Origin of the sequence: Martinezella lusitana, from assembly GCF_016901135.1 — a bacterium.
Lineage (GTDB): Bacteria > Pseudomonadota > Alphaproteobacteria > Rhizobiales > Rhizobiaceae > Rhizobium > Rhizobium lusitanum_D.
In genome coordinates this window covers 57,672-113,273 of record NZ_JAFEVL010000020.1, presented here as the reverse complement: position 1 = coordinate 113,273, position 55,602 = coordinate 57,672, and the positions used below count along the sequence as shown (strand labels likewise).

Below are 55,602 nucleotides of genomic sequence, written 5' to 3'. Positions count from 1 at the left end.
GCAGCATCAAGAGAAGAAGCCCGAAAATCCCTGCGCCGGCGGCATGGCGCATGTGCCGTCCTGTGCGGCCTGCCTGGCCGTGACGCCAGTGCTTGCGGCTGCCGACGGTAGGAAGGATGCGTTCTCCTATCCGGTGCCCGCGCCCGGTCAGCGTCTTGCCGGCTCCCGCCCGGAGCCGACGGCGCCGCCTCCACGTTTCGCCTGACGATCCTCTGTTTTCATTGCAAGAGCGGGTTCTCCGCTCAAAGTCAGATACCGTCCAGAAACGGAAAGGACACCTATGTCTACGTCAAGAATCCTTATCCTCGCCGGCGCTTTCGCCTTGGCCTTTACCCTTCCCGCCCTTGCTGATGATATGTCGGGCATGGACATGAGCAAGCCGATGGGCGACCAGGGCGCCTCCAGCAAGGCTTTCAACGATGCCATGGGCAAGATGCACAAGGACATGATGATCACCTATAGCGGCGATGCCGACGCGGATTTCGTCCGCGGCATGATCCCGCATCATCAGGGCGCGATCGACATGGCCAAGGTGGAGTTGAAATACGGCAAGGATCCGGAACTGCGCAAACTGGCGGAGGCCGTCGTCACCGCACAGGAAGCCGAGATCAAGGAAATGAAGGCCTGGCTGAAAAAGCACGGCAAGTAATTTCGCGAGAACGGGAGGCGGCACGCCAAGCGCCGCCTCTCTTACCATCATTCGGGCTATTGAGTGGGCGGATGGTGGAATACCTTGTCCAGCCATCCCGAAACCGCACGAATGCGGGCGAGCTGTCGAAGCTCCGCATGCGTCAGCAGCCATAGCTCCCGCACCGGCAGGCTTTTGTCGCCGGTGTCGACGCGGCAGAGACCATCGGCATCCTCAGCCAGAATTGTCGGCAGGAGCGCGCGCCCCAATCCGGCGACCGCAGCCTGAAGCAGGGATTCGGCATCATTGACCGCGAGGGCCCCGGCGCGGCCGGACTTCTCCGCCTGGGCTGCGATCCAGCGGGCGTGCGGCAGATGCGCCATCGCTTCCTCATAAATAAGCCAGGGCAGGTTTTCCGCCTGATCCTGCTGTCCCGTCGCTACATAGACGGCATAATTGAGCGTCGCGATGCGCCGCGCCACGACTTTGCTGTTCGCAATGTCGGCTGGCCTTGCAAGCCGTAGTGCCATGTCCGCCTCGCGGCGGGTCAGGTTGAAATTGCGGGCGTCGCCGATGAGCTCCAATTGCAGGCCGGGGTGACGCGTGAGGAGGCCCGGTGCTGCCCGGATCAGCAGGCGATTGATGAAGGATGGCGGCGCCGTCAAGCGCACCTTGCCGAGCGCCATGGGATCGGCCGCCTCCAGGGCCCCCGACAGCGCCGCGACTTCCGCCTCGATCGCTTCGGCCCGCGCCACAGCAATTTCGCCCGTCGGCGTCGGCAACATCATGCCGCCTGCATCGCGCTGGAACAGGGCCGCGCCGAGATGCTGCTCCACTATTCTCAGGCGTCGGCCAACAGTCGTCGCATCGGTGCCGAGTTCCCTTCCGGCCGCGGCGAAGGAACGTCCGCGGGCCAGAGCAAGGACATAGCGCAGGTCATTCCAATCGATATCGTGCAATTTTGGAGCTCCCTACGGCAAACTTGCCGCATGCAATCGCATTATTGCAGCCATAGGCTGGGAAGGTCTAGCAAGGAGGCTACAATGAAACTATTCGCAGTTTTGTTTGAAGACGACCGGCGAGATGCCGCCGTCATTCGCAAGGAATATCTGGAGCGTCACTTCACCTTTCTGGAGGCGAACGCAGCCTCCATCAGGACGGCGGGACCGCTCAGCCGGGAAGGCGACACATTTGCCGGCGGCCTATGGCTTGTCGAAGCGGAGAGCTCAGATGATGTCGATCGTCTGGTGAAGGACGATCCCTTCTGGTCCGCCGGGCTCAGAAAATCGGTGCAGATCCTGGCGTGGAACCGGGTGTTTATGGACGGCAGCCGTCTCTAGCAGCCACATGAACCGCCGATCCGTCAGTCCATGACGTCAGGCAGGCGCTCGGCCAGCAAGTCGATAACCACCCGCATCTTCAGCGAAAGCTGCGGCGTCTGCGGCCAAACCGCATAGATATTCACGGCCCGGCTGGAAATGTTCTTCAACGCCGGCACGAGCATGCCCGCAGACATGTAGTCGCGCACTAGCCAGCAGGGCAGCCAGGTGATCCCCATTCCGGACACCGCCGCGTCGGCAAGGACCTCCAAATCGTCGAAGCGCAGACGCGTTGCGGGAAGGTATTCGACGGCCGAGCCGTCCTGTTGCAGGAAGGTCCATTTCTTCGCCTCGCCAGACCGCGCATAAACAATCAGGTCGTGCCCGGCGAGGTCGGCGATGGTCCGTGGTGTGCCTTTTGCGGCGAGATAACTGGGAGAGGCGCAAAGCATCATCCGATTGAAGGCGATCTTGCGGGCGGCAAGACCTGCTTCATCGCGCAGCACGCCGTTGCGAATGGCAAGATCGAAGCCCTCGTCGAACAGATCGACGACACGATCGCTGAAGGATAGGTCCAGTTCGAGCTTGGGGTGAATGCGGGCCAACTCCAGCAGCAGCGGCGCGGCACAGCGGCGCCCGAAGAGTACGGGCATGGAGATGCGCAGGCGTCCCGTTACCTCGCGCTTGCCCGATTCCAGCATGGCCTCGCCCGATTGTATCTCGTCCAGCGCCCGGCGGCAGCGCTCGTAGAAAGCTTGGCCTTCGTCCGTGAGGCTCTGCATGCGGGTGGTGCGGTGAAAGAGGCGGACATTCAAGCGCTTTTCCAGCCTGGCGATGGTCTTGCCGATTGCCGAGCGTGAGAGGTTCATGCGAACTGCTGCTGCCGAGAACCCGCCGGCCTCGACTGCCTCCACGAATTCCGGAATGCCGTTGAGCATGTCATTCATGACAATTGCTTCCTGTTGGGAACCAGTTAGTGGAAATTATATCGCCACTGGCGACATGGAAGCAACGATATAGTCGCTTCATTGCTTCCATTCCTCGCAGGAGATGATGATGACGAAGACCATGAAGCGCTGGACTCTCGATACGATCGGCGTTGACGCTGCCTTGAACCTTACCGAAACGGCGGTTCCGACGCCGGCCCGCGGTGAAGTCCTCGTGCGGGTGAAAGCGGTTTCGCTGAACTATCGCGACAAGCTCGTTCGTGAGACCGGCATGGGTTTGCCGATCCAGTTTCCCTTCGTACCGGCCTCCGACATGGCAGGCGTGGTCGAAGCCGTGGGAGACGATGTCACCAGATTTTCGGCTGGCGATCGGGTTATCTCGACCTTCCATCCGGACTGGATTGACGGCAAGCCGCTCGGCGATGCCCGCAACCCGCCCTACCGCACGCTCGGCGGCTTTCATACCGGCGTGCTCTCCGAATATGTCGCCCTGTCAGAAGACTGGCTCGTGACGGCGCCGAACAGCCTCGATCATGGCGAGGCAAGCACCCTGCCCTGCGCCGGTCTGACGGCATGGTTCGCCCTGGTGGAACGCGGCAAGATCAAGCCCGGCGACAGCGTGCTGGTGCAGGGAACCGGCGGCGTGTCGCTATTCGGCCTGCAGATCGCCGCCGCTCAGGGGGCGGAGGTGTTCGTGACGTCCTCTGGGCCTGAAAAGCTGGCACGGGCAAAGGCGCTGGGAGCCCATCACGGCATCGACCGCAATGCCGGTGACTGGGTGGAGGAAGTCTATCGCCTCACCAACGATCGCGGCGTCGACCATATCTTCGAAATTGCCGGCGGCCCGAATCTTGGCCAATCGCTGAAGGCTGTGGCGCCGCATGGCCGCATTTCCGTCATCGGCGTATTGGAAGGTTTCGACATTTCCGGGCCAGCCGGCCCGCTGCTGCTGAAATCTCCCGTCATCCAGGGTATCTCAGTCGGCCATCGCCGGGCGCTCGAAGATTTCGTGCGCGCCATCGACAAGATCGGCCTGAAGCCCGTCATCGATCATCGCTACGCCTTCGGTGAAGTTCCGGCCGCCTTTGATCATCTCGATCACGGTGCCTTCGGCAAGATCGTCATCGAGTTGTGATGACGACCGAGCCGCCGTCCCTCAGACGGCGGCTCGGTCTCAGCATAAATCAAGCCTTCGGTTCGAAGGGCTGGGGCACGCGCAAGGCGCCCTGGCGGGCCAGCATCCAGCCGGGATATTCCGGTGCAAGCGCGCTGACCTGGTCGAGCTTGGCGATATCGTCGGCATCGAGCTTCAGCTTGACGGCGGCGAGATTCTGATCGAGCTGATCGAGACGCTTGGCGCCGATGATGATTGATGTCACGAAGGGCTTTGCCAGGATCCAGGCAAGCGCCACGGTGGCGACGCTTGCGCCATGCTTCTCGGCCACTTCGCGCATGGCGGCGACGCAGGCCCAGGCACGGTCCTTGTCAACGGGCGGGAAGTCGAAGCTCGCCCGTCGTCCCTCGCCATTACCCGGGGCTCCCGGGCCATACTTACCGGACAGCAGACCGCCGGCGAGCGGCGACCAGACCATGAGGCCGAGCTTTTCCTCGGCCATCAGCGGCACGATCTCACGCTCCAGATCGCGGCCGGCGATGGAATAATAGGCCTGAACCGTCTCGAACCGGGCAAAGCCGCGGCGTTCGGACGTGCCGAGCGCCTTGGCGATGCGCCAGGCCTGCCAGTTGGAAACGCCGACATAGCGGACGAGACCGCGCGAGACGAGATCATCCATCGCCCGCAGCGTCTCCTCGATCGGCGTGACAGAGTCGGTCGCGTGGATCTGGTAGAGATCGATATGGTCAGTCTGCAGGCGGTCGAGGCTTGCCTGCACGGAGTCCATGATATGGCCGCGCGATGCGCCGCGATCATTCGGCTTGTCGCCCATGACACCATAGACCTTGGTGGCGATGACGACATCCTTACGAGGGACACGGAGGTTCTTCAGGGCTTGCCCCAGCAGCTTTTCGGAATTGCCGAGTGAATAGACGTCGGCTGTATCGATGAAATTGATGCCGGCGGCGAGCGAGCTTTCGACGATCTTGTCGGCCAGCGCCTGGTCGACGTCGGCGATCGAGCCCCAGGTACTGTTGGGATTGGCTTCGCCGAAGGTCATCGTGCCCAAGCAAAGTTCGGAGACGAACAGGCCGGTATTACCGAGTTGATTGTAACGCATAGGAGAAAATTCCCTTGTAGTCAGCCGGAAGAGACTTCCAGTCTGTGAGTTCTTATCTCTTGGCTATAATTGGCCCCGGCATGGCAGCCGCTTGTCCGCGCCGCCGTGGAGAGGTCAGAAGACAGTCGTCGAAGGGCGGCTCTGGCGCCGTCGCGATCGAGACAACAACGACATAATGCACCGGAATTAGATTTCAACGCGAGACCTCCGATCGATCACAATGCGGTTACCATTGCTCGCTCTTGCTTCCGGTCCGGCGCAGGATAGACTCCAACCTTCACCCCATGCGCAGAACGGAAATACCGATGACGCAACGCCCGCTGACCACGATCGGCTTCGATGCCGATGATACGCTCTGGCAGAACGAGCAATTCTACCGGCTGACGGAACAGCAGTTCATCGATCTGCTCTCCGACCATGCCGACAGCGACCGTGTTTCGGCGCGATTGCTGGAGGCGGAGGAGCGCAATCTCCGCCACTACGGCTTCGGCATCAAAGGCTTCACGCTCTCGATGATCGAGACGGCGATCGAGATCACGGAGGGCGAGGTGCCGGCGACCGTTATCGCTGAGATACTCGATATCGGCCGGGATCTTCTCGCTCATCCCGTCGAAACGCTGCCGCATGTCCGCCAGACGCTGGAAGCCCTGTCCGGCAACTATCTGCTGGTGCTGATCACCAAGGGCGACCTCTTCGATCAGGAGCGCAAGCTCGCCCAGTCCGGTCTCGGCGATCTTTTCGATGCGGTCGAGATCGTCTCGGACAAGAACGCCTCCACCTATCGCCGCATCTTTTCCAAGGTGGGCGACGGACCGGAGCGGGCGATGATGATCGGCAATTCGCTGAAGTCAGACATCGTGCCCGCGCTCGCCGCCGGCAGCTACGGGGTCTTCGTGCCGCACGAGCTCACCTGGTCATACGAACATGTCGAGGAGCCGACGGAAGCCCCGCGCTTCCGCAAGATCGGCCATCTCGGAGAATTGCCCGGCGTGATCGAGGGTCTGTCCTGAGCCCTACTGCCCCTGCTTGGAACGCGGCGGGAAAAGCATCGGTCCCTGATCCTTTCGCTGATCGGCGGGCGGTTGCTGCGCGGCCGGCGGATTGGGATCGATGAGGATTTCATAGGGCGCGCCGAGACCGCGACGACGGGTGACGCGAGAATAATAGGGCTTGATCAGCCAGGTAGTATCCTCGTTGACTGTGACATCAGCGGTATTGCCGTCTTCGTCCGTGCCGAAGAAGGATTCGTCGTCGTTCGAGGACAGATCGAAGATCGCCATATAGGTGTATTTGCTCTTCGAACTGAAGGTGATCCGCACATGCTGGCCCTTCTTGAGCGCCAGCATGTAGACCTTGCCCTTGCCGAACTTCGTCCAGCCCGTCAATTTCTCGAGCACGGCCGGCAGGCCGATCTTTTCGATCGTCTCTCCTCGATCGAGCTGCGGCAGCTGCAACTGCTGCTGCGTATCCTCCGCGTAGACGGCTTGGCCGCCAAGGAGTGCGAGGACGGTCAGCGAAAGACCCAAAACCAGACCTTTCATGGCCGCACCAATGCACAGCGCATCGCCTCCACTTCTTTTCGGCAAAAACAACCCTCCATGTGATCGTTGACGAGGCCCATGGCCTGCATGAAGGCGTAAACCGTCGTCGGACCGACGAACGTCCAGCCGCGCTTCTTCAGATCCTTCGAAATCCGCACGGAGGCAGGCGTCGTCGGGTTGGCGCGGAGGTGCGCAAAGTCGAGGACATCGGGGCGCTCGGCGACACCAGGCTCATGGCTCCAGAAATAGCGGGCGAGCGATCCGAATTCCGCGCGCAGCTCGATGGCGCGGCGGGCATTGTTGATGGTCGAGACGATCTTGCCGCGATGGCGGATGATGCCGGCGTCACCGACGCAACGCTCGATATCCGCCTCGTCGAAGCGGGCGACTTTCTCGAAATCGAAACCGGCAAAGGCGGCACGAAAGTTCTCGCGCTTGCGCAGGATCGTCAGCCAGGAGAGGCCCGATTGAAAGCCCTCCAGGCAGATCTTCTCGAACAGCCTGATGTCGTTGACAACCGGGCGACCCCACTCCTCGTCGTGATAGCGCAGATATTCCGGCAGATTGCCGTGCCAGAAGCAGCGATCCTTGCCATCCTCACCGGTGATGATGCCCGTTTCGGTCATTTTTGCGATTCGTCTCCCAATTCAGCTGATGATACCGGAAACCGGCAAGCGACTACCGGATAAAATCAGATCAATCAAACGCTTAAAATCATAGCCGCATTTCGACGATCGCGCATTCCGATTCCAGATTTACCACTTGCAAACCATATTTCCAAACCAGGTGGTAACCCTGACAAAGCTTTATCGGCTTTCCGGCATTTTGATGAATAGATGTTTACCATTCGCTCGCGCGCAAGTGGCACCATAGTCGTGACCGGGCGCCGTCGCGCCCATCCTCGGCCCATGTGTAGAGAGTTTGTCCGATGATGAAACACGCCATTCTATGTGCTGCCGGCGCCCTGAGCCTGCTTGCCTCAACCGCTTTCGCCGACGACCGCTACCAGTCGCGCCCGCCTGTTATCGTCAGCCCCGATCTGACCGCTCCCTGGGTGATGCAGCTCGGCGGCAACGGCGTGCAGCCGGTCGTCTACCCCGTTCGTCCGATGGCGCGGCGTGCGGCCGAACAGCAGGTCAATCCGCAGGTTCGCCAGGTCGTGCAGCCGCGCGGGCTGTTCTCGCGTCCCGTCGTGCAGCAGGTCGCCATGGCCCGCCCCCAATATCCGGCAATCCGCGGCCAGATCGACCCGCAATTCCTGCCGCAGATCGTCGACTACCAGACCAAGGAAAAGCCCGGCAGCATCATCATCGACACCAACGATCGCTTCCTTTACCTGGTGATGGAAGACGGCAAGGCACGGCGCTATGGCGTCGGCGTCGGCAAGCCCGGCTTCGAATGGGCCGGCGCCCACACCGTCACCCGCAAGCAGGAATGGCCGGACTGGAACCCGCCGTCCGAAATGGTGGCACGAGAAGCTGCAAAGGGGCACTATCTGCCGGCTCACATGGAAGGCGGCGAAGCCAATCCGCTCGGCGCGCGCGCCATGTATCTCGGCTCCACCCTTTATCGCATCCACGGCACCAACGCGCCCTGGACGATCGGCAACGCCGTCTCGTCAGGCTGCATCCGCCTGCGCAACGAGGATGTCATCGACCTCTATAACCGCGTGAAGGTCGGAACCCGCGTTATCGTTATGTGATCCGCAGATCACTCTGGGGAATGCGCGGCGATCTCGCTCCCGATCGAAGGAGCCTCGGGGTTCGCCGCGCCCGCTAATCCTCCCCACGCACTATAGCCCCGACTATAGCTGACCAGACGACAGAAGAGATGGCGCTCCTTTGAGGCCAATCTTTGCATCGGACATTTTGATCTTGATCCCCTCGCAGGTTTCGGTAGTTTCTTGCTGAATTCAGCGAGGGGAATGACATATGAAACCAGCACTATCCGTCGTGGCGACAGGCATCGTTGCGGCGTGCCTTCTTGCGGCATCGAACGCCGCTGCTTTCAGCACTTCCGCACCCTATGCAGCGCCGGCCACGCGCAGCGATGTGATCCGGGTGGCGATGGAGCCGCAAGGACAGGTCAAGCCACAGTTCCAGCGGCGGGTGGTCAGGCTGGCGACCAACGAGGAGCCGGGTACCATCATCATCGATACCAACAACAAGTATCTCTATCTCGTTGAAGGCGACAACCGCGCGCGACGCTACGGCATCGGCGTCGGCCGCGACGGCTTCGGATGGTCGGGCGTCGTCAAGGTCGGCCGCAAGGCGGAATGGCCGGGCTGGACGCCGCCGCCGGAAATGCGTGTCCGCGAAGCCAGGAAGGGCCACAAGTTGCCCGCCTACCAGGAAGGCGGCGAGGACAATCCGCTCGGCGCACGCGCCATGTATCTCTATCGCAATGGCAACGACACGGCTTTTCGCATCCACGGCACCAACCAGCCCTGGAGCATCGGCCTGAACATGTCTTCCGGCTGCATCCGCATGATGAACAAGGATGTAACTGATCTCTACGATCGGGTGCCAATCGGTACCAAGGTCATCGTCGTCGGCCCCGGCAACAAGCAGGGCGAAGTCAGCTATCAGGATCGCGGCGTCGATGTGCTGAGGACGATGTTCGGCGGCTGACCGGCTGATCCCGTTCGCCACTCACACTCAAGCTCGATCATCAAGAGCGCCCTGAGCCATCGACAGGCTCAGGGCGCTCTTGCCGCCTTGGAATACGGCTCCGTTTCGTACCGGTACGGCGAAGCGCACTGTTGCGTTGTTGTTACATCCTCGAGCTTATCAGGACTGACTGCCGGAAAACGGCTAGTTACATTCAGTTTCATGTCAGTTTTCCTGCCTAAGCCATGCTTGATCACCAGTGACTGCAATAGAAGTGTCATGGAAGCGCGCTTAGATAGCAGCACTTTGCCATCCGGGGATTTCATATGCATCGCGCATTCCGCATCAAGCAGCCGGCCGTCGCCGCGCTTGCGATTTCAGCATTCCTATTCGCCGCCGGCTCTGCCTCGGCGGAAATGCAGTTTTCAGCCTATGGCGGCTTCCAGGGTGCCACCGGCAGCAATGTGAAGACATCGGATGGTGCCGATTTCGACCCCAACTGGTCGGGAAAATCCTTCAAGATGCCGCCCTATTTCGGCTTCCGCGGCATCTGGTGGCTTGACGAATTCGACAAGTCGAACTGGGGCGTATCGCTCGACTACACCCATGCGAAGGTCTACGGCGATCTCGGCAATACGCCCGGCTGGTCGCACTTCGAGTTCACCGACGGCCTCAACATGCTGACGCTGAACGCGCTCTATCGCTTCCAGGATCCGACCCGCAAATGGACACCCTATGTCGGCCTCGGCGCCGGCATCAATGTGCCGCATGTCGAAGTCACGCGCTCGTCCGGCCGCACCTTCGATTACGAATTCGGCGGCGCGTCGCTGCAGGCACAGGCCGGTGTCAGCTACCAGTTCAGCAAGCGCTGGTCGACCTTCGTCGAATACAAGGGCAACTATAATTTCGTTGATAATGTCTCGATCGACAGCGGCGATACGCTGAAGACCAGGGTCTTCACCCACGCCCTCAACTTCGGTGTCTCGTTCAGCTTCTAAAAATATTTTGGCTGGGCTAGCGATGGATCCCCTAAACCGGTTCAGGTTTAGGGGGTTTTGTGCTATGCAACAGGGCATGAGCTTTTCTTATTATCGGTGTGACTGGATCCATCCGGAAAGCGAGGAACCGGTCGTCGTCTACTACGAAGTCGATGTCGCCGGCGACGTTCCGCGGCTGATCGACGTATTCGCTGACGGTCGCCGGCAGTGCATGTCGGTTGCCGATTTTGCCGCGCGGGAGCACGACATGCGGCGCATCACCAGCCTGGTGGAAGGCTCGTTTTACGACGGCGTTGTGGATCTGGTGGACGGCACCTTCTTCGAGGAAGGGCAGGAGCGCATCAGCATGACGCAGATCGCTGCCGACAAATTCGAGATCGAATGGCAAACACACCGCCCGACTCCGCCGGACAAATTACATTAGGCCGCCGCCGGCTCCAGCCCCTTCAGCTTTGCCGGCATATCGCCGCCATAGGCCCAATCCAGCAATTCGACCGTATGCAGAATGGGGATGCCCGTTCCCGTCGCGATCTGCGTGATGCAGCCGATATTGCCTGTCGCGATGACATCGGCCCTCGTCGCTTCCAGGTTCTTGACCTTGCGGGCCTTCAGCTCGGCTGAAATCTCCGATTGCATGATGTTGTAGGTGCCGGCCGAACCGCAACAGAGATGCCCTTCCGCCGGGTCGCGCACCGTGAAGCCCGCTGCTTTCAACAGCAGTTTGGGCGCCATGATGATCTTCTGCCCATGCTGCATGGAGCAGGCGGAATGATAGGCAACCGCGATGCCGCGCGGCATGTGCGAGGGCAAATCGAGGGTCGCGAGATATTCGGTGATGTCCTTGGCAAGCGCCGAAACCTTGGCCGCTTTTTCGGCATAGGCCGGATCGAGACGCAGCTTGTGCCCATAATCCTTGATCGTCGTGCCACAGCCGGACGTGGTGATGATGATAGCGTCGAGGCCACCAGCCTCGATCTCGCGCATCCAGACATCGATATTGGCTTTGACCCCGGCGAGCGCCTGCTCTTCGCGCCCCATATGGTGCACCAGCGAACCACAGCAGACCTCGCCCTGCGGCACCACGACTTCGACGCCGAGCCGCGTCAGCAGCCGGATGGTCGCCTCGTTGATCCCCGGATCGAGCACTGGCTGGGCACAGCCCGTCAGGATCGCCACTCGCCCGCGCCGCGCTGCCTGCGGCTCATGCCGGCCGGGCCTGGCAAACGCGGAGGGTGCCGGGATCGAGCGGGGCGCAAGCTCCAGCATGGCGGCAAAGGGTTTCAGCGCCGGGATGCGTTTCAGCGCACCCTTGATCGGCCGGGCCAAGCGGGCGAGATGCAACGCCAGCCGGAAACGGCCAGGATACGGCAAAACGGCCGCCAGCACATTGCGGGTCAGCCGGTCCATCAGCGGGCGCTTGTAGGTATTCTCGATATGGACGCGGGCGTGGTCGATCAGGTGCATGTAATCGACACCCGAGGGACAGGTGGTCGCGCAGGCGAGGCAGGAAAGACAGCGGTCTATATGCGTCGTCACCTCGGCATCGGCGGGCCGGCCATTTTCCAGCATATCCTTGATGAGATAGATGCGGCCGCGCGGACTGTCGAGCTCGTTGCCGAGTGTCACATAGGTGGGACAGGTCGCCGTGCAGAAGCCGCAATGCACGCATTTGCGCAGGATGGCCTCGGATTCGGCCACATGCGGATCGGCAAGCTGGGCAGGGGTGAAATTGGTTTGCATTTACACACGTCCCAGTTTGAGCGAGGTCCAGCCCCTCATCCGGCCTATCGGCCACCTTCTCCCCGTATCGACGGGGAGAAGGGGATAGACACAGCCTCCGTCATCCCTCAGCCTCTCTCGATCCGATAAAGCGCGGCAAAAGAGGTGGTCCCCTCTCCCCGCCTGCGGGGAGAGGGCTAGGGTGAGGGGCCGTCGCAGACAAGAACCCATCCGTATCACCCCATCTTCCCCGGATTGAGAATCCCCGCCGGATCGAATTTTTCCTTCACGCGCGCCGAAAGCAGCGCCACGGCCTCGGGCTGCGGCTGGAAGGCCGGTGTCGTCGCGCGGTGGGCCGGCGTGGCACGCAACAACGTCGCATGGCCGCCACCCAGCGCATGAATATAGCGGCGCAGCACGTCACCTTCCGGCTCGGCCTCCATCCGCATCCAGACAAGGCCGCCCTGCCAATCATAATAGGCATCGACACCGGCTTCCAGGCGAAGCGCGGCAACGAGCTGGTGGCCGGTACCGGGCGCGACCGACACCCGCCAGACGGGGCGCGTCGTGCCATCGACATAGGGCTTAACATCGCGGATTTGCCGCCAAAGCCTGTGGCTTTCTTCTTCCGCGAGACGCGTCACGGAACCGAGGCGGCTCATGGCGGCCGTCAATTTCTCCGCTCTTACCGAAACGGAGCCAGGCAGACCCTCGATGCGCAACACCGTCGCCTCGCCTTCCGGCAGTTTGCCGTCCAGGAAGCACCAGCCGACTGTGAGCGGCAGATGAGCTGCCCCCGAGATATCGAGCGGCAATGCCATAGCGGCGGCCATCGCATTGGCCGCCTCGGCATCGTTGAGGCCGGAAACGACGATCGTCTCCTCCGTCTTCGCTCGCGGCGGCACCCGGAAGGTGACCTCGGTCAAGAGACCGAGGGTGCCATGCGAGCCCGCCATCAGCTTAACCAGATCGAGGCCGGTCACGTTCTTCATCACCCGCCCGCCGGCCTTGACGATCTCGCCCCTGCCATTGACGAAGCGGACGCCGAGCAGGCTGTCGCGCGCGGCACCACTGACGAAGCGGCGCGGGCCTGAAATATTGGCTGCGAAAACCCCGCCGATCGTCGGCTCCCCCTCGGTCGCCATCAGCGGCCGGTGATCCATCGGCTCGAAGGCCATCATCTGGCCGCCTTCGGTCAGTGCCGCTTCGATCTCGGCAACCGGCGTGCCCGCGCGCGCGGTCATCACCATCTCGCCTGGATTATAGGCGACGATTCCAGCGAGACTGCGGGAAGACAATGTGGCTTCGGCGGCAACCGCGTTGCCGAAACCGGCGCGGGTATTGCCGCCGACGACAGCCAAGGCCGCGCCCCGCGTCGCATGATCGCTGATGATGGAGGCCGCCTCTTCCTCCGTCTTCGGATGGAACTCGCTCATGCCGCGTTGCGTCCATCCAGCGGGAAGACCTTGGAGGGATTGAGGATCCAGCCCGGGTCGAAAGCCGCGCGCACCGCCATCATCTGGTAGAGATCGACCTGCGCATATTGATGCCGCATCAGGTCGCGCTTCTCTATGCCGACGCCGTGTTCGCCGGTCAGGCAGCCGCCGGCGTCGACGCAGAGCCGCAGAATATCGTTGCCGGCCGCCTCCGCCTTGGCCGCCTCTTCAGGATCGTTGGCATTGAACAGGATCAGCGGGTGCATGTTGCCATCGCCGGCGTGGAAGACGTTGGCGACCCGCAGGCCATAGTGGTCGACGATCTCAGCTGTTTTTTGCAGCACATAGGAGAGCTGGCTGAGCGGCACGGTGCCATCCATGCAGATATAGTCGGCAATGCGGCCCGTGGCGCCGAAGGCGGATTTGCGGCCCTTCCAGATCAGCGCCGCCTCCGTCGCCGACTGGCATTCGCGCACGGTCTTGACGTTATGACTGCGGGCGATGTCGACGATGCTTTTCAGCATATCGTCCATTTCCGCTTCCGAGCCCTCGACTTCGACGATCAGCAGAGCGCCGACATCGAGCGGATATCCCGCATGGGCAAATGCCTCGCAGATCTCGATCGCCTGCTTGTCCATGAATTCGATGGCGACGGGAACGATGCCGGCCGCGATGACATCGGCGACGCAAGCGCCCGCCTCCTCAGACGTGTCGAAGCCGAACAGCACTGGCCGGGCACCCTCGGGCTTGGCGATCAGCCGTACCGTCGCCTCGGTGACGATGCCGAGCTGGCCTTCCGAGCCGCAAACGAGGCCGAGCAGATCGTAGCCCGCCGCATCCAGCGCCTTGCCTCCGAGATCGATGACCGTGCCGTCGCTCAGCACCAGCTTGACGCCGAGCAGATTGTTTGTCGTGACGCCATATTTCAGACAGTGCGCGCCGCCGGAATTCATGCCGACATTGCCGCCAATGGTGCAGGCGAGCTGAGAGCTCGGGTCCGGCGCATAGAAGAAGCCATCGGCCGAGACGCTTTCGGAGACGTTCAGATTGGTGACGCCAGCCTGGACCGTCGCTGTGCGATTGGCAAAATCGATGTCGAGGATGCGGTTCATCTTGGAAAGGCCGAGCACAACGGCGTCTTCCTGCGGAATGGCGCCGCCGGAAAGCGAGGTGCCGGCGCCGCGCGGCACGACGGGAATGCCGTATCGATGGCAGTATTTCATCACTGCCGCCACTTCGGCCGTCGAGCGCGGCAGCGCAACGGCGAGCGGCACGCGACGATAGGAGACGAAGGCATCCGTTTCGAACGGGACGAGCTCGCGCGCCTCGTGAATGAGACATTCGGGCGCCAGAAGATCGGCAAGGTCGGCAACGATGGCGCTGCGGCGGGCAAGAACGTCCGCACGCGGCTTCAGAAATGAAATGGCCTCGGCCATGCCGTCCTCCTCCTGCATCCGACTTCGACGCAGCCTCCTTTTAACGCATAACACGCTTACCGCCTTCCCAAAATCGGCGCAAATGATAAGCATTTATTCCAAAACAGGAAATAGTTGCGGATGACCACAAACCTAGGGGATCTCGAAATCTTCGCCAGCGTCGTCGCAACGGGCAGCATGTCGCTCGCCGGCCGCGCGCTCGGCTTTTCGCCGGCCGTCATCTCCAAGCGCATCAAGCGGCTGGAAGACAGGCTCGGCACGCGGCTGCTGCAGCGAACGACACGGCAGATTTCGCTGACGGAGGCCGGCCAGGGCTTCTATGATCGGGTGCTTGCCATCCTCGCCGGGTTGGAAGAGGCGGAAGCCTATATTGCCGGCCGTTCGGCGCAGATGCAGGGCACGCTGAAGATTTCCGCCCCGACGTCCTTTGGCCGGCTGCACATCGCCCCGCATCTGATATCCTTCATGCAGGCCCATCCCGAACTGGCAATCAATCTGGTGCTGAGCGACGAATTCGTCGATATCGTCGGCGGCGGTTTCGACCTTGCCATCCGCATTGCCGAACTCACCGATTCCAGCCTCGTCGCCCGTCGGCTGGCGCCGGTGCGCCGGGTGCTCTGCGCTTCGCCCGCCTATGTCGCTGCCCACGGCATGCCCGAGGATATCGAGGATCTGCGGCGGCATACCTGCCTGCCGGCGCATAATCACGATCCCTGGCGGCTGGACGGCCCGAAGGGAGGCCTGACCTTCCGGCCTGAGGGAAAGCTGATCACCAACTCCAGCGAGGTCATCCGCGAAGCCGTCATTGCCGGTCTCGGCATTGCGCTGCGCTCCACCTGGGACGTCGGCCCCGAGCTTCGCGACGGTCGCCTCGTGCAGGTGCTGCCGGCCTATGAGGGGTCTCACAATGTCACCCTCTCGGCCGTCTATCCGAGTAGGCAGTTCCTGCCGGCGAAGGTCCGCGTCTTCATCGATTTCCTGACGGAACTTTACGGCCCCGTGCCCTATTGGGAGCGATAGGAGAGCCTTTTCCGAGGATCGAGGAGATCAGCATGTCCGCCCTTGAAACCATCCGCTCCGTTCTTTCCCCTACGACCAGGACGCGGTTCACCATCGTTCTTGGCGACATCACCAAGCTTTCGGTCGACGCCATCGTCAATGCTGCAAACAGCAGCCTGCTCGGCGGAGGCGGTGTCGATGGCGCGATCCATCACGCCGCCGGGCCGGAGCTCGTTGCGGAATGCCGCACATTGAACGGCTGCAGGACCGGGCAGGCGAAGATCACCAGGGGATATCGCCTGCCGGCAAGGCATGTGATCCACACTGTCGGCCCCGTCTGGAACGGTGGCGGCCACGGCGAGGAGGATCTGCTCGCGAGCTGCTATCGCAGCAGCCTCCATCTTGCCCGGGAACACGGCCTCAGGACCATCGCCTTTCCCGCCATCTCCACGGGCATCTATCGCTTTCCCGCAGCACCGGCCGCCGGGATCGCGACACGCATGGCGGTTGCCGAAAGCCAAGACGGCGCCTTTGATGAGATCATCTTCTGCTGCTTCGGCGACGAGATGGCCGGGCTCTATGACCGATTGCTGCCGGAGGCGCTGGCCAGGGCCTGACCGCCTGGCCTGCTAGCGCGCCAAATCCAGATAGGCGGAAGCGACCATGACGTCGACATCCGCCGGAACGGGAATGATGCAGGCTTCCTTGCCGAGCCCGCCCTTGGCGACGCGCTCCAGGCAGCGGGCCTGCAGGATGAAGCCGAGATCCATGGATTCGACGCTGTTGCCGAGCGGGCGCGGTCCGGCGAGATTGGCCATGTGACCGCTGCCGAGAACGTGGAAGGCGCGGCCGTCGCGCATGCGCACGGTCTCGATATGCTCGGCGGCGTAGCAATCGATGCCGGCGACTTCGGGGCTGTTGCGGAACGCCTCGACGTCGATCTCATGCGGGAAATGGCCGCCATTCATCAGGATCGCGCCGTCCCTGATCAGCGGCAGATCGGCGGCGGTGATGATATTCGGATAGCCCGTGACCGTGATGAGGATATCGGCAGAGCGGATCGCCGCTTCACGCAGCGGCGTCGAGAAGCCGTCCAGATGCGCCTCCAGTGTCGTCACCGGATCGATATCGACGACGCTGACTACGGAAAAAGCGCTGCGGAAGCATGCCGCCGTCCCCTTGCCGCAGGCGCCGTAGCCGAAGACGGTGACGCGTTTGCCATTGGTGGAACGATTGGTGAAGCGCAGATAGCTCTCGAACAGGCTTTGTCCCACAGCATGCCGGTTTTCGGCGAATTGCTTGATCGGGCTGTCGTTGATGACCAGGATCGGCATGTTGAGCTTGCCGCGCATGGGCAGCAGCCGGGTGCGGCCTGACGTCGTCTCCTCGGTGCCGCCCAGAAGGTTGGCATAGGGGTTTTCGGCGGCGCGAACGAAAAGATCGCCGCCATTGTCGAGCAGCAGGTCCGGCTTTTCCGCGAGAATCGCCTCGAGGCTCGCGCTATGCTCATCGGCATTGCTTGTCTGCGTGGCAAAGACTGTGACGCCCTGAGCGCGGAGATAATCGACGGTTTCCGGCTGGGTGCTGTTGAGATTGCCGGTGCAGACGAGGTCAGCGCCGCCGGCGCGCAGCGTCATCAACAGGGCGACCGTCTTCGGCTCCAGATGAATGCCCGTGCCGATGGTCAGGCCGGCAAAAGGCTTCGTCTCGCGAAACTCCGCGGTGGTCGCGGCCAGCAGCCGGCAGCTTCGGGCAACCCAATCGATGCGGGAAAGAGAAGAAGACTGATCCATGATGCGCTCCTGGCGGCTGGTTCGATGCCGCGATCTGGCATGACGGACGGTGGCCTGTCGATGGACATTGGAATGCGCGACATGGCAGAAAATCTGCTATGTCAGCTTGCTAGACACCCGCGCCGATCAACCAATCCGCCAGCCGGGCAAGAGCCGGATCTTTCGCGTCGCCGCTGCGGATGCTGAGGCTGTAGCCGGCCGGCCGTCGAATGAAGCCGTAGGGCGCCACGAGCGTACCGCGATCGAGATCGTCGCCGATGGCCGTGCGGGGCGCGATGGCAATGCCCAGCCCGGAGCGAGCGGCGCCGATCGCAAGCAGCAGATCCTCGAACTCACGATGGCCGGCAAACCGGACGGATGCGTGGCCGCTTTCCGCGAACCAGTCATTCCAGAGGCTCGGGGCGGAACGGCTATCCAGGGCCACAGCGCCGGCCAAAGCCGGAACGCCAGCGGCCAGGCCGAGGCGAGCCGCAACATCCGGAGTCGCGACCGGGCCGAACTCATCCTCCATGAAGCGAATGGCCGTGATATCGCGCGTCGGCCTGTATTCGCCACCCATGATCACCGCTTCGAGATCGGGACGTCTGGCCAGAGGCTCCACTGTCGCCATCGGCACGATGTCTATATCGATGTCGTCAAGTGCGGCCTGCAGATCGGCGCTGCGCGGCATCAGCCACCAGACGGCAAAGGCCGAGGGAACGCCAAGCCGGATGGAGCGCCGGTTTCCGGCTGAAAGCTCCGCCGAGGCTCGCGCCAGGATGCCGAAGGCGACACCGATGGAATCGGCGAACGCCCTGCCCTTCGCCGTCAGGACGAGCCGGCCGTTCTCCCGATCGAACAAGGGCACGCCGAAATGGGCTTCAAGCACGTTCAATTGCTGCCTGACGGCACCGCGCACGACACCGAGTTCATCGGCCGCCTTCAGAATGCTGCCACGGCGCGCGACGGCGTCAAAAGCGCGCAGCGCGTTCAGGGGTGGCAGGCGTTGGGGCAAAGCGCGTTCGGACATGACAAGGATTTATCTTTCTTTCCAGTGTGAAAGCAGGCCTTCTCCGGCAACTGCACCGTCTGCGGCATGAAAATGCTGTTGAATGTCGCTTTCAGCACAATCGCTGGCGAATATCAGAAGGCAAATCCTGCCGTTTTTATCTACTCACCACTCAATAAATTTGTGGGGAAATACCATATGGCGTCATATGGAACGCAAAATTTTTCCACGCGATGCTAAGATAGAATCGTAGCTTCACTCCAACCCCCAAAGGTGAACCGACAATTGGCCATTTTCAGCCGTATAGCGAATGATGTGCAACTGATGTTTCGGCGTCCGCCGCGACAGCAGTACGCTGCGCTCTGTTATCGGCGGAAGAAGAAGACGGGCGACCTCGAAGTGCTGCTGCTGACCAGCCGCGATACAGGTCGCTGGGTCATTCCCAAGGGTTGGCCGATGCCGGGCAAGCTCTCCCATGAAGTCGCGGCGCGTGAAGCCTTCGAGGAGGCCGGCGTGCGCGGCGCCGTGGAAACCGCGCCGCTCGGCGCGTTCAGCTACGACAAGATACTGAAGGACGGCATTGAAGTGTCGTGCCGTGTGCAGGTCTATGCGCTCGAAGTCAGCGAACTCGTCAAGAACTTCAAGGAAAAAGGCGAGCGCTCCATCGAATGGGCCTCTTGCGACGAAGCTGTCAAGCGCGTTCGTGAGCCGGAGCTGCGCGACATCATCCTCGCCTTCGCACAGCGGATGACGCAAACATCCGCCGCGACGCAGACGAAGTAAGCCACATTACTCACAAGAAATTGTGCCAGGATGCAGGGTGCATATTGCGCCGCCCGTCGGGCAGCGCAATACGAGAGGTTTCGATTCAGAGAATGGCATGCCCGACCAACCGGCCACACCAGTAAAGCGGACACTCGACAAGGACCTCGACAGATTCACCTATGTCGAGGATGCGACCCATCATGTCACCAAGCGTCTGGTTGCGCCCGGCATAGGCCTGATCTTTCTCGGCCTCGCCATGGTTTTTGCCGGCATCTACGTGCTCGATCAACCGCGCGCGACACTGATCTTCGCCGCCGTGGCGCTCGCCGGCTACATGGCCATGAATATCGGCGCCAAGGACGTCGCCAACAATGTCGGCGCGGCGGTGGGCGCGCGCGCGATCACCATGACGCAGGCGCTCGTCATGGCGGCCATATTCGAAGTCCTTGGCGCGGTGATCGCAGGCGGCCCGGTCATCAACACCATTTCGACGCACATCGTCGATACCAACCGCATCATCAGCAGCGGCAAGCTCGCATGGCTGATGATGTCAGCACTTCTGGCCGCAGCACTCTGGATCAACTTCGCCACCTGGCTGAAAGCCCCCGTTTCGACCACCCATGCGATCGTCGGCGCCGTTGTCGGCGCGGGCGCCGCGGCCGTCGGTCCGGAACTGGTCAATTGGCGAATGCTGGCGGCCATCTCCGCCGGCTGGGTCGTGACCCCTTTTCTCGGGGGCGCCATCGCCGCCAGTATCCTCTTCTTCATCAAGAGCACCATCATCTATCGCGACGACAAGATCGCCGCCGCCAGATACTGGATCCCAATACTGATCGGGCTGATGGCCGGCGCTTTCTCAGCCTATCTCGTCGTCCAGCTCGTGCCTAAGGGGGCGATCTCAGGCCTGCTGAATATCGCGATCGGCATTGGCGTCGGCGTCATAACATGGCTCGGCGCGCGACCGCTGGTGGCGGCGCAATCGACCGGGCTCGAAAATAAGAACAGTTCGTTGCGCAAGCTTTTCAGCCTGCCGCTGATTGGTTCGGCGGCACTGATGTCCTTTGCGCATGGCGCCAATGACGTCGCCAATGCCATCGGTCCGCTTGCGGCGATCGTTCGCGATATCGGCCTCGGCGGTTCGCTCAGCGTGATGGCGGAAACGACCACTGCGAACGCTCCATACTGGGTCGTCCTCATCGGCGGCTGCGGCATTTCCATCGGCGTGTTGCTCTACGGCCCGCGCCTGATCCGCCTCGTCGGCGAGCAGATCACCAAGCTCAATCCGATGCGGGCCTATTGCGTCGCCACGTCGGCGGCGCTCACCGTCATCATCGCAGCCTGGTTCGGGTTTCCGGTGAGCTCGACCCATATCGCTGTCGGGTCGGTCTTCGGCGTCGGCTTCTTCCGCGAATGGTACACCAGCCACTCCACGCGGAGGCTCGCCTATATGCGCGGCAAGGCTGAAGCTGCCGGCATTCCCTGGCACGAGGCTGACAATACCGACGAACGCAACCCCGACGAAATCCATCGCCGGCGCCTCGTGCGCCGCTCGCACTTCATGACCATTATCGCCGCCTGGGCGATCACCCTTCCGATGTCGGCTCTGCTTGCCGCCGCCGTGTATTGGGTTATGGTCGCGCTCTTCATCTAAGGGATTCGAGAGGTATCCATGCGCGCCAATTTCCGCATGCAGCGGCTGTTCGTGACTTCAGACATCAAGGCGGGCAGCGCCATCGAAGCCGATCAGGATCAGTTCAACTATCTCGCCAACGTGCTGCGCATGGAGGACGGCGCGGAGCTGCTGCTCTTCAACGGCCGCGACGGCGAATGGAAAGCCAGCGTCTCCTTTCCCTCCCGCAAGCGCATACAGCTGACGCCGGTCGAGGAAACGCGGCCGCAGCCGACCCCCTCCGACCTGCATTATCTCTTCGCACCACTGAAGGTCGGACGACTCGACTATCTCGTGCAGAAGGCGGTGGAAATGGGCGCGGGCCTGCTGCAGCCGGTCATGACGCAGCATGTGCAGGGCAAGATCACCAATCTGGACAAGGTCAGGGCCAATGTCATCGAGGCGGCAGAGCAATGCGGCATCCTCGGCATACCCGATGTCGCCGAACCGGTGAAGCTTGCCGATCTGCTCGCCCATTGGCCGCGCGAGCGGCGCATCATCTATTGCGACGAAGGCGATGCCGGCCAGAATCCGCTGCCGCTGCTGACGACGATCAAGGAGAAGCATCTGGCGTTGCTGGTTGGCCCCGAGGGCGGATTCTCGGATGAGGAACGCGCGCTGCTGCGCAGCCTCGACTTCGTCACCGCCATCCCTCTCGGACCGCGTATCCTGCGGGCCGACACGGCCGCCGTGGCGGCCATGGCAGTGATCCAGGCGGCGATCGGCGACTGGAACTAGGCTCGCCTCGCCGTCAGCCCACCACGGCGAACACCGTTGCAACGACCAGCAGAACAGCCAGGGAGATATTCACCGCCCGCGAAACTGTGGGGTGCTGAAGGAAGCGTGACAGCGAGGCGCCGACGAGAAGCCATACGATATGGATGGCGACGATCATTCCGGTCAGCAGCGCGATCTTGACGGTGGCATCGAGCAGCCGCTGATCCTGAAACAGGCTGACACCGGCGAAGACTGCGGCGATCGCCAGATAGGCCTTCGGATTGGCGACAGCCAGCAGAAAGCCACCGGAAAATGCCGGAGCGGCGACCTGATCGTCACCGCGCGCCAGCGGCGGCGCGGTGGCGATCTTGAAGGCAAGGTAAAGGATATAAACAGCCGAAACCACCGTCAGCACGAGTGCGCCATGCGGCACGGAGAGCAATACAGCAACGACGCCGGTCGCCACGGCCAGCAATACCGCAACGGTGCCGACGATGAGGCCGGATACGTATCCAAGCGACCGCCGGAAGCCATAGGCCGCACCCATCGCCGTCGCGCTGATCGTCGACGGCCCCGGACTTCCCATGATCACCAGCGACGCCAGAAGCAGCGTCAGGATGGGATAGAGGCCTTTTTCGTCGAACATCGATATGCCCCGCTGGTTGTCAGTCGAAGCAAACTATCCGCAGGGACGGCTGGAGGTCTTGAACACTTGTGCAAATATGCCGGCGAGTGGCACAGTCGCGATGCGACCTCTAAGACACAAAATCCTATTTTTTTGAACGACCCTTGAAAGAAATTCACTTGCACCGTACCTCAATCCGCGTCAATCACCCTTCCAATTGGCCTGCGGCTGGCGCGGGTTCTCTTTCCGAGATCTAAGGTAATACCATGGCGCGCGACACCACCGACCAGACTCCGCTCTCCTCGGTCTCGGAAATGACGGCCTATCTGGCCGCCGGCAACAGGCCCAAGGAGGACTTCCGCATCGGCACGGAGCACGAGAAGTTCGTGTTCTTCCGCGCCGACAACAGCCCCGTGCCCTATTTCGGCGAAGCCAGCATTTCCGCACTCCTGAAGGGGCTGCAGGAAAAGAGCGGCTGGGATCCGATCATGGATCGCGACAACATCATCGGGCTCGGCGAGCCCACAGGCATGGGCGCGATCTCGATCGAGCCGGGCGGCCAGTTCGAGCTGTCAGGCGCTCCGCTCGAAACCATTCACGAGACCTGCAAGGAATCCAACAGCCATCTGGCGACGGTGCGCGAGATCGCCGAGCCGATGGGCATTCGCTTCCTTGGCGTCGGCGGCAGCCCGAAATGGACCCTGGCCGAAACCCCGCGCATGCCGAAATCCCGCTACGAGATCATGAGCCGCTACATGCCGAAGGTCGGCACCCAGGGTCTCGACATGATGTACCGCACCTGCACCATCCAGGTGAATCTCGATTTTTCGTCGGAAGAGGACATGCGCCGCAAGATGCGCGTGTCGATGAAGCTGCAGTCGCTGGCAACGGCGCTCTTTGCCTCCTCTCCCTTCACCGAGGGCAAGCCGAACGGCCTTTCCTCCTGGCGCGGCGACATCTGGCGCGATACCGACAACAGCCGCGGCGGCCTGCTCGACTTCACCTTCCGGGATGATTTTGGCTTTGAAGACTATGTGAAGTGGGCGCTCGACGTTCCCATGTATTTCGTCGTCCGTGACGGCCGCTACCATGACTGTACGCATGTCACCTTCCGCCAGTTCATGAACGGCGCCTTGAAGGGCGAGATATCAGCCTGGGAGCCGACGATGGGCGACTGGACGAATCATCTCTCGACGCTGTTCCCCGACGTGCGTCTCAAGCGCTTTCTGGAGATGCGCGGCGCCGACGGCGGCCCCTGGCGGCGCATCTGTGCCCTGCCGGCCTTCTGGGTCGGCCTGCTCTACGACGATGCGGCGCTGACGGCGGCCGACGAGCTGACCAAGGACTGGAGCTTCGACGAGGTCAACGCTCTGCGCAATGTCGTGCCGGCGCAGGGCCTGAAGGCCGTGATCAAGGGCCATGGCCTGATGGACATTGCCCGCGAAGTCGTCGGCATTTCCCGCATCGGCCTGAAGAACCGCGCCCGGCTGAATGGCGACGGGCAGGACGAAACCGTCTTCCTCGCGCCGCTCGAAGAAGTGCTTGCCAAGAAGGGTACGCTCGCCGACGATCTGCTGATGCTCTACAACGGCCGCTGGAACCAGTCGGTCGAGCCGATCTTCGAGGAATATCAATACTGATAGCGGATCCGCCTGCCTTCATCGCCTGGACGGCACGACGGCAGAAACCGGTATGCGCCCTCTTTTTTCCCGCTATACTATCGGAATCATGCGCCGCCTGATTCCGAAGCGGCGTCACTGCGGGGAAAGGGACTTCGATGCTGCCACTCTTCGACATGATGATGCAGGCACAGAACGGCGCCTCGACTGAGGCCATGGCCAAGCAGTTCAACCTCGCGCAGGAACAGGCGACCAAGGCGATGGCCGCGCTGATGCCGGCCTTCTCGACCGGCTTCAAGCGCAGTGCCGCGGACCCCTATAATTTCATGGGCGTGATGCAGGACATCACCTCGGGCAACTATGCCAAATATTTCGAAGACATGGGCAAGGCCTTCACGCCGGAAGGCATCGCCGACGGCAATAATGTGCTGGCGCGGCTGTTCGGCTCAAAGGAAGTCTCGCGCGCGATCGCGGCGCAGGCCGCACAAATGACTGGTGTCGGCCAGGAGATCTACAAGCGCATGCTGCCCGTCATGGCCGATACGCTAATGGGTGGCCTGTTCAAGGAGACCAGCGGCCAGATGCCATCGATGGCCAATCCTTTCCTCAACACGGCGATGGGGGAAATGATGCAAGGCTGGCTGCAGACCATCGGTTTCGCGCCAAAGCAACGGCCGTCTCCGCAGGCAAGCATCTTCGACAACCCCTTCACCCAGGCGATGGAACTGATGTTCGGCGCCGATCAGGTCAAGCACGGGAAGGCCGAACCCGCCAATCCCTTCCTCGACAATCCCTTTACCAAGGCGTTTCAGGACATGATGCGGAACTTCCCGATGTCACCGGTCGAACCGCCGAAGGAAGAACCCAAAGCGAAGCCCGCCGCCGGCGTCGACATGGCCGCCTATACAGACATGTTCAACGCCATGTTCGACAGCGGCCTGGAAGTGCAGAAGAACTACCAGAAGAACATGGAAACGATCTTCGATAGTTATATGCAGAACGGCAGCCCGGCCAAGACGCCCGAAGGCAAGTCCTAGCCGCGCTGCCACCCGCGGCGCGTAGGCTGAAGGCGACCGATGGGCCTACGCGGCAAGCGTCGGATAGTCGATATAGCCCTTGGCTCCGGGCGCATAGAAAGTCGAACGATCCGGTTCGTTTAGAGGCGCGTTACGGCGAAAACGCTCCGGCAAATCCGGATTGGCAAGAAATGCGGTACCAAAAACCACCGCGTCGGCTTTGCCTTCCTTTAAGAGCTCCTCCGCGCTCGCCTGAGTGAGCCCACCGCCAATGATATATGATCCGGCGAAACGCGGGCGGAGCAGCTCATGGTAATCCACCGCCGCACCGAACAATGCGACATGGAGATAGGCCATGTCCGAGGCCTTGAGATGCTCGACCAGATAGGAATAGGTTTCCTGCGGATTGGCGTCCGATATATCGTTGAAATTCATCTCCGGCGAAATTTTCAGACCGACCCGGCCGGGTCCAGCCTCTTCGATCATTGCCGTCAGGACGTCGAGCATGAAGCGGGCACGGTTGGCGACGGAACCGCCATAGTCATCGGTGCGCTGGTTGGTGCCTGACGAGAGAAACTGTTCCGGGAGGTAACCCGAGGCACCATGCAGCTCGACGCCGTCGAAACCGACGGCAAGCGCATTGCGTGTCGCGACGCGATAACTCTGGATAGTGTGCTTTATCTCGGCAAGCGACAGCTCGCGGGGCGTGACGAAATCCTTCTGGCCCTCGCTGGTCCAGGTCTGCCCTTTCGGTGGGATAGCCGAAGGCGCGACCGGCAGCTCGCCATTCGGCAACAACAGGGGATGGGAGATCCTGCCCGTATGCATCAGCTGCATGAAAATCCGCCCGCCCGCATCATGCACGGCGTCGACAGCGGCTTTCCATGCCTCGAGCTGTGCTTCCGTCTCGATACCCGGCGTATGCACATAGCCCTTGCCCCCGAACGTGGGGAAAACACCTTCGGAGATGACAAGGCCGGCACCGGCGCGTTGCGCGTAGTAGGTGACAGCCAGATCTCCCTGCACACCGTCATCATCGGCGCGAGAGCGGGTCATCGGAGCCATCACGAGGCGATTGGCGATCTCGATCCGGCCAAGGCGCGTGGGTGTGAAAATCTTGCTCATGGAACGTCCTTTCTGTCTGTTCGAACAAGACATGGGACTTTTCCCTGGTGGCATAAACAGGCTATAATGGAAATGATTATTCCAAAAATGGCGCAATCTGCATGGAATACCTGAACGACATGGCGCTTTTCGTCGAGGTAGTGAAAGCGCGAAGCTTTCGCCGCGCCGCCGAGACGCTTGGCATGCCCAACTCCACGCTGTCCCGCAGAATCGGCCTTCTTGAAAAGTCGATCGGATTGCGCCTGCTGCATCGCACGACGCGGCGGATCGAGCTGACCGAAGCGGGGCAGCTCTATTATGAACGCAGCAAACGCATCGTCGAAGAGGCCAGGATAGCCCATGAGCAATTGGGCGAGATGGTCGCGCGGCCGAGCGGCGTCCTCAGGGTTTCCCTGCCGGTGGATTTCGCAACGACATATCTGGCGCCACTGCTACCGGAATTCGCCGCGCTTTACCCTGGTATGACGTTCGATTTCGACCTGACGCCCCGCAACGTCGATCTGGTTGCCGAGCCTTTCGATCTGGCAATCCGGATGGCCGCACCGCAAACGCCAAACCTGATCGCAAGGGTCATCGCACGGTTTACGCCCCGGCTCTATGCCGCTCCGGGCTATCTTGAACGAAACGGCGAGCCGCACCATCCCTCCGAACTGGAACGGCACGAATGTCTGACGATGCAGAATATCGGTAGCTGGATCCTCCATCGCGAGGCAGAAACTGTAGAGGTCAAGGTGGGAAGCCGCTTTCGCGGTAATAGCGTTGCCATGATCCGGCGGCTTGCGACACTGGAGATGGGCATTACCGCCATTCCGGAGAGGGTCGTCGTGGAAGAGCTTGCAAATGGGCAGCTGCGGCGCATCCTGCCGGAATGGCAGTTGGCCCCGACCTCGGCCTATGCCGTCACGGAAACCCGCCTGCTTCCCGCCAAGACGCAACGCTTCATCGAATTCCTGCGGGAACGGCTTCGCGAGGCGTAGGGTGGCTTGTTTCGTCGCATCCGTCGATGCTGGCCTGAAGCAAACTCGACATCCATTGTTCGAAATTCCGCACAACCCGTGCTGATTGCACCCGGTTATCAAACAGCGGGATTGCGCATATTTCTATCTCATCTTGAATGGAGACAATCATGCCCAACATCGATCAGTCCGGCAGTTTTACCCTCGGCGACCACAGCGTCAAACGTCTCGGCTACGGCGCCATGCAGCTCGCAGGCCCCGGCGTGTTCGGGCCGCCCAAGGATCATGAGACGGCGCTGGCCGTATTGCGCGCAGCGGTCGCCGCTGGTGTCGACCATATCGACACCAGCGATTTCTACGGCCCGCACGTCACCAACCGGTTGATCCGCGAAGCGCTCCATCCTTATCGGGACGATCTCGTCATCGTCACCAAGATCGGCGCCCGGCGCGGCACGGATGCTTCGTGGCTCCCGGCCTTCTCCCGCGAGGAGCTGACACAGGCGGTGCACGACAATCTCCGCAATCTGGGACTGGATGTGCTCGATATCGTCAACCTTCGCATCATGCTCGATGTGCATGGTCCCGCCGAGGGGTCGATCGAAGCACCCCTGACAATCCTGGCCGATCTCCAGAGGCAGGGTCTCGTGCGTCACATCGGGCTCAGCAACGTCACCGCCAAGCAGATCGTCGAGGGACGTGGGATCACCGAAATCGTCTGCGTGCAGAACCAATATAATCTGGCGCATCGGGCCGACGACGCACTGATCGACGAGCTTGCCCGCGACGGCATCGCCTATGTGCCGTTCTTTCCGCTCGGCGGGTTTACGCCGCTGCAATCCTCCACCCTGTCCGATGTCGCCGCACGCCTGAAGGCTACGCCGATGCAGGTGGCGCTCGCCTGGCTGCTTCAACGCGCGCCGAACATCCTGCTCATTCCCGGCACCTCGTCTCTCGAGCACTTACAGCAGAATCTCGCCGCCGTCGGGCTCGTGCTGCCGAAGAACGAGATTGCGGAGCTGGATCGTATCGCGGGCGTCGGCGCCGCCTGACGCTCTTTGGATCCGATTGTTTTGGAGCACCCCCGCTCATGGCAGAGGCGGGGGTGTTCCACGCGTCACGAGCTTAACCGCATGACGCAGTTTTTCCTCATTCCATGGTCCCTGCCCAATCGGTCGTCTGCAAAGGCAATTCGAGCCGGCGCGATATCCCGATGCCCTCCAGAAATATCTCGTCGTGGCTGACCACCAGCAGCGCGCCGTCATAGGCGCGCAATCCCGCCTCGACCGCTGCGATCGAATCGATATCAAGATGGTTGGTGGGCTCGTCGAGGATCAACAGTGCGGGCGGCACCGTTCCGCCGAGCACACAGGCAAGGCCGGCGCGCAACAGTTGTCCGCCGCTCAAGGTGGAGACGATCTGCAGCGCCGCATCGGCCCTGAACATGAAGCGCGCAAGCGCGGCACGGCAGGCCGTTTCGTACGCATCCGGATTGATGTTCCGGAAGTTGTCGCGGATCGAAAGCGACGGATCGAGCAGGCTGACGCGCTGATCCAGAATGGCTGAAGAGACAACCCGCACCGTCCCGCTCCAGGGCTCCAACACACCGGATATGAGCGCCAGCAGCGTCGTCTTGCCCGAGCCGTTCGGCCCGGTGATCGCAATACGTTCCGGGCCGGTGATGACGAAATCGAAATCGCTGATGATCGGTCGTTCCGGCTGATAGCCGGCGGTGACTTTCTCCATTTTCAGAACCGTCCGGCTTGCCGGCACTCCCGATGTCGGGAGCTTGACCGTGAGGGGTTGTAGAATCTCGATCTTTTCGCGGGCGGCTGCGGCATCCTGCAAGGCCTGGGCGCGCCGGCGCTCGGCAAGACGGGCATTCTCGCCGCCCGTCGTCTCGCTTCGCTCCTTCAATCCGCCGAGCATGATGCGCGGTATGCCGCCCTTGGCCGCCATCTTCCGGCCGGCCTTGTCCCGTCGGGCCTGTCGCTCGACTGTTGACTGCGCACTTCGTGCAACTTCGGCCACGCGTTTCTCGGCCTCGGCGAATTCGTGTTCGACGGCTGCCAGCTCCAGGACCTTGCGTTCACGATACTGGCTCCAGTTGCCGCCGTAGCGTGTCGCACCGAGCGAGGTCAGCTCGACGATCGCATCCATCGTATCGAGCAACTCCCTGTCATGGCTGACCACGATCGCGCCTGCCTTCCAGCTTGAAAGCAGGTCGATCACCGCGGCACGGCCGTCGCGGTCGAGATTGTTGGTCGGTTCGTCCAGAATGAGGAAGTCGGGGTCGTCGACGATCAGCGCCGCAAGGCCGCATCGCGTGCGCTGCCCGCCGGACAGGGTGACGAGGGGCGTCTCGGGTGAGATATCGAGCCCGACGCGATAGAGCGCCGAGGCGATACGCGCCTCCAGCGTCCAATCCGCCATGGCGAGCTCTTCGGCCGTTGCCTCGCCGGCCTCCGCGCGCTTCAGGACGGCCAATGCCTCGCTCGCCTGGAAGAGATCGGCGACGGTTTCACCGGCCTCTACCTGAACGCTCTGACGCAGGATGCCCAGTCTGCCGTTGAAGGAGACCGTGCCGGACCGGGGCTGCAATTCGCCGGCAACGAGCTTGAGCAGCGTCGTCTTGCCGACACCATTGCGGCCGACAAGGCCGGTGCGTTCGGTGCCGAAGCTCAGATCGAGATTGGAAAGAAGCGGCCGGCCGTCAGGCGTGGACCACGAAAGATTGGATAGAACGATGGATATGGGCATGGATACGAATTTCCCCGATGGCAAGGCTGAACGGCATTGCGGTCGGGTTGGAATCCATTGCGGCACACATCCTGTTTGAATGACTGATGCCTATAAGTTAGGCGACAAATAGTTTCAATTCAAGCTTGAGCGTCGACGGTGTCGAGAAAACTGATGACACGTTTCCAGGTGAGGTCGGCCGCCTTGGCATCATAATCGGGCAGGCTGGCATCGGTATAGAGATGACCGCCGCCGCCGGGATAGGTGAATATATCCGCTGTGATCCCGGACCGTGCTGCCGCCGATCGCCGGGCGGCGACATCCTCCTCCGGCTCGAACGGATCCGGGTCGGCAAGATGGAGCTGAACGGGCAGGCCCTTGCGGGCATTGTCGGCAATTCCGGCGATGCCATGCAGGAAAAGGACACCGGCCGTCTTCGGCCGTTTCGGCCAGAGGCTCGCGGCAACGGCGGCGCCCATCGAAAACCCGGCGAGCACAGTCGAGGCAGGCAAGCCCGCCAGCGCCCATTCTGCGCGCTCGCAAATCGCCGGCCAGCCGATTTCGTCCTTGAATTCGAAGCCTTCTTCGATCGATCGGGCGATCAGCCCTTCATAGAGATCCGGTGCGAAAGCCTTATGCCCGGCCGCCTGCACGCGCTCGACCGCCTCATTTTCGAGAGAACGCAAGCCGTAGACGGAGTGGAAGAAGATCACGGTTGCCATCGTCACATCCCTGCAATTTCGATCAGCGGTAACATAAGGCAATTGCCGCTGCAGGCAACTTGTCCGCGCATGGTCTGTCGTCGGAACAATACCCTCAAAAAGAAAAAACCCGGTGTTGGCCCTGAGGCCGAACACCGGGAAAGAAGCAGGGCTTATTGGCTATCACCCTGCGGGGAAACTATTTTCCGACTTCAGTCGCGGAAGCTGCTGAAGGCGGAGAGGCGCGTGCGGCGACGCGCGGAATTGGTCAGGTGGCTGGACGGGTCCTCGAAGAAGGTCGAGGTGATCAGCGCGGCATCAAGGTCCTGGCGGGTCAGGCCGATGTCCTTCAGCTGGCTGTCGTTCAGCTCATTCAGATAGTGGATCTCGCGGCGATTGCGGATTGCGCGCCAGCCGGATGCCACATTGGCGAGAGCAAGCATCAGGCGTGCCGTCAACGGCAGCGAACGTGTTGCGGGGCCGAGGTGAAGTGTCCGATCTGTCGTGCGCATTTCCGTAGTCCTTTCCTTGAGGCACACGCGAGCCGAGCCCCTTCCCGGTGATCCAGGAAAGGGGCGTAGGCCGGGAGGAGTTCGACAAGAGTTTCTGTTCGATTGGTATGCTGAATTGCATTAGGAAGATGCCAAAGCCCTATTGATCAGTCCAACGAATGTTTCTAATGATAACTATCAAACTCTTTTATAGGTGAGACCATGGCCGCGCCGCTCGACCTCGACCAATTGCAGACCTTCATCGCAATCGTGGATTCCGGCAGCTTCACCAAGGCCGCCGACCGGGTGTTCAAGACACAGTCGGCGGTTTCGATGCAGATGCGCCGGCTGGAAGAGCGCGTCGGCAAGCAGCTTTTCATCAAGGACGGCCGCGGCAACCGCCTGACCGCCGAAGGCGAAAAACTGCTCAACTACGCCCGCCGCATCATCCGCCTGAACAACGAAGCGATGGCCGCCTTCGACGACAACCGCCTCGAAGGGACGTTGCGCATCGGCACGCCGGATGATTACGCCGATCGTTACATGCCCGAGATCATCGGCCGCTTCGCCAAGACGCATCCGAATGTCGAGCTCTACATCGTCTGCGAGCCCTCGGTCGATCTTGCCGAGCGCATGCATCGCGGCGAGCTCGATATCGCACTCGTCACGCACAATCCGCGCGAGAGAATGTCTGATGTCGTGCGGACGGAGCCGCTCTGCTGGGTCGGCTCGGCCAACCATCCGCTGCGCGACGATGCACCCATCCCGCTCGCCGTCGGGCGGCGCGACTGTCAGTGGCGCCAGCTCGCCTGCTCGGCGCTCGATGCCGGCGGCCGCGATTATCAGATCCTGTTCACCAGTTGGTCCTGCACCGTGGTTGCGGCGGCGGTGCTCGCCGGGATGGCGGTTTCGGTCATGCCGGAATCGGCGCTGCGAACCGGCATGAAGGTGCTGACCCAGGCCGACGGTTTCCCGCCCCTGCCGCCGGTGCAGATCGGCATCATGAAGCGGGCGGGCCTTTCCGTGTCGCTGATGAACGCCATCACCGCCCATATCTCAGCCTGCCTGGACAACATCACGCCGGCTGTGGTCGATGACGACCTCGATGGTGAGGTGAAGACTTACACGCGCTATCCTCCAAGGCTGCGCGCCGGGCATATCCTGCCGGGCTGGTAAGCCCCTTTTCGGCAACCGGCGCCTCGTTGTGCCCGATCTTGCTACGCTGCCGGCTCTGCCAGCAGCGTAGCACGGATCACCTGTTTCCATTCATGCAGCATGCGTGTCGACATTCCATGGTCGCTCATGATGGCAAAGCGGACGGATGCGCCGATCAGATGGCTGAAGAGCTGCGTGCGCGCCTTCAGGTCGATGCGGCTTTCGGCCGGCAGGAAGGGCTGGATATTACTGAGGAATATTTCAGCGACGCGATTGCTGTGCTGCATGTTGAGCTGCAGGATATCCCTGTCTATCTCCGTTCCCAACCATACGCCCAGATAGGCCGGATCGCCGCGAAATTCGCGGTAGTACCAATCGATCATGCCGCAAACCAGTTCTACGGCATGGTCAAGCGACGTCACGGTGGCGAAGGCTTCCCCGACTTTCTGCTGGATGAGATTGGCGTGACGCTCGAGCAAGGCCCTGACGATCGCTGTCTTGTCCGGGAAATACTGATAGATGGAACCGATCGGGATCCCGGCCACGGTGGCCAGCTCCGTCATCTTCATCGCGCTGACGCCCTTCTCCGCGATCAGCCTGGCGGCAACGGCGAGAATGGCATCGACACGTTGGATGCTTCGTTCCTGCTGCGGCCTCTTGCGGAACGTGGTGTGGGCGGGGCTATCAGGACTCATGCATTTCCCGTTTCCTTGTCATGCGGAACGACGCTGGGCGTGGATGACGCTATGGCATAGACGCGTTCAACGCGCGTAAAAGGGAAAATTCCAATTTTAAGTATAATCAAGATGCACGTTGTGGCTGCGACAACCAAGGCCGGCCATGGTTTCGGCCTTGGTGCTTGATGATTGCCTCATCGGGTGGCATCGACGACGTATTATGCGCCTTACGCCACGTATTTTTTCAGGAACTCGACTGTTCGGCCCCAGGCCAGATCCGCAGCCTTCTTGTCGTAGCGGGCGGCGGACGTATCATTGTTGAAGGCGTGGTTGACCCCATCATAGACGAAGATTTCGAAGGTCTTGCCACCTGCCTGCAACTCCTTGCGATAGGCATCGATACCGGCATTGATGCGATCGTCCAGTCCGGCATAATGCAGCAGAAGAGCGGCCTTGATGTTCGGGACATCGCTCGCTGGCGGCTGCGCGCCGTAATAGGAGACCCCGGCCTTCAATTCCGGCGAAATGGTCGCGAAGCGATTGATAAGGCCGCCGCCCCAGCAGAAGCCGACAGCGCCGACCTTGCCGTTGGCCCCGTCGAGCTTGGCAAGATAGGTGAGGCTCGCCTCGGCATTGGCTGCCGTCAGGGCCGGGTCGAGATTGGTGAACATGTCGCGCGCCTTGTTCTCGTCCTCGGGTGTGCCGCCGAGCGGCGACAGGAAGTCCGGCGCCAGCGCGACGAAGCCTTCCAGCGCCATGCGGCGCGCCACATCGCCAATATGCGGATTGAGGCCGCGATTTTCGTGGATGATGATGACGCCGCCGAGCTTGCCGGCCGCATCCTTCGGACGGACGAGATACCCCTTCATCTCGCCCTTGCTGCCGGCATAGGTCACATCCTTCGCTTCCAGCCTGCTGTCGTCGGCGGCGATGGCCTCGGCGCTTGCCTTGTTGGCGGCAAGCAGTGGCGCGATGGCGGCGGCAGCTCCGGCCGAGCCCGCAAGCTTCGTCAGCTTTTCCATGAAGCCCCGACGATCGAGCGTCAGATGCGTATATTCGTCATAGGCGTTGATCATCGCCGGCGTCACGATGGGCTTTTCCGTGCTCATGGTCCTGTTCTCCCTATTGTTCCCCGGCGGCCGCGCCATGCGCCAAGCCACCCGCTGACAAGATAGGTCAACGGGTGGCGGCGTAACGGTAAAGGAAGAACACAAATACGTTACCGCAGGTTGCTAGCAGCGGAAACGCACGTTCGTCAGGAGAAGGCGAGCCAGACACCGAGCCAGACCCACATGCCGGCCAGCACAACATAACCCATGGCAAAGAGCGGGCTGCGGTAGCGCAGGCTGTTGCTGGTCACATGCACGAAGGCATGCGCATAGCGCGTGGCGACGAACAACCAGGCGAGGATCACGGCAGGCAGGTTATCGGCCTGGGTCACATAGAGCACGATGCAGCAGGCGTGGAAGAGCAAGGGCAGCTCGAACTGATTGGCGATGTTGTTGCGCACCACCAGGCTTTCCGCAGGCTCGTCGGCGGCATGGTTTTCGCGAAATTGTGAGGGCTTGATCCGGCCGTCGTTCACCAGAACGCGGCGACGCCAACCCAGCAATGCATAGAGAATGAAGACAAGCACCGCATGCGCCACCATCGGCCAGAACATTTCATAGCCTGTCACGTCGCCAACTCCTTTGGAATTTCCGAAAGCCGAAACGGTCGATCAGGACGGTCTGGTGCCGTCCGGCGAGAGGTAGCGAAAAATCGCGAAACGGGCCAGCAGAATAACGGTCACGACCAGCGTCAGGAACTTCAGCCGCACGATGATCGGCAGCACGCTTGAAAGAAGCGTCACGGTCGAGTCCGATGGCATCGCCGGCGGATAAAGCATGAGGCCGGCGATATTCTCGGCATAATCGACAATGGCATAAAAGAACGGCAGACAGAAAATGACGGTGGTCGCGCCCGGCGGAATCGGGCGGCCGAAGAAGGCACCGCCGGGGCCGATCATCCGCAGCAGGCAGAACAACAGGCCGGCCAGCACCAGCGGAAAGACCAGTTCCGGTCCGAGATACATGGAATGCAGGATCTCAGCCGGATCGGGATGATCCTTGAGATAGCGCAGCATGGCAATGACATCACCCTGGTCGTAGCCCTCGATACGCGCATCCAGCATCTGCTGCCCGCCAGCGGCATTGCTGAAGGCGGTGACGAAACCGGCATAGATCCAGGCAAACAGCGCCAGGCAGAGAGCCGCAAGGCAGCGTCAGGCCCTGCAGGGACCTGACGCTGCCTTGGGCCGTGATCCGCCATCGATCAGATGCCCCCGCCCGGATAGTTCGGGCTTTCACGCGTGATCGTGACGTCGTGAGCATGGCTTTCACGCAGGCCCGCGCCGGAGATGCGCACGAAGGTGGCACGCTCCTGGAAATCCTTAAGATCGGCGCCGCCGACATAGCCCATCGCAGCCTTAAGGCCGCCGGCGAGCTGGTGCAGCACGCCCGAAACCGGGCCCTTGTAGGGTACCTGGCCTTCGATGCCTTCCGGCACCAGCTTCAGCGTGTCGCGAACCTCTGCCTGGAAGTAGCGATCGGCCGAGCCGCGCGCCATGGCACCGACGGAACCCATGCCGCGATAGGCCTTGAAGGAGCGACCCTGGTAGAGATAGACCTCGCCTGGGCTTTCATCCGTGCCGGCCAGCAGCGAGCCGACCATGGCAGCGGAAGCGCCGGCGGCGATGGCCTTGGCCAGATCGCCGGAGAACTTGATGCCGCCATCGGCGATGACGGGGATGTTCTGGTCCTGAGCGGCCTGGACCGCCGACATGATGGCCGCGAGCTGCGGCACGCCGACGCCTGCGACGATGCGGGTCGTGCAGATGGAGCCGGGGCCGATGCCGACCTTGACGGCGTCCGCGCCGGCATCGATCAGTGCCCGCGTGCCGTCATAGGTGGCGACATTGCCTGCCATGATGCGGACCGAGTTGGTGAGCTTCTTGACGCGGGTGACGGCGTCGAGAACGCGCTGCGAATGGCCATGGGCGGTATCGACGACCAGGAGGTCGACGCCGGCTTCGATCAGGCGTTCGGCGCGCTCGAAGCCGTCATCACCGACGCTGATGGCGGCGGCGGCGCGCAGGCGGCCCTGCGCATCCTTCGAGGCATTCGGGTTGAGTTGCGACTTCTCGATATCCTTGACCGTGATCAGCCCGACGAGGCGACCTTCGCCGTCGACAACAAGCAGTTTCTCGATGCGATGCTTGTGCAGCAGGCGCTTGGCTTCCTGCTGCTGAACGCCGTCCGTGACCATGATGAGGTTTTCACGGGTCATCAGCTCGTAGATCTTCTGCTGGGGATCGGAAGCGAAGCGGACGTCACGGTTGGTGAGGATGCCGACAGGGAGTTGCGACTTTTCAACGACCGGAATGCCGGAAATGCCATGCGCCTTCATCAGGGCGAGTGCCTCGGCAAGCGTTGCGTCGGGACCGATCGTCACCGGATTGACCACCATGCCGCTTTCGAATTTCTTGACCTGGCGGACCTCTTCGGCCTGCTGGACCGGCGTCAGGTTGCGGTGGATAACGCCGAGGCCGCCGGCCTGGGCCATGGCGATGGCAAGGCGGCTTTCCGTCACCGTGTCCATCGCGGCTGACATGATCGGCAGGTTGAGTTCGATGTCCTGGGCGATGCGGGTGGCAATATTCGTCTGGCCGGGCATGACCTCGGAGTGTCCCGGCTGCAGGAGCACGTCGTCGAATGTCAGAGCATCCAATCCGGTTGACGTTTCAATAATGCGTGCCATGGCCAAATTCCTTCGTCTGTGAAAAACAGCAAGGCTCCGGAACGAATCGTCTACCGGGCGATCTTGCAAGTGTTGCTTGGAAGTTGGCGAGGGCTGGTAACACGTCTATGACAGGAAGGGAATAGGGAAAAGCGCCCGGTGCATAACACCATCCCCCTCACCGTGCCATGAAACTGCAAACAGCGAGTGTTTGGGCGGCTTTTATGGAAATCTGCTCTCTCTAGGCATGCTACCGTTGCAGGTGTCCGGGATTTCGATTGCCGTCCGAGGTTCCCTTTGCCATGCTGGGACATACTTGGCGCGCAGCTTTTGACCGGAAGAGAGATCGGGCATGAAGACAGTCACCGCCGGAGTCCTGGAAATCGCCTATCATGAAACCGGCCCGCTCGACGGCAAGCCGGTCATCCTGCTGCACGGCTTCCCTTATGACGTTCATGCCTATGACGAGGTTGCACAGGAACTCTCAGCCGAAGGTTGGCGCTGCCTTGTGCCGTTTCTGCGGGGCTACGGGCCGACCCGTTTCCTGTCAGACCAGACCTTCCGTTCCGGAGAGCAGGCAGCGCTCGGCGCCGATCTGCTGGCTTTCATGGACGCACTCTCCATTCCTGCCGCCGTGCTCGGAGGGTATGATTGGGGCGGACGGGCAGCCTGCATCGTCGCAGCACTTTGGCCCGAGCGCGTTCGTGGACTGGTGAGCTGCGGAACGGGATACAACATCCAAAATATTGCCATGGCCGTACATCCGGTCTCGCCGGAGGAAGAATGCCGTTATTGGTATCAATACTATTTCCACACGGAACGCGGCAAAGCCGGGCTTACTCAAAATCGCCGCGAGCTTTGCCGTTTCATCTGGCGGATATGGTCTCCGACATGGACATTCGATGACGCCACCTTCGAGCAGAGCTATCTCGCGTTTGAAAACCCTGATTTCGTTGACATCGTCATTCACTCCTATCGTCACCGGTTCGGTGGCATCCCTGGGGACCCGGCGTTGCAATCCATCGAGGCACGACTGGCGAAACAGCCTGATATCACCGTGCCGGCTGTCGTGCTGCAGGGAGCAGATGACGGCGTTGATCCACCTGATACGATCGACCACGCCGCCAGCCATTTCATGACGCCATTTTATGAGCGCCGCATCATTCCCAAGGTGGGCCACAACTTGCCGCAGGAAGCGCCCGCCGCCTTTGCGGCCGCCGTCCGTTCCGTCGCGAGATAGGATGATGATCTATTCTACGACTGTGACGTAAGCCCTATGTCCCGGAGCCAAGGCAGGACTATCCCCTGCCCTCACAAGTCGAACTGATAGGTTTTCGGAATGTAGCGGAAGCCTTCCGGCTGCTTCTCGACGAAGCCGACGGCGGGGAAAGGCATGTGGAAGCCGAGGAAGGGAATGCGGTCGGCCGCAATCATATCGAAGATGCGCCGGCGGGTTTTCACAGCCTGCGCCTTATCCACATCGAAGCGGACTTCCCAATCCGGACGGCCGACGGACAGGACATAGTGATTGGCGGTATCGCCGGTCATGACAAGCTGCTTGCCGTCCGATTCCAGATGAAAGACCAGATGACCGGGCGTGTGGCCAGGCGCGAGCATGGCGGTCATGCCGCTGACGATCTGGTCGCCATCCCTAAGGAAGGTCATCTTCTCGGCGAAGGGCACGACATTGGCGAGCACGGCCTTCTGGCCACCTTCGGCGGGCGTGCCTTCGCGCGCCTTGTCGGTCCAGAAGCCATATTCGATCTCGCCGGTGACGTAGCGGGCGTTCGGAAATGCCGGGGCGCCGTCCTCCATCAACCCGCCGATATGGTCTCCGTGCAGATGCGTCAGAGCGACGATGGTCACCTGTTCCGACGTATAGCCAACGGCCTTCAGGCCCTCGCGAAAGCGGCCCAGACCGCGGGCGCGGCCGGCGGCGCCGATACCCGTGTCGACGACGATCACATCAGAACCCGTGTCGATGATGGCGGGTGCATAGCTGTTCACAAGCTTTTCCGTCGGCAGGAGATTCTGCTCCAGCAGTTTGCGGACCGTATCCGGTGCCTGGTTCGAGCCGAAGATTTCCCAAGGGTTGTCCATGACATTGGCACCGTCCTTGATGACGGTGACGGTGCAGGATCCCAATTTGAACTGGTGCGCGTCTGGGGGCGAAACGGCAGTCATGATGTCACTCCTTCATACTGGGGCAGCGTAAGCTGCGCCTATCATCGCCGCCGGCAGCAACGGCAGGGAATATGATCTTGCGTGACCGATAATTTGGTCATGACAAGGCAATCCAATTCCGCTAATACACCGACGACGTCTTATGCGTTTAGCATTTCCATGCTCTTAGCATATGTCAAATCCTGCGTTCCGCGCCATGCGGCGGCGGACATCACGAAGACGTGATCTCCGAGCGATCATGGAGCAGAATCCGGGATTGGCAGCAGCCTCGCATAGGACTACAGAGCGGCTGACTGCCCCCAGCGGTCCGCCTTCCCGAAGATAAGACCCATCAAGGCAAGCGCCTATGAATCGCATCGTTCCGCTGATCCTCGCCGTAGCTCTCTTCATGGAACAGATGGATTCCACCGTCATCGCGACCGCGCTGCCGGCGATCGCCAACGATCTCCATGTCGGCCCGATCACCCTCAAACTGGCGCTGACCTCCTACATGGTGTCGCTCGCGGTATTCATCCCGATCAGCGGCTGGATGGCGGACCGCTTCGGCGCGAAGAACATTTTCCGCATCGCCATCTGCGTCTTCGTCATCGGCTCGATCATGTGCGCCTTTTCGGGCGGCCTCTTGGAATTCGTTGCCGCACGCTTCCTGCAGGGTGTCGGCGGCTCGATGATGACGCCGGTCGGGCGCCTGGTGCTGGTGCGCACCACCCAGAAAAGCGATCTGGTATCGGCCATGGCGCTGCTTTCCATTCCGGCACTTGTCGGCCCGCTCGCCGGCCCGCCGCTGGGCGGCTTCATCACCACCTATGCCTCCTGGCACTGGATCTTCCTGATCAACGTCCCCGTCGGCATTCTCGGTATCATCCTGTCGTCGATCTTCCTGCCGGAGGTCGAGGCGACGAGGCCGCCGAAGCTCGATGTCATCGGCTTCCTGCTGACGTCCTTCGCGGCGGCCGGCGTCGTCTTCGGCATGTCGGTTATCAGCCTGCCGGCGCTCCCGCCATACATCGGCATCTCGGCCATCGTCATCGGCTTCGTCTGCGGCTTCCTCTATATCGGCCACGCACGCCGCCACCCCGCACCGATCCTCGACCTGTCTCTGTTGAAGAACGCCACCTTCCGCGCTTCCGTCACCGGCGGCACGCTGTTTCGCATCTGCATCGGCGCCATGCCGTTCCTGACGCCGCTGATGCTGCAGCTCGGCTTCGGCCTCAATCCGTTCCAGTCCGGCCTGATCACCTTTGCCGGCGCGATCGGCGCGATCTCCACCAAGTTCATCGCGCGCCGGGTCTTTACCGCCGTCGGCTTCAAGACAGCACTTCTTTCGGCCGCGGCCGTCACGACCGTCACGACCATCTGCACCGGCCTCTTCCAGCCGTGGACGTCGCATCTCCTCATCATCGGCGTGCTGCTGATCGGCGGCTTTTCGCGCTCGTTCTTCTTCACCGGCATCAATGCGCTCGCCTTTGCCGATATCAGCGACAAGCAGGCGAGCCAGGCGACCTCCATGAGCTCCGTCATGCAGCAAATCAGCCTGGCGCTCGGCGTCGCGGTCGCCGCCATGATTCTGGAAACCTCGACGTTCTTCCGCGGCACGGAACTGCAGGTCAGCGATTTCCACATCGCCTTCTTCTGCATCTCGGCCCTGACCGTGCTTGCCACCATTCCCTTCATCAGGATGGATCGCAGCGCCGGTGCCATGGTCTCCGGCCACAAGGCCGGCCTGAAACGCGTAGCCACCCCGCAGCCACAGGTACAGCAGCCGGCCGCAAAATGATGCGATGTCGGTTGCGCCTTAGCGCAAGCGGAGCTTATTCCGGCCTTTCACAGACGGCGCTCAACTTGTTGCCGTCGGGATCGCGGACATAGGCAGCATAGAAATTGGCATGGAAGGAGCGAAGGCCGGGCTTGCCTTCATCGGTGCCGCCATGGGCCAGGGCCGCGGCATGGAAGGCGTCGACATCGGAGCGGCTTTCCGCATGCAGAGCAACCATCGAGCCATTGCCGATCGTTGCGGCGCGGTGATCATAGGGGATCACCACCCAGAACCGGCAACGGACGTCGCCATCGGCGGCATAGCCGATTTCCTCGTCCGATTCGCGTTGACGCCGGTAGCCGAGGATCGGCAAAACTGCGTCATAGAAGCCGCGGGCACGCGGAATGTCGTTGGAACCGAGCGTGACGTAAAGAAGCATGGTGATGATGTGCCGCCTTCAGTATCGAGGGGATCACATCATCGACCAAAAGCGACTGCTAAATCAAGCGCTTATTGTGCCGTGCTCGACATTGCGTCCCTTGAAGCCTTTTGCCAGCAGGAACATTTCGACCGATTCCGCCCTGGATGCGCCCGGCTTCACATGGACGACCTGGCGGAAGTTCTGCTTCAGCAGGTTCAGCAGGTCGCGCTCCGTGCCGCCCTGGAAGGTCTTGGCGAGGAAATGCCCGCCCTCGGCCAGAACCTCGATTGCGAAATGCGCCGCGACCTCGCAGAGATGCATGGTGCGCAGGTGATCGGTGCGGTGATGGCCCGTCGTCGGCGCCGCCATATCCGACATCACCAAGTCCGGCTCACCGCCGACAGCATCGACCAGCCGCTGCGGCGCGTCCGGGTCGAGAAAGTCGAGCTGCAGGATGGTGACGCCAGGCAGATGCGCCATTTCCAAAAAGTCGATGGCCGCGACGCGAATATCGTCTTCCGTCGACCCGGTCACCTTGGCGGCGATCTGCGACCAGCTTCCCGGTGCAGCACCCAGATCGATGATGCGGCGTGCGCCCTTCAGGATCTGGTGCTTCTCGTCGATCTCCAGCAGCTTGAAGGCGGCGCGGGCGCGATAGCCTTCAAGCTGGGCGCGCTGCACATAGGGATCGTTGATGTGCCGATGCAGCCACTCCCGCGAGGAGGCCTTCAGCTTCTTTTTCTTGACGCGCTGGCCGAGCTTGCGGCCCGTGCGGTTGCCGGCGATGGTTGGCTTACTCATGCCTGCGGTCCCTTTATGTCCCTTGGTCGATGGCCGCGGCGTGAGCGGCCCCGCCGCCAAACGCCGTCATCCGCCATCATGTCGGTAAGCAGTCCCTCGCGCAGACCGCGATCGGCAACGCGCATACGGGGGCTCGGCCAGCGGCGGCGGATCGCCTCCAGAATGGCGCAGCCCGCCAGGACCAGATCGGCGCGGTCCGGACCGATGCAGGGATTGGCGGCGCGGCCGGCAAAATCCCATGACAGCAGTTTGGCCTGCATCGCGCTGACCTCGTCGTCCGACAGCCAGACGCCGTCGACCCTACGCCGATCGTAACGCGGCAAATCGAGATGAACGCCGGCGAGCGTCGTCACCGTGCCTGACGTGCCGATCAGATGGAAATCGCCGTTATCGCGCGCGGCCCCCTGCACGGGCGGGCAATCGAAATGTTCGAGCATGCGCTCAACCTCGCACACCATCGTCTCGAACAGCTCCGGCGTCACGTCGCGTCCGCCGTGCCGCTCCGAAAGCGTCACGACGCCGACGGGCAGCGAGGTCCAATGGGTGATATGGTTGGCAAGCCGGCTGGAGCGGTTTTCGCCGATGCGGATGACGGCAATCTCGGAGGAGCCGCCGCCGATATCGAAAAGCACGACCGAACGCGCTTCCGGTCCAACCAGCGAAGAGCAACCTGAGACGGCAAGCCGCGCCTCGGTCTCGCGGTCGATGATCTCCAGCTGCAATCCCGTCTCGGCCGTGACGCGCTCGAGGAAGAGCTCGCCATTGTCAGCCGCGCGGCAAGCTTCAGTCGCGATCAGCCGCATGCGGCGGATCTCGCGCGTCTTCAGCTTGGCGGCGCAGATGCGCAGCGCCTCGACGGCCCGGTCCATCGCTTCGCCGGACAGCCGCCCGCTGGCGCCAAGCCCCTCGCCGAGACGCACGATTCGCGAGAATGCATCGATGACCCGGAACTGCCCCGGACGCGTCGGCTGCGCGATCAGCAGGCGGCAATTGTTGGTGCCGAGATCGAGTGCTGCATAAAGGTCGACCGAACGGGAATCGGCGTCGGCATGTTGCTGCTGCGCATGCCCCTCGCGCCGCGGCATCGATTGCCGGTCATGGCGATGATCCTCATGGACCTGCACGTGCCCGGCGGCAGACGTGTTCGCCGGGGTGACAACCTGTGCGGTTTTCTCATGCGCCAGCGGCCGACCCTGCAGGCCGCGCTTGCTGCGGTGCTTGCGCCGGTTCTTGCCGCTCTTGTGCGATGAGGGGTGACCATGATCCGTCGCGGCGCGGTGTTCCGGCGCGGACGAGGGCTGCTGTATCGGAGAAGCGTTCTGCCCATCACCATGGGCTCCGCCACGGGCGCGGCGTCGACGCTTTCGCTTTTTGGCCGGGGAACCGGCGTCATCCTCTGTTGGGCGCATCGCCGCCGGGCTGGGCTTGCCTGCCTGACTGGCCTCCGCAGAATGAGCGGTCGGACGGCCATGGCCGCCACGCTTACGCTTCGCGCGCCGGGAGGATTTACCCTTCCTGCGCTCTGCTTCTGACGCCCCGTCTGCCTGCGGCGCTTTGCCGCTGTCGGGGTCACTCACGTATCTTTTCCACCGCGCCGCGCGACGCCTTTCGGCATGCTGCAGGCGCTCATTCGATTTTCGTTGGGCCGAGAATACCAGCAGGATGGGTTTTCGCCAAATTCTTTTTGAATCGCGCCATTTTAGACGCGCCGGGACCAGCCCTCAGGCGAGCAAATGCGCTCTCACATCATCCGCAAGCTGCTGCATGCGATCGATCGGCGCATGGCCGATCAGCATGAAGGCATGCGTGGCGCTCGACCAATAGACGACATTCATGCCACGGCGACTTTCCATGTCCGGTGCGGCCGCTCCCTTGACGGATTGAACGATGCAAAGAGCCATCGGGCCGGTTTGCGGATCGAGATAGGCGATCTGCGCAAGGGGCTTGTTGTCATAATTCAGGATCTGGGCACGCTTGAATTCGACGCCCGACATGGCGACGGTTTCGGGCGCCAGCGACAGGTCCAGCTTGGTGCCGACTTCATTCAGCTGCGCCACCTGTTGCGCACGATCGCCCGCCGGCGCGCTCAGCGTGTCCGCCGTATAGAGGGAGAGATATTCAGCAACCACGGCGCGCCATTCAGCATCCTCATCCGGCTTGGAGAAACGATGGTCGATGTCGATTGCGAAGCGGTCGATAGCAATGGCCGCTACGAAGCTCGCGGCAACGGCCGCAAGAAAGCCGCGACGGCCGACACCGAAGGAGCGAGGCTTGCTCTCTTCGACTGTCGGGATGGCGGCGAGCATGGCGTTCAGCCTGGCACTTGGGGCCTCGGCAAGCAACGGCTCGAACGCCTCGCGGAACGGCAGGGCGCTGCGCGACAGAAGATCGAAACGCTCCGCCACGCGCTCGTCGGCGGCGATCAGTCGTTCGATCCTTTGGCGATCGGACGCATCCAGCTCGCCATCGATGAAGGCGGTGAGCTGCTCGTCCGAGGGCATGTTTCCTTTGTTCAATTCACTCATTTCCGTTCCCCAGTCGCCCATCCCCGGAAGGTCGTCCGTCGCCCGCCCCCCCCATGCCTTCAGCAAGCTTTGCCCGGGCCGCCGCTAGCCGGCTCATGATGGTTCCGATCGGCACACCCAGAATGTCCGCCACCTCGCGATAGGAAAGTCCTTCGACATAGGCGAGAAATACAGCGGTACGCTGCGCCTCCGGAAGCGCCTGCGCCCGCCGCAACACCTGGCCGGCGAGAATATGCGTCTCTGTTTCCCGCGCGCCGTCGAAAACCAATGTCTCATCAGCATCGACAAAGCCCTGCCCCATGCGCACCCGGCGCGAGCGAACCTCGTTCAGCCATATGGAATGGAGGATCGCAAACAGCCAGCGATCCAGCCTCGTGCCTGATGTAAACTGGGCCGCCCGCTCCAGCGCCCTGACACAGGTCGCCTGAACGAGATCGTCGGCCACGTCACGCTGGCGCGACAACACCACGCCATAGCGCCACAGCCGCGTCAGATGTTGGGACAGGCCCGCCCTGATATCCTCTTCGCTCGCTATGGCATCCTCCGCGACATCAACGCTTGCGGGAGCCGCCAACCTTTTCGGCGACTCCGATCCAATCCGACTATAAGCAGAAATTGCGGTACGAGCGACCGGCATGGTTCCCATATCCCTCGCAAAGCTCCCTGCTCATAACAGCCGTCGTTGACCCTGATGCTTCACATCAAAGGCTTGACGGGTTGCGGATCGCAGCGTGAAGGTCGCGGTATTCCTCGCAAGTCGTGTTGCCGCAGAGCGTCTTGATCGTGCTCAGCTGATCCTTGGCGAGATCCATCTGACCCTTGATGACGTAGGCTTCGCCGAGATATTCGCGGACCAGCGTGTATTTCGGATCCATGGCGACGGACTTCGTATAGTAGGAAATACCCTCATCCGTGCGGCCGAGCTTGCGGGTCGCATAGCCGCGATAGTTCAGCGCTTCGGCCGTGTTGGGGTTCTGCATGGTATCGAGGACCGCCAACGCTTCCTGATAGCGATGATCCTTCTTGGCCAGCGAGTATGCATAGTCGGCGCGGTTCTCGTCGGTAATATTGGCGCCCTGCTGCTTGACGCATTTCTTTGTCTTCTGGTCGTAGATCTCGCCTTTCTTGCAGGTCGGCGTCGTGCTGGAATCGTCGCCGGCTGCGAAAACCGGAACAGCGAAGGTGCTGAGGGCGAGGCCTGCGCCGAGGGCGATGGAAGCCAGGCGGAATGCATTGGTAGTCATAGAATGTCTCCTTGGCAAAATGAACGTTGCGAGGGGAGAACACACCGCCTGCACCTTTTATTCGGATCGCCTGAGAATATTTTTCTGCGTGCCGACCCTTGGCGATCGTCACTCTTTCGTGACCGCTCCCATCGAATAGATACCGATCATTGCGTGTTTCACCCGGCATGCCCTACAAGGGCTGCAGGAGAAACTCGTGATCGATACCGTCAAACTTCTAAGCCTCGCAGTCGCAACCCCCGACAACATCATCCTCCAATCAGAGGCCGCCGAGACGGCGGGCCGATTGTTTTCCGAGCGGTTCCAGGACTTCAAATATCTCGCCCGCGTGTTCGAGAGCGCTGGCATCCGCAAGCGCCATGCGGCGCGGCCGCTTTCCTGGTTCGAACAGCCGCATGGTTGGCAGGATCGCATGGCAGCCTACGCCGAAGTCGCAACCGAGCTCTTCCGACGGACCGCGACAGCGGCGCTGCAACGCGCCGGGATCGAAGCTCATCAGGTGGATTGCATCATCACGGTCTCTTCCACCGGGCTTGCGACACCGAGCCTCGAGGCACGGCTGGCCGGCGAGTTGGGCTTCCGCAACGATATAGAGCGGGTGCCGATCTTCGGGCTCGGCTGCGCAGCAGGCGTTTCCGGCCTTGCCGTTGCCTCGAAAATGGCGAGGAGCCGGCCGGGCGCCGTCGTCCTCTTCGTCGCGATCGAACTCTGCTCCCTGGCCTTCCGCCTGGACGAACTGACCAGGCCCAACATCATCGCCACGGCCCTGTTCGGCGACGGGGCGGCTGCCTGCGTCCTCAGAGCCGGAGACGATGGCATCGCCGAAATCGAATCGACGGGCGAGCATCTCTTCCCCGACAGCCTCGGCATCATGGGCTGGAAGATCGACGACACCGGCTTCGGCATCGTCCTCGAGCAATCGCTGCCAGTCTTTGCCGAGACCCATGTCAGAGCCGCTATTGAAGGCATTCTCGATCGGGCGGGGCTCTCGCTATCGGATGTCGACCGTTTCATCTGCCATCCCGGCGGCGCCAGGGTGCTTGCGGCGCTGGAAAGTGCGCTCGGTCTCGAGCCCGGCTCGCTCGATATCGAACGGGAGGTGATCAGCGATTACGGCAACATGTCCTCCCCCACCGTGCTGTTCGTGCTGGAACGGGCGATCGCCGCCGGATTGCCGGGACGTTCGGCATTGGTTGCGATGGGGCCGGGGTTTACGGCGAGCTGCATTACCCTGAAGAGGGTCGCATGATGCTTTGGCCATCGATCGCTCTTCTGAGTTTCGTGACGTTGCAGCGGCTGGCGGAACTGGCCTATGCCAGGCGCAATACCGCCGCCCTCCTTGCCCGCGGCGCCCGGGAATGCGCCGGGGAGCACTATCCCTTCATGGTGGCGATGCATGCGGCCTGGCTCGTCGGCCTGTGGCTGCTCGCCACCGGCCGGCAGGTCGATCCTGTCTGGTTCATCCTGTTCATGGTGCTGCAGGGATTGCGTCTCTGGGTGTTGGCGACGCTGAAGGAGCGCTGGACGACACGCATCATCATATTGCCCGGAGCGCCCCTTGTGACGAATGGGCCCTATCGCTTCCTCAATCATCCGAACTATGTGATTGTCGTCGCCGAGATAGCCGTGCTGCCGCTTTGCTTCGGCATGCCGCTCTACGCAGCGATCTTTTCGCTGCTGAATGGCGTCATTCTCACTATCCGCATCCGTGCCGAGAACGCCTGCCTGAGACAGACTGCGGCCTGACCGCATTTTTCATTTGCGCCGCTGAAATTTGGCAGGCATTTTCGATGCTTAGAGCGCCGCCCCCGCAACGATATCAAGCCTTCTGCGAGATCGCGCTGAGTGCAATGGGCATGCGGATAGCAGGGTAAAATGACAAAGGACGCAATCGTTCTCGGCGCCGGCATCGTCGGCGTGTCGACGGCAATCCACCTCCAGCGGCGGGGCCGCCAGGTCGTCCTCGTCGACAGGAAGGAGCCCGGCCGGGGAACGTCCTTCGGCAATGCCGGCCTCATCCAGCGCGAGGGCGTGGTGCCCTACGGTTTTCCGCAGCAGTTCGGCCTGCTGCTGCGCTATGCCTTCAACAATCGCGTCGATGCGCATTATCATCTGCGCGCTTTGCCCGCGCAGATCGCCTTCCTTGCCCGCTATTGGTGGAATTCCAACACCAAGCGCCATGAGATGATCTCGCGCGCCTATGCACCATTGATCGAGCATTCCGTCAGCGAGCACAACGACCTCATCGAGGCCGCCCACGCCGAGGAGCTGATCCGGAAGAACGGCTGGGTGGAGCTGTTCCGCTCGAACGAGAAACGCGACGCGGAGTTTGCCGAAGCCGAACGTCTCCATCGCGAATTCGGCATCGCCTACGATGCGCTGACCAGCGCGGACGTGGCGACGGCGGAGCCGCATCTCAAAGGCAGCTTTGCCGGCGCTTTGCGCTGGCGCGACCCATGGTCGGTGGTCGATCCGCATGGGCTGACATCAGCCTATCGCCGTTACTTCGAAAGCATCGGCGGCCGCGTGACGACGGGGGACGCCGTCTCGCTCGGCCGGTCCGGCTCGGCCTGGAGAATGGTGACGGCGGAAGGGTCGATCGAGGCGGAGGATGTCGTCGTCGCGCTCGGACCATGGGCAGACCTGGTGACGAAACGCTTCGGCTATGCCTTTCCGCTCGGCGTGAAGCGCGGCTATCACATGCACTACGCCGCCGAGGGCAATGCCGTCCTCAACAACTGGACGCTGGATGCCGAACGCGGCTATCTGCTGGCGCCGATGAGCCGCGGCATCCGGCTGACGACGGGGGCCGAATTCGCGCTGCGCGACGCACCGAAGACGCCGGTGCAGCTCGACCGCGCCGAGGCCGTCGCCCGCACGGTCTTCCCGCTCGGCGAACGGCTCGACCCCGAACCCTGGATGGGCGCCCGCCCCTGCACGCCCGACATGATGCCCATCATCGGCAAGGCGCCGCGCCACGAGGGTTTATGGTTCGCCTTCGGCCATGCGCATCACGGCCTGACGCTCGGCCCGGTGACCGGTCGCGTGCTCGCCGAGCTCATCACCGGCGAGAAGCCTTTCATCGATATTTCGGCCTACGCGCCGGATCGATTCGCGCCGTGAACTTCAGCCTAGCGGATTGCCGCAAGGCCCTTGAGCGCAGCTTCGACAATACCGTCGATCGTATCGTCGATATCGACGGTGACGACGCCCGGCTCGCCGGTTGGCACTTCCAGCGTCTGCAGCTGGCTTTCCAATAGCGAGGCCGGCATGAAATGGCCCTTGCGCTCGCCCATGCGCTTGGTCAGCAGCTCCTTGGAGCCGTCGAGATAGATGAAATAGAGATGGCCGCCGGCAGCCGCCCGCAGGCGCTCGCGATAAATACGCTTGAGCGCCGAGCAGGAAATGGCGATCCCCTCACCCTTGGCAAGGCTTGCCGTAATCTCCTGGCCGATCTTTTCGAGCCACGGCCAGCGATCCTCGTCGGTCAGCGGGATGCCCTTGCTCATCTTCTCGACATTGGCTGCCGGATGCAGCGCATCGCCCTCGATGAAGTGTATGTCGAGCCGAGCCGCCACGCCCTCGCCGATCGAGGATTTGCCGCTGCCGCTCACACCCATGACGATGATGGCGAGGGGCATCTTCGATATTTCACTCATGTTGTTTTCTGCCTTGAACCATGGCCGATAATGACAGTCAGGCGGGTTCCGCCGTCGACGCATCCAAGCGCCTGGCAGAAAGGCGCGAGAAAGCCGGACCTGCCTGATTCACAACTTGGATCAATCGAGCGGAAAGAAACAGGAAAATTTATGCGTCCCCTCGCCGGTCAATTCCGGGGTGGTCTGCCGGCATTTGTCCTGCGCACGCCAGCAGCGCGGATTGAAGTGGCAGCCAGTCGGCGGGTTGAGCGGCGACGGCAGCTCGCCCTGCAGGCGGATGCGGTTCTTTTCGCGCTCCGGATCGGCGATCGGCGTCGCCGAGAGAAGTGCCGCCGTATAGGGATGGCGCGGGCGGCTGAAGACCTCTTCTGCCGTGCCTGTTTCGACCGGTCGGCCGAGATACATCACCATCACGTCGTCGGCGATGTGGCGAACGACGGAAAGACCGTGCGAGATGAAGAGATAGGCCAGGCCCATCTCCTTCTGCAGATCCATCAAGAGGTTCAGCACCTGCGCCTGGATCGACAGGTCGAGCGCGGAAACCGGCTCGTCGAGCACCAGCACCTTCGGCCGCAGCATCAGCGCGCGCGCAATGGCGATGCGCTGGCGCTGGCCGCCGGAGAACATATGCGGGTAGCGATCGTAATGTTCCGGACGCAGGCCGACGCGCGCCATCATCTCCTCGGCCTTGCGGCGGCGGGTGGCGGCATCGTCATCAGTGTTGATCTTCAGCGGTTCCTCCAGGATGGAGCCGACCTTCTGACGCGGATTGAGCGAGCCATAGGGATTCTGAAAGACGATCTGCACGGCGCTGCGCAGGCTACGATCGCCGAGCTTCGCCGGCTTGCCGTCGATCAGCAATTCGCCTGAGGTCGGGTGTTCGATCATCGTCACCAGGCGGGCGAGCGTCGACTTGCCGCAGCCGGATTCACCAACGACGGCGAGCGTGCGGCCCGACTGCAGGCTGAAGCTGACACCGTTCAGCGCCTTGACGGTCGCCTCCGGTTTGAAGCTGCCGCGCTTGATGGTGTAGAACCGGGCGAGATCGCGCCCTTCGAGAACAGCGCCGGTCATGCGGCACCTCCTGCTGCTTGCGTGGCGGCAATGCCGGGATGGCCGAGCGGCTTGCCATGTTCCAGCGGATAGTTGCAAAGGGTCCTGCCGAGATCGACGCCCTGGCGCGTGACGCCCTTGTCGCATTCCGGCGTGGCGAAGGAACAACGCGGCGCGAAGAGACAGCCCGTTGGCCGATCGTGCTGACCGGGGACGACGCCGGCGATGGACGGCAGGCGCTCGCCGACCACGGCACGCTCCGGCAGTGCCGAGAGAAGTGCGGCCGTATAGGGATGATGCGGATCGCGGAACAGCGCCTTGACGGGCTGTTCCTCCACCTTCTGGCCGGCATATTGCACCTGCACGCGCTCTGCCGTTTCGGCAACGACGCCCATGTCATGGGTGATGAGCACCAACGCCATGCCATGCTCCCGCTGCAGGCGCGCGAGCAGATCGAGGATCTGCGCCTGGATCGTCACGTCGAGCGCGGTGGTCGGCTCGTCGGCAATTAGCAGCTTCGGATTGCAGGCGAGCGCCATGGCGATCATGACGCGCTGGCTCATGCCGCCCGACATCTGGTGCGGGAAATTCGACAGGCGGTCTTCAGGCGCCGGAATACCGACGAGATTCAAAAGCTCGATCGAGCGCTCTCGGCGCGCCTTGCGGTCGAGACCCATATGGATGCGCAGGGTCTCGCCGAGCTGGAAGCCGACCGTGAAGCACGGATTGAGGCTCGACATCGGCTCCTGGAAGATCATCGCCATGTCCTTACCGATGATCTTGCGGCGCTGGCGCGCGGAGATGCCGCGCAGGTCCTTGCCGTCGAACATCATGCGGTCGGCGGTGATGTTCGCCGTCCAGGGCAAGAGCCCCATCATGGCGAGCATGGAGACCGATTTGCCGGAACCGGATTCACCGACGATCGAGAGGATCTCCCCCTTGTCGCAGGTGAGCGAGACACCGTCGACCGCCCGGAACAGGCCGGACGAGGTCTGGAACTCAACGGTGAGATTTTCAATATCGAGAAGCGCCATTACGACCTCTTCAGCTTCGGGTCGAAGGCATCGCGCAGGCCGTCGCCCATCAGATTGATGGCGAGGACCGTGATCAGGATGCAGAGACCGGGGAAAGTGACGAGCCAGGGGTTGCTCTGGAAGAACTCGCGCGAGTCCGCGAGCATCGTGCCCCATTCCGGCGTCGGTGGCTGGGCGCCCTGGCCGAGAAAGCCGAGAGCCGCGGCATCGAGAATGGCGGAGGAGAATGCAAGCGTGCCCTGCACGATCAGCGGCCCCAGACAGTTCGGCAGGATCGTCTTGAACATCAGCCGCAGCGGACCGGCACCGGCGACACGCGAGGCGATGACATATTCCTTGTCGCGTTCGGTCATGACCGAGGCGCGCGTCAGGCGCACGAAATGCGGCTGGTTGACGATGGAGATCGCGATCATGGCGTTCGTCAGGCCAGGCCCGAGGATCGCCACCAGCACCAGGGCAAGCAGCAGCGACGGGATGGCGAGGATGATGTCCATGATGCGCATGATGATCGTATCGGTGCGGCCGCGAACATAGCCGGCGACGAGGCCGATCAGAATGCCGGCGATTGCCGAAAGCGAGGCGACCACGAGGCCGATGAACAGCGAAAACCGTGTGCCGTAGATGAGGCGCGACAGGAGATCGCGGCCGTTGGCATCCGTGCCCAGCAGGAAGCTGCTGTTGCTGCCCTCTGCCCAGAACGGCGGCAGGCGCTGCATGTCGCTGCCATAGGCGGCATCCGGATCGTGCGGGGCGACGAGACCGGCGAAGATCGCCAGAAACAGGACGAAAAGAAAGATCGCAAGGCCGATGACGGCGCCTTTGTTGCGAGAGAAGTAGTACCAGAACTCCGCAAGAGCGGAGGGGCGGTCGGATTTGACGCTAACCGTGCTCATGAGCCGCTCCTAATGACGAATGCGTGGATTGACGAAGCCGTAGAGCAGATCGACAGCCAGATTGACGAGCATGACGATGCCGGCAATCAGCAGCAGGCCGCCCTGCACCACGGGATAATCACGCTTGAAGACGGCATCGATCATCCATTTGCCGATGCCCGGCCAGGAAAAGATGCTCTCCGTCAGGATGGCGCCGCCGAGCAGCACGCCGACCTGCAGGCCGATGGTGGTGACCACAGGGATCATGGCGTTGCGCAGCGCATGCACGGAGACGACCCGCAGCGGCGACAGGCCCTTGGAGCGGGCGGTGCGCACATAATCCTCGCCGAGCACTTCGAGCATGGCGGAACGTGTCTGCCGCGCGATGACGGCAAGTGGAATGGTGCCGAGGACAATGGTCGGCAGGATCAGCGAATTGAGCGCGGACCCGAAAGCGCCTTTCTGACCGGACAGCAGGCTGTCGATCAGCATGAAGCCGGTGATCGGCTTGAAGAAGTAGATGAGGCCGATGCGGCCTGAAACCGGCGTCCAGTGCAGATAGCCGTTGAAGACGATGATCAGCAGCAGGCCCCACCAGAAGATCGGCATGGAATAGCCGACGAGGGCCACACCCATGACGGTCTGGTCGAACCATGTCCCTCGTTTGACGGCGGCGAAAACGCCGGCCGGAATGCCAAGACAGATCGCCAGGATCATGGCGCAGATCGACAGCTCGAGCGTTGCCGGGAAGAAGGTGAAGAAGTCGGTCAGCACGTCACGCTTGGTGGTGATCGAGGTGCCGAGGTCGCCATGCAGGGCGTTCCAGATGTATCTGCCGTACTGGACGATCATCGGCTGGTCGTAGCCGAGATCGTGCGAGATCTGGGCATGGCGTTCCGGCGACATCACGCGTTCGCCCGACAGCAGCATGACGGGATCGCCGGGAAGCAGGCGGATGAAGGAGAAGGCGACGATCGATACCCCGAGGAATGTCGGGATCAGCACCGCAAGGCGGCTGAAAAGAAATCGCAACATGACAGTTGTCCAAATTTTTCCGGCGGTCAGACAGAGTGCCTGACCGCCGGGTCGCCCGGTTCTAGCCGGGCATTCTCACAGGTTTTTTGTTATTCGGCGATATCGACGCCATCGAAGCGGTGAACGCCGACCGGATCCTGATGGTAGCCGGTGACATTCTTCGTCATCGGGATGAACTCTTCCGAATGGTCGATGGTCATCCACGGTGCTTCGCGCTTGAAGACCACCTGGGCCTGTTCGTAGAGCTTGGTGCGCTCCTTGACGTCAGCCGTCTGCTTGGCCTTTTTCACCAGGTCGTCGAATTCCTTGTTGCACCACTGCGCACGGTTGTTGCCACCGACGGCATCGCAGCCGAGCAGCGTGTCAAGGAAGTTGTCCGGGTCGCCGTTGTCGCCGGTCCAGCCGAGGATGGCCGCACCGTCACGGTCCTTCGCGGAGGAGAGCTTCAGGTATTGAGCCCAGTCATAGGTGACGATCTCGACCTTGACGCCGATCTTACCAAGGTCGGCCTGCATCAGCTCGGCAGCGCGGCGTGCATTCAGCATGTAGGGACGCGACACCGGCATCGCCCAGATCTTCATGCTGAGATCCTTGACGCCAGCCTTTTCAAGCATCTTCTTGGCTTCGTCAGGGTTGTATTTATCGTCCTTGACGTCCTTGTTGTAGGACCACATGGTCGGCGGGATCGGGTTGGTCGCAACCGAAGCCGAACCCTGGAAGACGGCGTCGACGATGGCCTGCTTGTTGACGGCCATGTTGAGCGCCTTGCGCACTTCGACCTTGTCGAAAGGCGCGATCAGCGTGTTGTAGGCGACGTAAGAAACGTTCAAGCCGGCCTGCTCTAGAACCTTGAGGTTCTTGTCAGCCTTCAGATCCTTGATGTCGGCTGCGTTCGGGTACGGCATGATATTGCACTCGCCGGACTTCAGCTTCTGCGCGCGGACGGATGCATCCGGCGTGATCGCAAAGACGAGATCGTCGATCTTTTCCTTGCCCTTGAAATAGGTCTCATTTGCCTTGTAGCGGATGACGGCATCCGGCTGGTAGGCGACGAAGGTGAACGGACCGGTGCCGAGCGGCTGCTGGTTCATCTGCTCCATCTTCTTGTCGGCCTGGAGCTTGTCTGCATATTCCTTCGACAGGATCGAGCCGAAGTCCATCGCGAGGTCGGCGAGGAACGGGGCTTCCGGACGGTTCAGCACGAATTTGACGGTGAGGTCGTCGACCTTGTCGATCGACTTGATCAGCTTGGTGAAGCCCATGCCGTCAGCATATTCGTAGGAACCGCCGGCGACATACTTGGCCCAGGGGCCGTCTGCATTGATCTGACGGCCGATGGAGAAAATGACGTCATCGGCAGTGAGGTCACGCGTCGGCGTGAAAAAATCGGTCGTCTGGAACTTCACACCCTTGCGCAGCTTGAAGGTGTATTCCTTGCCGTCGGGGGAAACGGTCCAGCTTTCGGCGAGGCCAGGTTCGACCTCGGTGCTGCCGTGCTTGAATTCGACGAGGCGGCTGTAGACCGTACGCGAAGAAGCATCGAACGTGGTACCGGCAGTATAAATTCCCGGATCGAATCCTTCCGGCGAGCCCTCCGAGCAATAAACGAGTGTTTTCGACCAGGCGGACGTTGCCATGACCGAAGTCAAGGCTGTCACTGCCAGCAGGACAGAGATCTTTTTCATGATATCGTTTCCCAGGTTTGTTATTCTTTTGAAGCCGTGGACACCCCAGAGGTCCCCTTCCGGATCGGGCCGATGGAACTTTATTTTAAGTTTGAAAGCAACAAGCGCCGCCTAAATTTTTTCCAAATTATGGAGTTTGGAAATTTTTGGACAAAAATGCCTTTGAATTGGTAATAATCTGGCAAAATTTTGCGCCGATTTAGCAGTTTCAGAATGATTTGACATTTTATTCTTGCAATCCGCTAACCCTCTATTGCCTCCTATCGAGGCAATACCAACAAAAATCCGCAGCCGCCGGAGGCAACTGCGGATCGAAAACATGATGGAATTCGCGAAAGGCGATCAGGCTGCGGGAACGGTGATCCGCGGCTTCTTGGCGATCGCCCGGTGATCCAGATCAGTCAGGCCGAGCAGGAAGTTGATCTGCGGGCGCGCCTTGACGAGATCGTCGATGGAATATTCCGTCAGAACATCGAAGAAAGCGTTCAAAGCCTTGCGCAGCGCCGTATTGAGACCGCAGCTATCCACCAGCGGACATTCCACCACGCCCTCTTCGAAGCATTCCGCCATGGCGAAGCTGTCTTCGGTGACACGAACAACGTCAAAAAGGCTGATAGCGGTCGCAGGCCTGCCGAGGCGCACGCCGCCGTTGCGGCC

Annotated in this window: 58 protein-coding genes (2 of these 58 running past the window's edge); 24 read left to right on the top strand and 34 right to left on the bottom strand. The window is 61.7% G+C overall.

All coding sequences use genetic code 11. The features are described from left to right. Window positions 1–205 carry the 3' portion of a hypothetical protein gene (locus JTP94_RS07690; RefSeq protein WP_246754723.1) on the top strand. The gene continues 164 nt to the left of window position 1, outside the view, so only the last 205 of its 369 coding nucleotides appear in the window; its start codon lies off the left edge, out of view; it ends in the stop codon at window positions 203–205. Between the two features lie 75 nt (window positions 206–280). After that, window positions 281–649: a DUF305 domain-containing protein gene (locus JTP94_RS07685; RefSeq protein ID WP_204849940.1), complete on the top strand. Its 369-nt coding sequence runs from the start codon at window positions 281–283 to the stop codon at window positions 647–649. 56 nt (window positions 650–705) lie between these two features. On the opposite strand, the gene JTP94_RS07680 is transcribed toward JTP94_RS07685, so the two are convergent. After that, window positions 706–1,587 (bottom strand): LysR family transcriptional regulator, encoded by an 882-nt coding sequence (locus JTP94_RS07680; RefSeq protein ID WP_246754721.1) that lies wholly within the window; start codon window positions 1,585–1,587, stop codon window positions 706–708. An 84-nt stretch (window positions 1,588–1,671) separates the two neighbouring features. Between JTP94_RS07680 and JTP94_RS07675 the strand changes: the two genes are divergently transcribed. Continuing rightward, entirely contained in the window at window positions 1,672–1,968 is a 297-nt protein-coding gene (locus JTP94_RS07675; RefSeq protein ID WP_204849939.1) for a YciI family protein, read from the top strand. A gap of 23 nt (window positions 1,969–1,991) precedes the next feature. Here the strand turns inward: JTP94_RS07675 and JTP94_RS07670 are convergent, their stop codons facing one another. Then, window positions 1,992–2,894 (bottom strand): LysR family transcriptional regulator, encoded by a 903-nt coding sequence (locus JTP94_RS07670; RefSeq protein ID WP_204849938.1) that lies wholly within the window; start codon window positions 2,892–2,894, stop codon window positions 1,992–1,994. Between the two features lie 109 nt (window positions 2,895–3,003). Between JTP94_RS07670 and JTP94_RS07665 the strand changes: the two genes are divergently transcribed. Continuing rightward, window positions 3,004–4,029 carry an NAD(P)-dependent alcohol dehydrogenase gene (locus tag JTP94_RS07665; protein ID WP_204849937.1) on the top strand — a complete coding sequence of 342 codons (1,026 nt, stop codon included), beginning with the start codon at window positions 3,004–3,006 and terminating at the stop codon, window positions 4,027–4,029. A gap of 49 nt (window positions 4,030–4,078) precedes the next feature. Here the strand turns inward: JTP94_RS07665 and JTP94_RS07660 are convergent, their stop codons facing one another. Next, on the bottom strand, window positions 4,079–5,128 hold the full coding sequence (locus tag JTP94_RS07660; RefSeq protein WP_204849936.1) for an aldo/keto reductase: 1,050 nt from the start codon (window positions 5,126–5,128) through the stop codon (window positions 4,079–4,081). 305 nt (window positions 5,129–5,433) lie between these two features. On the opposite strand from JTP94_RS07660, the gene JTP94_RS07655 reads away from it, so the two are divergent. Then, the gene (locus JTP94_RS07655) at window positions 5,434–6,138 is read left to right on the top strand and encodes an HAD family hydrolase (RefSeq protein WP_204849935.1); all 705 of its coding nucleotides are present in this window, start codon (window positions 5,434–5,436) and stop codon (window positions 6,136–6,138) included. A 3-nt stretch (window positions 6,139–6,141) separates the two neighbouring features. Here the strand turns inward: JTP94_RS07655 and JTP94_RS07650 are convergent, their stop codons facing one another. Both JTP94_RS07650 and JTP94_RS07645 read right to left on the bottom strand, forming a co-directional pair. Continuing rightward, window positions 6,142–6,669 carry a hypothetical protein gene (locus JTP94_RS07650; RefSeq protein WP_204849934.1) on the bottom strand — a complete coding sequence of 176 codons (528 nt, stop codon included), beginning with the start codon at window positions 6,667–6,669 and terminating at the stop codon, window positions 6,142–6,144. Beyond that, window positions 6,666–7,295, bottom strand: a complete 630-nt coding sequence (locus JTP94_RS07645; RefSeq protein WP_204849933.1) for a DNA-3-methyladenine glycosylase I — start codon at window positions 7,293–7,295, stop codon at window positions 6,666–6,668. The genes JTP94_RS07650 and JTP94_RS07645 overlap by 4 nt, the downstream gene beginning before the upstream one ends. Before the next feature lie 302 nt (window positions 7,296–7,597). Between JTP94_RS07645 and JTP94_RS07640 the strand changes: the two genes are divergently transcribed. The 4 genes from JTP94_RS07640 to JTP94_RS07625 all read left to right on the top strand — a co-directional run bounded on the left by JTP94_RS07640 (window position 7,598) and on the right by JTP94_RS07625 (window position 10,700). Then, the gene (locus JTP94_RS07640; RefSeq protein WP_204849932.1) at window positions 7,598–8,371 is read left to right on the top strand and encodes a L,D-transpeptidase; all 774 of its coding nucleotides are present in this window, start codon (window positions 7,598–7,600) and stop codon (window positions 8,369–8,371) included. 229 nt (window positions 8,372–8,600) lie between these two features. Then, complete coding sequence (locus JTP94_RS07635; RefSeq protein ID WP_204849931.1) at window positions 8,601–9,299, top strand: L,D-transpeptidase; 699 nt, start codon at window positions 8,601–8,603, stop codon at window positions 9,297–9,299. A 305-nt stretch (window positions 9,300–9,604) separates the two neighbouring features. Further along, a complete protein-coding gene (locus JTP94_RS07630) occupies window positions 9,605–10,276 on the top strand; it encodes an outer membrane protein (RefSeq protein WP_204849930.1) in 672 nt (223 codons plus the stop codon). Between the two features lie 76 nt (window positions 10,277–10,352). Next, entirely contained in the window at window positions 10,353–10,700 is a 348-nt protein-coding gene (locus JTP94_RS07625; protein WP_204849929.1) for a DUF6881 domain-containing protein, read from the top strand. Here the strand turns inward: JTP94_RS07625 and glcF are convergent. The 3 genes from glcF to JTP94_RS07610 all read right to left on the bottom strand — a co-directional run bounded on the left by glcF (window position 10,697) and on the right by JTP94_RS07610 (window position 14,867). Further along, window positions 10,697–12,016 carry a glycolate oxidase subunit GlcF gene (gene glcF / locus JTP94_RS07620; RefSeq protein ID WP_204849928.1) on the bottom strand — a complete coding sequence of 440 codons (1,320 nt, stop codon included), beginning with the start codon at window positions 12,014–12,016 and terminating at the stop codon, window positions 10,697–10,699. The genes JTP94_RS07625 and glcF overlap by 4 nt on opposite strands. Window positions 12,017–12,231: 215 nt before the next feature. Next, window positions 12,232–13,431, bottom strand: coding sequence for an FAD-binding protein (locus tag JTP94_RS07615; protein ID WP_204849927.1), 1,200 nt, complete (start codon window positions 13,429–13,431; stop codon window positions 12,232–12,234). Then, entirely contained in the window at window positions 13,428–14,867 is a 1,440-nt protein-coding gene (locus tag JTP94_RS07610; protein WP_204849926.1) for an FAD-linked oxidase C-terminal domain-containing protein, read from the bottom strand. The genes JTP94_RS07615 and JTP94_RS07610 overlap by 4 nt, the downstream gene beginning before the upstream one ends. Window positions 14,868–14,987: 120 nt before the next feature. On the opposite strand from JTP94_RS07610, the gene JTP94_RS07605 reads away from it, so the two are divergent. Together JTP94_RS07605 and JTP94_RS07600 are read left to right on the top strand one after the other, a co-directional pair. Beyond that, complete coding sequence (locus JTP94_RS07605) at window positions 14,988–15,887, top strand: LysR family transcriptional regulator (protein WP_204849925.1); 900 nt, start codon at window positions 14,988–14,990, stop codon at window positions 15,885–15,887. A 32-nt stretch (window positions 15,888–15,919) separates the two neighbouring features. After that, window positions 15,920–16,483, top strand: coding sequence for an O-acetyl-ADP-ribose deacetylase (locus JTP94_RS07600; RefSeq protein WP_204849924.1), 564 nt, complete (start codon window positions 15,920–15,922; stop codon window positions 16,481–16,483). Window positions 16,484–16,495: 12 nt separating this feature from the next. Here JTP94_RS07600 and JTP94_RS07595 read toward each other — a convergent pair whose 3' ends face one another. Continuing rightward, window positions 16,496–17,659, bottom strand: coding sequence for an adenosylhomocysteinase (locus JTP94_RS07595; protein WP_204849923.1), 1,164 nt, complete (start codon window positions 17,657–17,659; stop codon window positions 16,496–16,498). Window positions 17,660–17,768: 109 nt separating this feature from the next. Then, window positions 17,769–18,668 (bottom strand): LysR substrate-binding domain-containing protein, encoded by a 900-nt coding sequence (locus JTP94_RS07590; RefSeq protein ID WP_204849922.1) that lies wholly within the window; start codon window positions 18,666–18,668, stop codon window positions 17,769–17,771. Window positions 18,669–18,971: 303 nt separating this feature from the next. Here JTP94_RS07590 and JTP94_RS07585 point away from each other — a divergent pair, with 303 nt between their 5' ends. The 3 genes from JTP94_RS07585 to JTP94_RS07575 all read left to right on the top strand — a co-directional run bounded on the left by JTP94_RS07585 (window position 18,972) and on the right by JTP94_RS07575 (window position 21,819). Beyond that, window positions 18,972–19,430, top strand: coding sequence for an NUDIX hydrolase (locus tag JTP94_RS07585; protein WP_409456592.1), 459 nt, complete (start codon window positions 18,972–18,974; stop codon window positions 19,428–19,430). 97 nt (window positions 19,431–19,527) lie between these two features. Further along, window positions 19,528–21,063 (top strand): inorganic phosphate transporter, encoded by a 1,536-nt coding sequence (locus JTP94_RS07580; protein ID WP_204849920.1) that lies wholly within the window; start codon window positions 19,528–19,530, stop codon window positions 21,061–21,063. Between the two features lie 18 nt (window positions 21,064–21,081). After that, window positions 21,082–21,819 (top strand): 16S rRNA (uracil(1498)-N(3))-methyltransferase, encoded by a 738-nt coding sequence (locus JTP94_RS07575; RefSeq protein WP_204849919.1) that lies wholly within the window; start codon window positions 21,082–21,084, stop codon window positions 21,817–21,819. A gap of 13 nt (window positions 21,820–21,832) precedes the next feature. On the opposite strand, the gene JTP94_RS07570 is transcribed toward JTP94_RS07575, so the two are convergent. Next, a complete protein-coding gene (locus JTP94_RS07570; RefSeq protein ID WP_204849918.1) occupies window positions 21,833–22,444 on the bottom strand; it encodes a LysE family translocator in 612 nt (203 codons plus the stop codon). A gap of 245 nt (window positions 22,445–22,689) precedes the next feature. On the opposite strand from JTP94_RS07570, the gene JTP94_RS07565 reads away from it, so the two are divergent. Then, complete coding sequence (locus JTP94_RS07565) at window positions 22,690–24,063, top strand: glutamate--cysteine ligase (RefSeq protein ID WP_204849917.1); 1,374 nt, start codon at window positions 22,690–22,692, stop codon at window positions 24,061–24,063. Between the two features lie 137 nt (window positions 24,064–24,200). Next, window positions 24,201–25,079, top strand: a complete 879-nt coding sequence (locus JTP94_RS07560; RefSeq protein WP_204849916.1) for a DUF937 domain-containing protein — start codon at window positions 24,201–24,203, stop codon at window positions 25,077–25,079. A gap of 45 nt (window positions 25,080–25,124) precedes the next feature. On the opposite strand, the gene JTP94_RS07555 is transcribed toward JTP94_RS07560, so the two are convergent. Then, window positions 25,125–26,183, bottom strand: coding sequence for an alkene reductase (locus JTP94_RS07555; protein ID WP_204849915.1), 1,059 nt, complete (start codon window positions 26,181–26,183; stop codon window positions 25,125–25,127). Between the two features lie 101 nt (window positions 26,184–26,284). On the opposite strand from JTP94_RS07555, the gene JTP94_RS07550 reads away from it, so the two are divergent. Then, on the top strand, window positions 26,285–27,160 hold the full coding sequence (locus tag JTP94_RS07550) for a LysR family transcriptional regulator (protein ID WP_204849914.1): 876 nt from the start codon (window positions 26,285–26,287) through the stop codon (window positions 27,158–27,160). Window positions 27,161–27,309: 149 nt separating this feature from the next. Then, the gene (locus JTP94_RS07545) at window positions 27,310–28,188 is read left to right on the top strand and encodes an aldo/keto reductase family oxidoreductase (RefSeq protein ID WP_204849913.1); all 879 of its coding nucleotides are present in this window, start codon (window positions 27,310–27,312) and stop codon (window positions 28,186–28,188) included. Between the two features lie 97 nt (window positions 28,189–28,285). Here JTP94_RS07545 and JTP94_RS07540 read toward each other — a convergent pair whose 3' ends face one another. The 3 genes from JTP94_RS07540 to JTP94_RS07530 all read right to left on the bottom strand — a co-directional run bounded on the left by JTP94_RS07540 (window position 28,286) and on the right by JTP94_RS07530 (window position 31,088). Continuing rightward, window positions 28,286–29,896, bottom strand: coding sequence for an ABC-F family ATP-binding cassette domain-containing protein (locus JTP94_RS07540; protein ID WP_204849912.1), 1,611 nt, complete (start codon window positions 29,894–29,896; stop codon window positions 28,286–28,288). 119 nt (window positions 29,897–30,015) lie between these two features. Beyond that, a complete protein-coding gene (locus JTP94_RS07535; protein WP_204849911.1) occupies window positions 30,016–30,597 on the bottom strand; it encodes a dienelactone hydrolase family protein in 582 nt (193 codons plus the stop codon). A gap of 191 nt (window positions 30,598–30,788) precedes the next feature. Beyond that, a complete protein-coding gene (locus tag JTP94_RS07530) occupies window positions 30,789–31,088 on the bottom strand; it encodes a DUF1127 domain-containing protein (RefSeq protein ID WP_204849910.1) in 300 nt (99 codons plus the stop codon). A gap of 201 nt (window positions 31,089–31,289) precedes the next feature. On the opposite strand from JTP94_RS07530, the gene JTP94_RS07525 reads away from it, so the two are divergent. After that, complete coding sequence (locus JTP94_RS07525; protein ID WP_204849909.1) at window positions 31,290–32,243, top strand: LysR substrate-binding domain-containing protein; 954 nt, start codon at window positions 31,290–31,292, stop codon at window positions 32,241–32,243. Window positions 32,244–32,284: 41 nt separating this feature from the next. Here JTP94_RS07525 and JTP94_RS07520 read toward each other — a convergent pair whose 3' ends face one another. The 5 genes from JTP94_RS07520 to guaB form a co-directional block, all read right to left on the bottom strand. Continuing rightward, entirely contained in the window at window positions 32,285–32,917 is a 633-nt protein-coding gene (locus JTP94_RS07520) for a TetR/AcrR family transcriptional regulator (protein ID WP_204849908.1), read from the bottom strand. A 209-nt stretch (window positions 32,918–33,126) separates the two neighbouring features. After that, window positions 33,127–34,008: a dienelactone hydrolase family protein gene (locus JTP94_RS07515; protein ID WP_204849907.1), complete on the bottom strand. Its 882-nt coding sequence runs from the start codon at window positions 34,006–34,008 to the stop codon at window positions 33,127–33,129. 146 nt (window positions 34,009–34,154) lie between these two features. Next, a complete protein-coding gene (locus tag JTP94_RS07510) occupies window positions 34,155–34,577 on the bottom strand; it encodes an MAPEG family protein (RefSeq protein WP_204849906.1) in 423 nt (140 codons plus the stop codon). Between the two features lie 42 nt (window positions 34,578–34,619). Continuing rightward, a complete protein-coding gene (locus JTP94_RS07505) occupies window positions 34,620–35,072 on the bottom strand; it encodes a hypothetical protein (RefSeq protein WP_246754719.1) in 453 nt (150 codons plus the stop codon). A gap of 140 nt (window positions 35,073–35,212) precedes the next feature. Further along, window positions 35,213–36,697, bottom strand: coding sequence for an IMP dehydrogenase (gene guaB, locus JTP94_RS07500; protein ID WP_204849905.1), 1,485 nt, complete (start codon window positions 36,695–36,697; stop codon window positions 35,213–35,215). A gap of 331 nt (window positions 36,698–37,028) precedes the next feature. On the opposite strand from guaB, the gene JTP94_RS07495 reads away from it, so the two are divergent. After that, the gene (locus JTP94_RS07495; protein WP_204849904.1) at window positions 37,029–37,916 is read left to right on the top strand and encodes an alpha/beta fold hydrolase; all 888 of its coding nucleotides are present in this window, start codon (window positions 37,029–37,031) and stop codon (window positions 37,914–37,916) included. Between the two features lie 71 nt (window positions 37,917–37,987). Here the strand turns inward: JTP94_RS07495 and JTP94_RS07490 are convergent, their stop codons facing one another. Beyond that, window positions 37,988–38,860 (bottom strand): MBL fold metallo-hydrolase, encoded by an 873-nt coding sequence (locus JTP94_RS07490; protein WP_204849903.1) that lies wholly within the window; start codon window positions 38,858–38,860, stop codon window positions 37,988–37,990. Between the two features lie 346 nt (window positions 38,861–39,206). Here JTP94_RS07490 and JTP94_RS07485 point away from each other — a divergent pair, with 346 nt between their 5' ends. Continuing rightward, window positions 39,207–40,637 carry an MFS transporter gene (locus JTP94_RS07485; protein WP_204849902.1) on the top strand — a complete coding sequence of 477 codons (1,431 nt, stop codon included), beginning with the start codon at window positions 39,207–39,209 and terminating at the stop codon, window positions 40,635–40,637. Between the two features lie 34 nt (window positions 40,638–40,671). Here JTP94_RS07485 and JTP94_RS07480 read toward each other — a convergent pair whose 3' ends face one another. The 6 genes from JTP94_RS07480 to JTP94_RS07455 all read right to left on the bottom strand — a co-directional run bounded on the left by JTP94_RS07480 (window position 40,672) and on the right by JTP94_RS07455 (window position 45,607). Beyond that, on the bottom strand, window positions 40,672–41,055 hold the full coding sequence (locus JTP94_RS07480; protein ID WP_204849901.1) for a VOC family protein: 384 nt from the start codon (window positions 41,053–41,055) through the stop codon (window positions 40,672–40,674). Window positions 41,056–41,118: 63 nt separating this feature from the next. After that, complete coding sequence (locus tag JTP94_RS07475; protein WP_037198985.1) at window positions 41,119–41,838, bottom strand: RlmE family RNA methyltransferase; 720 nt, start codon at window positions 41,836–41,838, stop codon at window positions 41,119–41,121. After that, window positions 41,835–43,415, bottom strand: coding sequence for a Ppx/GppA phosphatase family protein (locus tag JTP94_RS07470; RefSeq protein WP_204849900.1), 1,581 nt, complete (start codon window positions 43,413–43,415; stop codon window positions 41,835–41,837). Before JTP94_RS07470 ends, JTP94_RS07475 begins: the two co-directional genes overlap by 4 nt. A gap of 144 nt (window positions 43,416–43,559) precedes the next feature. After that, a complete protein-coding gene (locus tag JTP94_RS07465; RefSeq protein ID WP_246754717.1) occupies window positions 43,560–44,363 on the bottom strand; it encodes an anti-sigma factor in 804 nt (267 codons plus the stop codon). Next, window positions 44,356–45,000 (bottom strand): RNA polymerase sigma factor, encoded by a 645-nt coding sequence (locus tag JTP94_RS07460; protein WP_204849899.1) that lies wholly within the window; start codon window positions 44,998–45,000, stop codon window positions 44,356–44,358. Before JTP94_RS07460 ends, JTP94_RS07465 begins: the two co-directional genes overlap by 8 nt. A gap of 64 nt (window positions 45,001–45,064) precedes the next feature. Next, window positions 45,065–45,607, bottom strand: coding sequence for a tetratricopeptide repeat protein (locus JTP94_RS07455; protein ID WP_204849898.1), 543 nt, complete (start codon window positions 45,605–45,607; stop codon window positions 45,065–45,067). A gap of 196 nt (window positions 45,608–45,803) precedes the next feature. Here JTP94_RS07455 and JTP94_RS07450 point away from each other — a divergent pair, with 196 nt between their 5' ends. The 3 genes from JTP94_RS07450 (at window position 45,804) to JTP94_RS07440 (ending at window position 48,730) form a co-directional block, all read left to right on the top strand. Beyond that, window positions 45,804–46,856 (top strand): type III polyketide synthase, encoded by a 1,053-nt coding sequence (locus tag JTP94_RS07450; protein WP_204849897.1) that lies wholly within the window; start codon window positions 45,804–45,806, stop codon window positions 46,854–46,856. After that, entirely contained in the window at window positions 46,856–47,353 is a 498-nt protein-coding gene (locus JTP94_RS07445) for an isoprenylcysteine carboxyl methyltransferase family protein (protein WP_204850280.1), read from the top strand. Before JTP94_RS07450 ends, JTP94_RS07445 begins: the two co-directional genes overlap by 1 nt. A 129-nt stretch (window positions 47,354–47,482) precedes the next feature. Next, window positions 47,483–48,730 carry an FAD-binding oxidoreductase gene (locus tag JTP94_RS07440; protein WP_204849896.1) on the top strand — a complete coding sequence of 416 codons (1,248 nt, stop codon included), beginning with the start codon at window positions 47,483–47,485 and terminating at the stop codon, window positions 48,728–48,730. 8 nt (window positions 48,731–48,738) lie between these two features. Here the strand turns inward: JTP94_RS07440 and JTP94_RS07435 are convergent, their stop codons facing one another. From JTP94_RS07435 to rirA, 7 genes are all read right to left on the bottom strand, one after another. Then, window positions 48,739–49,266 (bottom strand): gluconokinase, encoded by a 528-nt coding sequence (locus JTP94_RS07435; protein ID WP_204849895.1) that lies wholly within the window; start codon window positions 49,264–49,266, stop codon window positions 48,739–48,741. 120 nt (window positions 49,267–49,386) lie between these two features. Beyond that, window positions 49,387–50,340, bottom strand: coding sequence for a peptide ABC transporter ATP-binding protein (locus JTP94_RS07430; protein WP_034508594.1), 954 nt, complete (start codon window positions 50,338–50,340; stop codon window positions 49,387–49,389). Beyond that, entirely contained in the window at window positions 50,337–51,353 is a 1,017-nt protein-coding gene (locus tag JTP94_RS07425; protein ID WP_204849894.1) for an ABC transporter ATP-binding protein, read from the bottom strand. The genes JTP94_RS07430 and JTP94_RS07425 overlap by 4 nt, the downstream gene beginning before the upstream one ends. Continuing rightward, window positions 51,353–52,246: an ABC transporter permease subunit gene (locus JTP94_RS07420; RefSeq protein WP_204849893.1), complete on the bottom strand. Its 894-nt coding sequence runs from the start codon at window positions 52,244–52,246 to the stop codon at window positions 51,353–51,355. The genes JTP94_RS07425 and JTP94_RS07420 overlap by 1 nt, the downstream gene beginning before the upstream one ends. Window positions 52,247–52,255: 9 nt before the next feature. Then, entirely contained in the window at window positions 52,256–53,260 is a 1,005-nt protein-coding gene (locus tag JTP94_RS07415; protein ID WP_204849892.1) for an ABC transporter permease subunit, read from the bottom strand. An 89-nt stretch (window positions 53,261–53,349) separates the two neighbouring features. Further along, window positions 53,350–54,945: an ABC transporter substrate-binding protein gene (locus tag JTP94_RS07410; RefSeq protein WP_204849891.1), complete on the bottom strand. Its 1,596-nt coding sequence runs from the start codon at window positions 54,943–54,945 to the stop codon at window positions 53,350–53,352. A gap of 342 nt (window positions 54,946–55,287) precedes the next feature. Further along, window positions 55,288–55,602 carry the 3' portion of an iron-responsive transcriptional regulator RirA gene (gene rirA, locus JTP94_RS07405; RefSeq protein ID WP_204849890.1) on the bottom strand. 174 nt of this gene lie beyond the right edge of the window, so only the last 315 of its 489 coding nucleotides appear in the window; the start codon falls outside the window, past its right edge — the gene reads right to left on this strand; it ends in the stop codon at window positions 55,288–55,290.

Coding starts and splice junctions, on each gene's coding strand:
- JTP94_RS07650 (WP_204849934.1), bottom strand. CDS start 6,669: ATGAAAGGTCTGGTTTTGGGTCTTTCGCTGACCGTCCTCGCACTCCTT.
- guaB (WP_204849905.1), bottom strand. CDS start 36,697: ATGGCACGCATTATTGAAACGTCAACCGGATTGGATGCTCTGACATTC.
- JTP94_RS07575 (WP_204849919.1), top strand. CDS start 21,082: ATGCGCGCCAATTTCCGCATGCAGCGGCTGTTCGTGACTTCAGACATC.
- JTP94_RS07670 (WP_204849938.1), bottom strand. CDS start 2,894: ATGAATGACATGCTCAACGGCATTCCGGAATTCGTGGAGGCAGTCGAG.
- JTP94_RS07410 (WP_204849891.1), bottom strand. CDS start 54,945: ATGAAAAAGATCTCTGTCCTGCTGGCAGTGACAGCCTTGACTTCGGTC.
- JTP94_RS07635 (WP_204849931.1), top strand. CDS start 8,601: ATGAAACCAGCACTATCCGTCGTGGCGACAGGCATCGTTGCGGCGTGC.
- JTP94_RS07525 (WP_204849909.1), top strand. CDS start 31,290: ATGGCCGCGCCGCTCGACCTCGACCAATTGCAGACCTTCATCGCAATC.
- JTP94_RS07475 (WP_037198985.1), bottom strand. CDS start 41,838: ATGAGTAAGCCAACCATCGCCGGCAACCGCACGGGCCGCAAGCTCGGC.
- JTP94_RS07570 (WP_204849918.1), bottom strand. CDS start 22,444: ATGTTCGACGAAAAAGGCCTCTATCCCATCCTGACGCTGCTTCTGGCG.
- JTP94_RS07625 (WP_204849929.1), top strand. CDS start 10,353: ATGAGCTTTTCTTATTATCGGTGTGACTGGATCCATCCGGAAAGCGAG.
- JTP94_RS07455 (WP_204849898.1), bottom strand. CDS start 45,607: ATGACTACCAATGCATTCCGCCTGGCTTCCATCGCCCTCGGCGCAGGC.
- JTP94_RS07560 (WP_204849916.1), top strand. CDS start 24,201: ATGCTGCCACTCTTCGACATGATGATGCAGGCACAGAACGGCGCCTCG.
- JTP94_RS07535 (WP_204849911.1), bottom strand. CDS start 30,597: ATGGCAACCGTGATCTTCTTCCACTCCGTCTACGGCTTGCGTTCTCTC.
- JTP94_RS07480 (WP_204849901.1), bottom strand. CDS start 41,055: ATGCTTCTTTACGTCACGCTCGGTTCCAACGACATTCCGCGTGCCCGC.
- JTP94_RS07515 (WP_204849907.1), bottom strand. CDS start 34,008: ATGAGCACGGAAAAGCCCATCGTGACGCCGGCGATGATCAACGCCTAT.
- JTP94_RS07540 (WP_204849912.1), bottom strand. CDS start 29,896: ATGCCCATATCCATCGTTCTATCCAATCTTTCGTGGTCCACGCCTGAC.
- JTP94_RS07550 (WP_204849914.1), top strand. CDS start 26,285: ATGGAATACCTGAACGACATGGCGCTTTTCGTCGAGGTAGTGAAAGCG.
- JTP94_RS07595 (WP_204849923.1), bottom strand. CDS start 17,659: ATGGATCAGTCTTCTTCTCTTTCCCGCATCGATTGGGTTGCCCGAAGC.
- JTP94_RS07485 (WP_204849902.1), top strand. CDS start 39,207: ATGAATCGCATCGTTCCGCTGATCCTCGCCGTAGCTCTCTTCATGGAA.
- JTP94_RS07565 (WP_204849917.1), top strand. CDS start 22,690: ATGGCGCGCGACACCACCGACCAGACTCCGCTCTCCTCGGTCTCGGAA.
- JTP94_RS07545 (WP_204849913.1), top strand. CDS start 27,310: ATGCCCAACATCGATCAGTCCGGCAGTTTTACCCTCGGCGACCACAGC.
- JTP94_RS07495 (WP_204849904.1), top strand. CDS start 37,029: ATGAAGACAGTCACCGCCGGAGTCCTGGAAATCGCCTATCATGAAACC.
- JTP94_RS07630 (WP_204849930.1), top strand. CDS start 9,605: ATGCATCGCGCATTCCGCATCAAGCAGCCGGCCGTCGCCGCGCTTGCG.
- JTP94_RS07430 (WP_034508594.1), bottom strand. CDS start 50,340: ATGACCGGCGCTGTTCTCGAAGGGCGCGATCTCGCCCGGTTCTACACC.
- JTP94_RS07605 (WP_204849925.1), top strand. CDS start 14,988: ATGACCACAAACCTAGGGGATCTCGAAATCTTCGCCAGCGTCGTCGCA.
- JTP94_RS07610 (WP_204849926.1), bottom strand. CDS start 14,867: ATGGCCGAGGCCATTTCATTTCTGAAGCCGCGTGCGGACGTTCTTGCC.
- JTP94_RS07580 (WP_204849920.1), top strand. CDS start 19,528: ATGCCCGACCAACCGGCCACACCAGTAAAGCGGACACTCGACAAGGAC.
- JTP94_RS07460 (WP_204849899.1), bottom strand. CDS start 45,000: ATGCCGGTCGCTCGTACCGCAATTTCTGCTTATAGTCGGATTGGATCG.
- JTP94_RS07675 (WP_204849939.1), top strand. CDS start 1,672: ATGAAACTATTCGCAGTTTTGTTTGAAGACGACCGGCGAGATGCCGCC.
- JTP94_RS07685 (WP_204849940.1), top strand. CDS start 281: ATGTCTACGTCAAGAATCCTTATCCTCGCCGGCGCTTTCGCCTTGGCC.
- JTP94_RS07435 (WP_204849895.1), bottom strand. CDS start 49,266: ATGAGTGAAATATCGAAGATGCCCCTCGCCATCATCGTCATGGGTGTG.
- JTP94_RS07445 (WP_204850280.1), top strand. CDS start 46,856: ATGCTTTGGCCATCGATCGCTCTTCTGAGTTTCGTGACGTTGCAGCGG.
- JTP94_RS07645 (WP_204849933.1), bottom strand. CDS start 7,295: ATGACCGAAACGGGCATCATCACCGGTGAGGATGGCAAGGATCGCTGC.
- JTP94_RS07505 (WP_246754719.1), bottom strand. CDS start 35,072: ATGCTGGATGCGCGTATCGAGGGCTACGACCAGGGTGATGTCATTGCC.
- JTP94_RS07660 (WP_204849936.1), bottom strand. CDS start 5,128: ATGCGTTACAATCAACTCGGTAATACCGGCCTGTTCGTCTCCGAACTT.
- JTP94_RS07490 (WP_204849903.1), bottom strand. CDS start 38,860: ATGACTGCCGTTTCGCCCCCAGACGCGCACCAGTTCAAATTGGGATCC.
- JTP94_RS07590 (WP_204849922.1), bottom strand. CDS start 18,668: ATGTCCGAACGCGCTTTGCCCCAACGCCTGCCACCCCTGAACGCGCTG.
- JTP94_RS07415 (WP_204849892.1), bottom strand. CDS start 53,260: ATGTTGCGATTTCTTTTCAGCCGCCTTGCGGTGCTGATCCCGACATTC.
- JTP94_RS07665 (WP_204849937.1), top strand. CDS start 3,004: ATGACGAAGACCATGAAGCGCTGGACTCTCGATACGATCGGCGTTGAC.
- JTP94_RS07640 (WP_204849932.1), top strand. CDS start 7,598: ATGATGAAACACGCCATTCTATGTGCTGCCGGCGCCCTGAGCCTGCTT.
- JTP94_RS07420 (WP_204849893.1), bottom strand. CDS start 52,246: ATGAGCACGGTTAGCGTCAAATCCGACCGCCCCTCCGCTCTTGCGGAG.
- JTP94_RS07425 (WP_204849894.1), bottom strand. CDS start 51,353: ATGGCGCTTCTCGATATTGAAAATCTCACCGTTGAGTTCCAGACCTCG.
- JTP94_RS07655 (WP_204849935.1), top strand. CDS start 5,434: ATGACGCAACGCCCGCTGACCACGATCGGCTTCGATGCCGATGATACG.
- JTP94_RS07600 (WP_204849924.1), top strand. CDS start 15,920: ATGTCCGCCCTTGAAACCATCCGCTCCGTTCTTTCCCCTACGACCAGG.
- JTP94_RS07440 (WP_204849896.1), top strand. CDS start 47,483: ATGACAAAGGACGCAATCGTTCTCGGCGCCGGCATCGTCGGCGTGTCG.
- glcF (WP_204849928.1), bottom strand. CDS start 12,016: ATGCAAACCAATTTCACCCCTGCCCAGCTTGCCGATCCGCATGTGGCC.
- JTP94_RS07615 (WP_204849927.1), bottom strand. CDS start 13,431: ATGAGCGAGTTCCATCCGAAGACGGAGGAAGAGGCGGCCTCCATCATC.
- JTP94_RS07555 (WP_204849915.1), bottom strand. CDS start 26,183: ATGAGCAAGATTTTCACACCCACGCGCCTTGGCCGGATCGAGATCGCC.
- JTP94_RS07530 (WP_204849910.1), bottom strand. CDS start 31,088: ATGCGCACGACAGATCGGACACTTCACCTCGGCCCCGCAACACGTTCG.
- JTP94_RS07585 (WP_409456592.1), top strand. CDS start 18,972: ATGTTTCGGCGTCCGCCGCGACAGCAGTACGCTGCGCTCTGTTATCGG.
- JTP94_RS07465 (WP_246754717.1), bottom strand. CDS start 44,363: ATGAGTGAATTGAACAAAGGAAACATGCCCTCGGACGAGCAGCTCACC.
- JTP94_RS07520 (WP_204849908.1), bottom strand. CDS start 32,917: ATGAGTCCTGATAGCCCCGCCCACACCACGTTCCGCAAGAGGCCGCAG.